Genomic DNA, 55,553 nt, shown 5'->3' on the forward strand with positions numbered 1-55,553 from the left:
CTGTCGCTAACCTTTTGCACGATAGCGCCGATGATAGTGTGTGGGGCGGACGGCGAGTCTTTCCCATGTGAAAGTAGGACATTCTACTGCGTAGCGCACCAAAAGCGCCAAATAAGAGAAACTGATGCCGCGCGCGAAAACTTAGCGTGAATTGTGCGAAAACTGCGAAAAATGGATTTTTTAAATAATGAAACGCCATTTCACTTTTTAAACCTCAATTTCCGTAAATGGTAGGTCAGGAGCTGGACCAATAATTCTGCCATTTTCTATATATGCACTTCCGCTTTGCACACTATCACCCAGCACAACACTTTCACTTCCATCATTAAACTTAACTAATGTTGTGCCATTTGCATTCACACTGACTACTTTAACGATGGTCTTATGTGATTTGGTCAGCACGCCAGTAAGACGCTGTAACGTATTAGACATTAGATATCACCTCAATAGACTGGCTAATTGTAATTGCACCTTGTCCGGTTATTGACGCGCTTATAGAGACGCTTTCACATGTCGCTTTATACAGTGAATCAGTGTATCTAATACCAACGAGCATTCCTGGTTTAAACGGTGGCAGGTTTGGCAGTAGTTTTGTTTTGATTTGGTTTACTTGCTTATTGCCAGTGCGTGCTAGTTCGCACGTTCCTCTTTGTCTTGCGGCTTGTACATCTGTGATCAGACTGTCTACAACATCCGGTGCGATATCGTCCCCAGCGCTGCCTGCGCGTTTTACTTTGCACGAAACGCCTGATTGTTCACCTCGAACAAATATGGCCGTGTACTCAGGGCTAATTGTTCTCCGTGTTGAGTGCTCCAGAATGAGTGAGTCATTGATGATCACATCACATGTTGCGTTAGATACATCCCAGGGATTAACTGGCCACTCTGGAAGTACATTCACTTTTTTAGCTTTATCATCAAAAACCAGAATAGCGCCAACACTTTTTGCTACTTGCAAGATTGCAGCGGCTGGCGTTAAACCTTGATAGCTAAACGTGTTTGCTGGTACCGGATAATCTATTAACTGACTTTGTACCGTCCAGCCCGAGTTTGCGAGTGCGTCTGTTATTAGCCCTTCAAGGGTTTTTGTCACTTTGTTTGTATAGTTGTTCTCTCTAACATAAGGCGCTGAAAGCTCAGCAAACCGACTACGCAAATTCGCACTATATGACTTATTGGCAAACTTGAGGCTTGTGCTTGGTTGTTCACACAGCATGACAAACTCATACCCGTTGATTGTAATTAACAGCGTTTGTCCGATTGCTCGCTCCATATCTATGCGTGATGAAAAACGCACGCTGCCACTCGCCGCAAATTGCCCTCTTGCAAAACTGTATGAGAATGATGTAATCGCAATGTCGAGATTGTCATTAATTCGACAACATTTAATAGTCGGGGTCATGATGTAGCTACTTTGAATTTGTGGTTCGACAGGAATTTTTCTGTCGAGTGTTGGTATATCATCATCTGAACGCACAACGCCGCCATGTAATGTCCAATAGCAAAATAGTCCTGGATTTGAAAAGCGTAGCGTTACAGAACCTGTTGAACGTTTATCTCTAAACGACATCTTTACGTATCCATTTCTGGGGTGGTCTGAAAATCTGCAAACATAAATTGGTTTTCTGGGGCCATACATTAAAATACAGTTGCTATTTGTATTGTGTGCCAATGACCATGTGCAACTCGATAATTTACTTATCAGTTGTTCAGTAGATGATGCTGCGAAAATATACTGACTCGTGCTGTTTGATACAGTGCAGCTGACGTCAATATGTTGTTCAGTGTATTTATGAATAGAGTATTTGACACTTTGATACTTTATTTTGTGTTTCGCATTTGTGTATGTGAATAAAAAACTTGGGCATTCAACCGAAGCAGTTCTCAAAAATTGAGTGCTGTCACGACGTATGACATCGATGCTATTAGTCATAACGACATTGAACGATTTTGAAACGTTGTGACTTTTATCTGAGTACAGTTCATTTGTTTGTTCTATACACTTCAATTCTTGCCAGCCACAATCGTAAAAGTTCGCGATCTGTTGCTGTTGTTGCTCATAAACAAAACGGATCTTAATCGGCGATAATGCAGCTTCTCTAGAATATCTATTTTCAAAACGTAGTTTTAAAGCTGTCATCGTTGAGTTAGATCTGATATTTCACACTGTACACCGTCCATGATAGCGCCTGAATACTCCAAATTATCATCGACAACAACGCATGTTAGTGATTGTGACTGAGAGTAGTTCAGCGGCAATATAACTGTAACTGAATGACTATCTTGCGATGATGCAACTGCATTGTTTTTCATCAAAAGATTATGTTTTAACTCTCCAGATAATCTGTCAAACAACATGACGCGTTCAGCATTGCTATCAACGTCAATTTCTAATTTTGACGAAAATGCTGGTTTATTGCCGCTTACAGTTATACTCGAAACAACGCCGTGAGCAGTAACAATGCGCGGCGGTGCTTCAATAAACATTAAACCTGTTGCTGTATCTGTTTCATGTCCATAGTAGATTTGGACATGTGTAACACCAGAGCCAGGAATATAATCCCTTTCAGTCCAAGCTCCATCGGGGTATTCACTATTTGCACGAATAGAACCATCGTTCATTGTCTCTAGTAATCTGAACCTGATTGATGTGCCTCCGACAGGTTTTGCCGTGTATAACTTGAATTCAGTGACAGCAATAGGCAATGATGTTTTAGCATCTGGGAATTCATAAAACTTATCCCCCGAAATGTAGCCGTCAGGCTCGACATTACCTATAAATAAGTTAGTCATTCCACACCTCTGTATTTAGTATCACTTGTGGCGCTCTGCGTGGCTCAGTCGTTCGTAGAATCATATATTTTGCATTTTCATATATAACGAAGGCAGGCCACAACGCATCCCCTCTATGTCCACATAACGTGCTGTAAAGCCCTGGCAACGTTCCGCGACACGCTGGCCGTGTTTGACTTGCGATTACAGATTCACCATTCCGATCTGTCTCTGTATCGGGGTCATTAACAATCAGTGAAATAGCAATTAAAGAGTTTGATATTTGACTGTAAAGGTTATTAGAGTTTGTTTTTGCGGGTAAAAATGGCGCATATGCATAGTAGAGTGCACTGCTGTTTTCGTTATCAGTATCATGTATTTTTACACCGTTCTGATTACTTTGCTGTGTGTCATTTATATGCTCTATGTTACGGCCGTAGCCATGCTGCGGATTTGTTGATGTTTCCATTGAAAAATCGTGATTTATGAATGAGCAAACAGCGATAAATTTGCCTTGGTCTGATTCCATAGCATTAGACAAATTTCCAATAAAAAATGTCGCTGCATATCGCGTTGTCGTTATGTCGTATTTTGAGACATAACCAAAAAATACGTATACAGCCGTATCAGTTCCGATCACAATCCAGTTTACATTACTATTTTGAAAAACTTTTACGCTCTGTTTCCATCCGGCACGTACAAGCGTTGTACTATTTATAGCACTCTGACACGCTTGAACATATGTACCTTTTTCATCATCTAGGCCCGTGTTCGAGCTAAATACGACACACCCTCCAGTGGCATTCTGATAACAACATGCAGCTGTTTCGGTGAAAAGTTTAGTCCAACCAAGGGGCTGCTTGTTACCATACCCCGTTAGTAGGCACGCATCCAAAACAGCTATTATTTCGCTGTATTTCCCCGTTGCAAATTGGGGCGCTCCCTCATCATCCCATCTATACATGGTTACTGGTTTTGGCATTAGATACTTCCTCGAAATGCGATTGTTGAACTGTCCGTCTCAATGTTTGTGTGTCCTGGCGATATCGAGCGGATCATTATTGTCGGCTGACTGGCCGCGTACGTCGTGAATAGAAAAGCTTCACCAGGGCCTAGACCACTACCAATGGCCTCTTTAGATAAATTAAAATACGGTGACTGTGTGAGCGGATTGATTGGAATACAGTCTATACCAGTATTGCCTGTCATTATTAATCCAACAAACTCTCCATAGACTTGATAGTCACTAGATGAGAATACTATTGCCCATTTCTGATTAATTGCACCTTGGCCGTTCATCACTATTGGGTATTGAGATGTGTTTATTGAGTTAGACGCTGATGCACCTGTATCTGCAAAGTTGTTTTGCCAAGCGCTTAACGTTCGTTCATCTGATGTGCGCGCTTGCAAATCTCCCATTCGCAATACGCTAGAAACGGTAGCACCTGCTGTGTATGTTCTATTAAGCGTCGTTAAGAGCTTAATACTATTACCATTAATACTGAGTATTTGCCTCAATTCCGATTGAATCGATGTCACAATAAATGGAGCCGTAAAACTCGAAACACCAGATTGAACGGTTAATTTCCCCGTTGTTTTGTCATAGCTGTAGTTCGCATTGGTTGGTGAGTAGAGCGATTTATTGTTTGCATCCGCAATGTCAATCCAGTCTGAGTCAGCTCTCTCATCAATCACTTGGCCCTCAGTGAGTGACGCGTGCTGTGTTCGTTGTCGATTTTGAATACAGACTAAATCGCCGACGTGAAAAATCGCCTGTTCACCGCTGGGTAATTTTGAATAATCAATCCCACCATGAGGTGTCGGCACATTCACAAGTTCAAGCTCATGTACATCATATGAAATAGTGCCTGGCAAAATATCAATGTTGAATGCCAAATTAACTTCGCCACTACCTGATATTGAGCCAGTCACATTGTTGCCAGTGATAGCGCCGCTCTCATTACTTGAAGCACTTATGTCAGTACCTGTTGGTGTTTTACATCGAACATAGAAACTTGCTGGGTCAAATGATGATAGTTCGATATTAAAAGATGCAACTCTGCTTACTTGCTCTTGTTTGGCAACTAAAACACGAAGCTCTTCTTCAGGCGTTCCTGTGTATGATATTGATTCATTTTCAGTTATCACTCCCGTTTCATAGTTAATAGTGGCGATGATGTAACCACCAGATATGAAACGACCTTCACTGTCATCAGTTAATATCTCTCCTGTACTAGCTCGTTTTATTCGACAATAGCCTGGTTGCACTTTTTCACCCACAGATAATGTCAAAGCGCCAGGATAGTTATGAAAGCGAAAGTCATCACTTGAGAGATAAAAAAATGTGAAACTCTGGCCTTTGAGTAGTTTTTTTTGACTATTTAACGTTGTTGAGACTGTGCCATTGTTAATATTAAACTGACTCGAAAACACTCTAACAGGGTGCCACGAATTCCATGCTTCTACCCAATACTGATAAACACCGTAATAATATGGCTGGCCTAATAAAAAATCCGGCACATTCAGAATGACTTCGGTCATGTCACCATAAGATGTCAGTACAGCAGTGCGATATACACTGTCATTTCCAATGCTCTTATTTAAGTGCTCTATGCGATTTATCACAGTCGGCGCGATTGAGCTGCTTATGTTCTCAACACTTAAAATGTTATTGTTTGCAGTATCAGTCGTTTTAGTTGTGCCATGGTACTTTGCAGTTTTCAGCATGTCTTGGATATCACTGAGCACGCTATCATCAGTGAGGGCGGGAACCTCAGCAATAAATGTGTTTACAAATGTATCTTCTGGCTGGTCACTGATAAACAACAGTGAGTCTAATAGTCTTGAATCATCTGGAGTTGCAACCGTTGGATATAGCTTGACGACATCAAGCGCGCTTGATGCATAGTCAACATTGCTTATTGCACTGAATACATCATTCAATTTACCGGATTCAATCGCATTATTTGTGCGATGGCCGCCAGCGTTCGGCTCGTTGCCTAATCGCTCGGGTTTAAAAATTTTCAGGTCACTTCTAAGCATACTCACACCGTTTTGAATTTTAGAGTTACATTTTCAAACGCATCAGGCGGAGCATCTGAATACTGTTTGATTTCTGTGCCGGTGACGGGTTGTTGTGTGTGATCCCAAACGACAGTGTGGATTGCCCCACGAATTGTGATTTGAAAAGCACTGAGCTGAGATTGGGCGAAATCAAAAAGCGCTTTAAATACGTCGTAACTTTCTTGCTGGCTCCACAGCGTGATTGCACGCCCAACAGGTATAGTGGTTTTCTCTATATGCTGGGCACCATTAAGCGCCCGCTCTGTTTGTTCAGCGACAGATTGATAATTGAATTCATCTGTCCAGACAAATTGGTCATATTGTTGGTTGTTTAGTTCTATCATTGCACTCTCGCAAGTTGTTCTAGTTCGTCTAAAAGTTGGTGTTTAATTTGCGCGTAAAATTCAGCTTGTTCTCCTCCTGGTATGCTCAGTTGCAGCTTCACTGTTGTAGCGTTGCTATATTGCTGTTGCAGTGCGTTTACAAGTTGTCGCACGGCAGTTTCTAAGCTGCCATTCGTTGGGCTAGGGGGGTAAGTGCTTGGTTGTTGTGTATTCGGGGTTGGCTGGCGTGTATATGCACCAGAAAGCCCTGAGCTTGACTGGTTTTTAATTGCACCGCGTTGTTGATTAATGAGTGTCAAAAGCTCTTTTTTGCTCGCAGCATCAATGCGTGTTAGCTGTTGCGTTAGTCGTTTGTATATGTCGGACAGAGACTTAGTTGATGACGCATTGTTTATTTGAGATTTAAACTTGTTGTATTCAGCTTCGGCTGCTTGTTCATACGCACGTCGCTCACGTTCGGCGCGAACTTCTCGGCTATCGAACTCATACGCACGTGATTTCAACCCTTCCTGATAATCCACAATGGTTTCAACTGTCGGGCGATTGCTTCGACTATTTGATGCACTGCGAGTTGAATACCAGGTTCTTTCTGTGCGCTCTAGTTCACTTCGCTGCTCTCTTAATGATTTCATTTGAGACTGCGCCGCTTGCGTTGCTGCTATTGTTGCTTGTGTACCGCGCTGTGTTGCGGCCGTTGCTGAGTCTTGTGCGTTTTTGAAATCACCAAGCAAACGGCTAACGACTTTCAGCATAGATTCTAGGCGGGCTTTTTGGTCCGTATATTGTTGCGCCGATACTTTGCCTGATTGATATTGGTTATTGAGGTTATCTAACTCGGTATGAATGCGCGATTGCTCTGCTCTGAGTTTTCCCATGGTGGCAAGTTCAAGCTGCTGCACGCGGTTTAAGTCGGTTGTTTGCTCTGCCAACCTTTGTTGTTGAACAATCAGCGCGTATTGTGCCTGGGCTTTTTGCGCTGCGGTCGCAGTGCTACTCGCTAACACTTGTTGATTTGCCGCAATCGCTTTTTTGGTTGCGTCGAGTTCACGCTGATAGCGCTTAACCGCTTCGCTGTTGGTGTCAACAACGGGGGCCAACTCATTGGCTTTGTTTATCAACTTATCAAGTTCAGTGGTTAACCCCAGCGCTGCGGCGGCAGCTTCAACGCTGGCGGGCACGGTTTTATTTGTCGCTGCAGCGGCTTCAATTGCAGCATCAGCCCATTTTAAGAATGCAAGCTGTTGTTGGCCGATTGGTTCATTGTATTGCTGGATAAGCTCAAACGCGCCTTGCAATTCTGTCGCGGTTTTTTGGAGTGCGGCACTGCTTTTCAAGCCCATTTTTTCATAGGCTTTTTCAACATCATTGGCTAAGTATGCTTGTCGTTCTAGGCTTTTATTGTGTGACTCAAACTTAGTTTTTAGCTCATCAAGTAATGTGATTTGCTGGCTGTATTCATCTCCCGCAGCGGTTAGAGCAGTACGCGCCGAGTCGAGCGATTGTAAAAAGCCGTCCACGCCATCGCGTACACCATTCAAGCTTTTTGATTGAGCGTCTAATGACTCAACAACCCTAAGTGCTTCAGGAATAGTGAGGCTTAAAAAGGCTTGGCGCTCACGCTCTGCTTGCTCCGCGTCTTTGGTCGCTTGTGCTAAGCGCTCTTGTTGTGTATTTGCTTTTTCGTATACGCCCGTTAGTTCATTAAGCACGATGATGCCGCTATCTATGGCCGCTTCAGCTTGCTCAAATGTTTCAAACATCATCCCTGTTGTTTCGTTAATGCGCTGGATTTCATACGCCAATGCAGCGTTGGTTTTTATCGCAGCATTTCTACTTTGTTCAACTTGCTGTTCAATCGTCAACAGGTTGTTGTATTCAACGCCGACATTGATCAATTCATTAATCAACAGTGTGTACAGTCCACCTCGGGCAATGAATCCAACTGCACTTTTCCAGCGATTGGTTGCAGCGGTCGCGGCATTTGTTGCAACAGTGGCGGATGTGATGGCGGTTCTATATGCTACGAACGCACGCGTCGCAGTGGCCGCACCGGATACCACATTGCTGAAATACGAGCCAACTTTTAACGCAAGCCAAGCTTTTGCGACAAAGCCGATTTCTTCGCGCAAATCATACAATGTGGTGATTGTGTTTTTGATGACCGTTCCGACGTTGACAATGGTATCACTGACTGCTTGCGCCCATTCTTGCAAACGGCCATCCGCAGCCATGGCTGAAAATTCATTGTTAAGTTCGGTCAGTTGGCCTTTGAGCCAATCCATGGCCCCTGATTGCGCAACCATATTGTAAAATTGCTCAAGGTTGTCGCGTGCATTGGATACCTGACCACTGAATAGCGACATTTGTGCGGCAGCACTACCAGCGCTTGCGCGGCCCATTTCATCAATTAAGCCTTTGATAACATCGCGGCCTAATTTGCCCTCAGAGCTGAGCTTTTGCAGCTCTTCGACGTTTTTGCCTGTGACATCCTGAAGCATATCCCAAACTGGTACACCCCGTTCAACAAGCTGTAGAATTTCTTCACCTTGGAGTTTTTGTTTTGCCCATGCTTGGCCGAGTGCCAGTGATATACCCTCGACCTCAACGTAACTACCACCGAGTTTGAGTGCACTGTCAGTGATTGCCTGAAGCGTGCCGTCCATCGGGTCGAGGCCAAATGCCTTCAACTTCACAAATGCTTGGCTCACTTCCCCCAATTGCAATGGGGTGTTTTTTGTAAAATCAGCAATCCAGCGGGTAGCATCTTCTCCCTGTGAAATACTGCCCATAAGACCATTCATTTGCACCTGGAGCTTTTCAAATTTATCGCCAGTAGCAAACACATTGGACACTGCTTGGCTTACTCTGTCCAAGCCAAAATAGGCGGCTGCAAGGGCTGCAATTTGGCCTGTGACATTGCTAAGGCCGACCGCATGGGCTTGTTGCGCGGCATTGCCTTCTTTTAAATCTTGGGTGAATTTATCAACGGATTTACCCGCTCTATCGAATTGTGCACCTAAGTCGCGCTTGGCGGCTTTTAGGTTGTTGCTGTCAACGTCTGAGCGCCTAAGCGCGCCTTGCAGCGCGGCGTGTTTAGTCGTTTGCTGCGTCAGTTCATCACGCATTTGAGCAAGCGAGCGCTCTGCCTGTTCAATGGTGTTTGTTAGCGCTTTTGTGGGGGGCTCTGTGCTTTGTGTGTCGCGTTTTAGTTCATCCAGCGCTTGTGACGCGGCGGCGGTCGCTGTCGCATGTTGTTCTAATTTTTGTTTAGACCGCTCAAAGTTATGTATTAAATCTTGTTGACTGCCCAGCTCTTCCAAAACGTCAGCCAGTGACTTTGCTTGTACACTGGTTTGTTGTGCGCTTTGCGTTGTGTTGTCAAGATTATCACCAAGGGATTGGGCCGCAGGGTTTGCCGCATCTGCACTTTGTTCAATGTTGCGTAGTTCAGTAACGAGTTGTTCAATGTGTTGCTTGCCTGTGGCCTCTGCAACAATACGTAATGCAAGCTCTAAAGTTTTGTCAGCCATAGGTCTACTCAGAAAGTTAAATGTAGGAAAGGGGCTTAAGCCCCTTGGGGTTAAGCGGCAATGTCATCCACAACGAACGGAGCGGGTTTACCTGGCACAACTTTCGCTGTGCCTTCAAGCTCTCCACCAACAAAATCAGTTGATGCCAAATCCATTTCACTACTTGGAGACATTGAGGTATCAAACACCTCAAATTGCACGTCCTTACCGTTGGCTAAATTGGTGCCCTCACCAAAGAGTCTCAAGCGCGTATTGCTATTAACGGCCCCTTTAATGCGCTTGCCAGAGCGTGCATTGTATTGCGCTGATACGGTGATGCTGCCGCCTGCATCCACTGCACCGCCAGGTAAAGCGCGTATCAGCCCAAGGGCATAATTCACTTCGAAGTCAGTGCCAAGCTCAATTGGGGTTGTCGATTGCTTAACGACTAGGCCCGCTTCAGCCAGATTTTTATGTCCAATCTCAGTCCATTTATGCTCAGCGGGTAGTGTTAAAGGTTTGTCGGTGATGGTGCCGCTGGCATCATTAATGGTGATCACTTCCCCCATCAAAACCATGGCAATCAGTTCTGCGGGTTGGTCGTCAAATGCCCAGTTGATTGTCGTGGGTTTGGGGATTTTTACATCATCCAACGCTTGACCGTAATCGGCCTTTTTGGTGGATGTGCGCGGCTTGGCTTCCGCTTCTGCTTTTATCGCTAATTTTGTAGTGTTGATAGGACCAAGAATACCGCCTGTTGGTTGCCCGTTGGGGTCAAGTCGCTGGACAAAGACATTGCCCGAAAATAATAAGCCGTCGCTCATGGGTGATTACCTCTCATTTTGAATTGACTGGTAAAGGCCAGCGGGTAAAACCCAAAGCCTTGTGTGTACCGTGGTTTTATGGATGTATTCACGCGTTGCCAGGGACCGATATCCTCTGTCTTTTTCCCTGCAAGTGCGCGAATAATGGATGTTAAAATGTGACCTGTGTGTGCTTCATTGCCGAGTCTGTCAGCAAGCACGACGAGCCATGTTTGCTTAAGCTGCATTGACGCTCCCGCGTTTGCTTTGTCTGAAATAGCATCTCCCATGTACAGGTAAAACACGGTCGGGGTTGCTTGTACACGCTCCAGCTCAGTGAGTTCATTCAAGTACTGCACATTTAATACGCCTTTGACATGTTGCAGAGCGCGTTTAAGCGGGTCACTGGCGGCTAGATGGTTGTCAGTTAACTCAAACATCACAAAAACCCTGTTGACTTACTACGTGCAAAAACACTGCCCGCAGACTCGATGATGGCAACGTCATTTTTCTCAGCTTTATTGCCCGTGGTGTCTGGCCCCAAGCTGATATCGCCCTTATTGACAGCGCGCAAAAAACTGACTGCATCTTTGTAACGGGTTTCAATGTGCTCCGGTGCATTGTTTCCCGATAAAAAATACCGCGCCAAATCGCAGCAAATGCGTGTCAGCGACTTTGGTTGGGTACTCAGGGGCAACTGATAGCGCCCTGACAAATAGGTGTTGATTTCAGACGTCGCATCGTCCAGAGCTTGTCCAAGCACCGTTAAATCTATCTGACCAATCGGGCTGCTTTGTCTACGGGTAAGCAGGATTAAATCCTGCTCACCAAAGCGACTGGTCATATCGTTTAGCGTCGCGTAGGTCATGTTTACTGCTCCGACTCAGCACGTGCTTTAGCCGCTTGGTACAACTTCCAAGCTGCATCACGTTGCGCTGCGGTGGGCTTGTGCTTGCCTGTGATTTTTTCACCGTTTACGTCATCACTGATATCAATGGTAAGTTGCTCAACCGTGGGCTTGTCTTCAAAGCGCTCAACAATCATCACAGCGACAAATGGGTGCAGTTCTTCTGGCACACCCGCCAAATCGACTTCAAAGCCACCATCTACAGGGTGTAAATTTCCTGCGCCCAATGCTGATTCCGAAATAGGGTTTTCTTGGGTCGGAAGTTTTTGCACCGCAAGTCGTGGATCAGTTTTAAGTATTTCAAGCTGTGCGCTTGTGACGGACAAGTTATTAATCCCTTGAGACAAGGTAATATTTGCGCGTCGGTAGCCTGTCGGTTGAGGGCTCGTAATACAGACTGCAATATGCGATTCCAAAGTGTTATTAGCCATTTCATTTTCCATCCTGTTAAGTTCACGGTTTACAAATAGTCAGCGACAAGCAGGTGTAGGCGGCCCTTCAACTCGTTCGAGCTGTTTGCGTCTAACTCGCGCTCTAGCATTTTGGTTGCCACGTCTTCAAGTTCTGGCGGGACTACCAATGTAGTTGGGCGTATTGCCAGTTTTTGGCCGCCATCGGCTTTGAAATCACGCATTTTTTTGATTGAGTCCCAGAGGTTATCCGGTGTCAGAGCGCGTTTGTTACCAAAGGCCAATTGCCAAAAACTGAAGCCAGCTGCATCTCGGCAATCGGTGCCATAGCGGAAGGTTTTGCTGGTGAAAACGGCTTCGTCATCGATTTTGGTCATGCTGGTAAATTGGGGCTTTTTACGCACTTGGAAAATGACGGGGAGTAGTGCTTTGGATGTGTCTAATACAAACCAAGGCACACCGCCGTAACCTACATCTTCAGCCATGTTTGCGACACTGACAGGTGTACCCGTACCGTCGACATTTGGGTAAACTGGGTGATCCGTATCAAAGTAGTTTTGCCCGTCATAGCACAAGGTCGTGAAGCCCGCCGCGAGCAATGGGAAAACCATTTCATCTGGATGGATAGCAGCACTTCGGCCCATCTCTTCAAAAATGGGTTTATAGATGCCCAGCTCGTCGTCTTCAATTTCGTTCCTATCAACACCCACTGTTGCTTCATAGTCTTCATTGACGATGCTATACGCGTGGGCTTTCATGCTTTTGATGGTTCTATCACCTACCCATTTTTGCAGTGAGGGGAATTTGCCCAGCCAGCCATACGTATTACTTTTTGTCGTAGAAGGTATGACCGAGGCAATTTGTGTGTACTGCGGTTTAGCCGATTCGAGACCGCTTTGAAAATTCTTTTTAAAACCAACTTGTAAGCTGGTTAATAGTGCGGGAGTTACGATAGCCATTACTTTTCCTCTTTAGCGTCTGCGAATTCTTGATGACTCATGCCCAGTTGGTCAGCGGCGTATTTGTCATCTGCCGTCAGGGCTGCCAGACCTTTCTTTTTGTCTTCAGGTGGCTTTTGAGTTTGTTGGGTTTGCTGAGTTGTTAGCGCGGCAATGGGTTTGCGCGTCTCTAACATGGTGGTTAAGGCAGCAACGCCTTGTTGCTCTCCCAGTTTTTTGAAGTAGCCCACTTCCGCTTCGATGATGCGGCCGTCTTGTCTGGCTTTATCAATTTCAGCATCTACGGTGGTGACCTGGTGCTGAGTACTGAGTGCAACGTATTGCGTATGCAGCGCGTTGTAAGACTCAATAGGCACATACTTTGATAAGTCCACGGTTTGTTGTTTATCTTGCTGTGCTGTGAGCGCTGCTTGTGCTGTTTGCGCTTCTTGCTTTATTTTCTCAATGGCCGCTTGGCCTTGGGTGATATGTGCTTCTGTGACATCACCGTCCACGGTGACACCTAAAGCCTTTAGTAGCTGTTGTGCTTCATTCATTGGGGGAACTCCAAATTGAGTGAATTGGCTGTTTAAAATCGCTACCTCATCCATGCCCAAAATTGCAGGGTCATTGGTCAAGGCAACATGAAGAAGTTTGAGAACACGGCCTGTGATTGTGTCGTAGAGAAAAACGGGGCTGACAAAACGGTATTCTTTTGCACGGATGGCACTTGCCGCTTTGTCGGTCCAATCGACGTTTTCGGCATATACACCTTCGCCTTGCACATATTGCAATGCACCAGGTTTAAACCATCCCGCAGCGGGGGCAGGTTGGCCGTTTTTTTCTTTGTTTAAGGTTTGGTGTTCATAATCGAACAAGTAATCATTCGGACGCTGCTGAGCGTGTGCTTGTAAAAATTGAAAAGCGGTATCGTCCATCAGCCAGTGGCCGGACTCGACATCGGTCGGGCGGCCATCGTGACCACTGAACAGGCCATCAGGAATAATAAGCACACGCGCGCTTGTGCCAGTGTCACTGATTTGGTCTGAGAGGTTACATACAGCAAGACCAACATTGGAATCGCTCGGTGCAGTTTGGTTACATACAGCAAGGCCAATCGAAGTTGGGGAGTAAGGTTTCATACATACTGGCACGTTTCATTTAACTTGGTGCCAGTATGTCGGGTTGGGCTAGAAGAGTATTTTAAACTGGGTTAGTAAAATTATTGTTCAGTTTCTTTCTTAGAAGAACTTACTTGCAATCGATCAGCAAACACCCTTATTAATTCCAATGCTTCTGGGGTGCCATTTTCTACAATACCCATACTTAACTCTAACTCCGCAAGAGTCGCCAGCATTTTATCTGCGGAATTATGAAATGAGAAATGTCCCAATTGCTCTCTTGCGTTAAGTAACTCTGAAATAACTTCAACACAGTAAAACGACACAGTGATTTGGTTTAACCCTCGCGATGCAAAGTCGTTGAGTAATTTAACCTGACGAATGTACATCTCATCTACTCTCATGACTGCTAACAATTTTAAGCTTGTATTAAAATCTACGTCCTCTTCAGTACCCTGAAATATAGTTCGAGTGATTTTGCGCCTTTCGTGTTCAGATAATGGCTCTAGACCAGTGCTTTTAAGCAAATTTGCCGTAGCTGTATTTTGATACCCAAGCATGCGAATCAATTGCAATTCCAATTCACGTTGCCTATTAGCTTTTTCTTCATCAAGAGCTATCCGAGATTGAATTTGCATCATATTACTTTGCTGTTGAAGGTTTGCGAGATGCGTTGTTTGAAAGCGACTAGTTTCACCAGCTTGTTTTGTAAATTCTTTTGTTTGTTCTTCGTGAGTTTTTCTTGATAGTGCTAGTTCTTCTCTCGTTGCTTTAAGTTCTTTAGTTTGCAGCAGTAAAGAGAAAACCAACATTACAATGGTAAGGAAAGAGAGGCTTGGGTTTAGTACACCTCCGAAAAAGTCACCAAATGTGCCATATTCCCCCCTGACAACATCAGAAGCTTGTTCGCCTAATTCTGGAAATATAGGGCTAAATGTTTCTGAATAGATATATATGAAATACAGAGTTATTGCGATGGCAATAAACGGAATGATTAAAATCACTCCGTTCACAATCTTAGAAAATGAAGGTCGATACCACTTTTTTTCTATGCTTGATTCGTTTTCGCTCATAAATAGAAATTCCTTGAATAAATCAGTTTTAGCAATTGCCTTTGATTAAATCATATTTTAGAAACGTTCCGAAACGGGGTTAACGGTGTTTTCTCTGAATAAAGATATCATTGCGGCGGGTAAACGTGCTTAGCGCCGCAGAGGACGTTTTAGCGCGTTTTTTAATTTTCTATGATAAAGCTCGCTAATACCTCAATGATTTGATGTTCTTCCTCTGCACTCACCCCCAAGTATTGACGCTGTGGAATAGCTGCCGGACCTGGAGCCATGTCCGGCTCACCTCCAAAGTTATGAATAGCGGCATAAGGCTTATTGCTGCCAATCTCAGCCCAAAAGTCGCCACTGTCCGCAGCTATGCTGGCCGCTAAACCGCCTGCACTGACTTGCAGCATTTGGCCGCCAACACGTTTGGGGTTTTGCTTGAGATAGTTCTCACTGAGCCCTTGCCAAGCTTCACCTGTCACTGGGCTGCGTTCTTCGGCAAAGGCGTCTTCACTGGCTCCCTCCATAATGGCGGCAATTTCATTCATCGGGTCGCTGAGGTCTGTGAACTTGTCAGCAATCTCTGCCAGGATGTTTGCTGCATTTCCGTGCGTGAGGATTTCAAGTGTGTTGCTCATATTGTAATCACCTTAGTCTTAGGTCATACTTGTTGTTGGCGGTGGTGTACCCCGATAGGTAAGGGGCTGTCTGACAGTGATGTGAGTTCGATTCTCACCCTACCGCCATACTTCATACAGTCCGCCTGTAATACCACTCTCAACGGTTTTCATTTTCACCTTTAACGCATTTATCAAAGTGTCTAACTCAACGCCTTTACCTTGATAGCGCACAACAACCTTGATGGCCTCTTCCCCTTGCGCGCGAACAAACAGCACTTCATTCCTAGACGTTTCCCATAAAACTTGCGTGTTGGGGTCATTAATGAACGTGCTGAGATTGACGTATTCAGCCAATGCAAGCGCAGTACCATTGTCCTGGTGCTTTTCACTGTGGGCATGAGCTAAGGCTCGCTCTGACAAAACCAATGTGCGCGCCGCATCAATGCCTTTATCTTTGAGCTTTTCATTGATGTCATCATTCAAAAATGACACCACGGTTTTATGCTGGGGTCTTGGGCCATTGGCTTTGAGTCCGTCAGTATCTTTTGCTTTCTTAGCTGCCTGAAAGCGCTCTATGCGATCAATACTGTCTTTTGTCCATAGCTCAAACGCTCTGGCTCTCTCTTCACTGTTATTGAGTGCTTGAATTGTTTGTGCACGCAATTCAACGTCTTCCACTTTCCCCAGTTTTTGCGCCACGCTGACATCCGTGCCAAACGCACTTTGTCCAGGCGAGTAGGCCCAACCCACATCCGGTGTCATTACGCTGCCATCTGGTAATTGAATACGGGCATGAGGTAACGTTTTAATGTCGCCCGTCTCTTTGCTCACAATCTCCGCATCAAAGGGTTTCACCCAATCATCACCTCGCTCTATGCTTAGACCGCGCGATTTGACTTGTGCTTCTGTGAGCGCACGAACACGGCAACGGCACCCCCAGCCATTCGGCGGGAAAATGATTGACCAAATAGGGTCGTCAAACCGAAACACTTTGCCATTCAACAGTGAATGCTCTGGTCGTGTTTGGTCATCGTCGATTGCAACATACTGCCAGTATGGGTGGGTTTTGCTGCGGGCCATCAAGCGGCGATAGCGCCCTGACATATAGGCGGTTTGTAGATTGGTTCGATAGATAGTATTGAGACGATATGGGCTGCCAAGTTGGATCTCATCTCCTTGGGCATTCTTTGTTTTTCCCCACCATCCCAAGCGCTGAAGTTCTGGAGTAAGCAGCTCTGCAAATTGCTTTTTCGTCAGTCCTTCAGTCAGTGCTTTGTCTGTGTACTTTCTAATTGCCTCCAGCACTTCCATGTTTTGCACTCGGGCAACCGTAAACGCTTTTGCTTGGGCATGGGTCAGCACATCATGCCACTCGTCACTGATTGCATACCCCTTTGATTTAAAGTAGGCCACCGCATCCGCTGGCGGTTTATCAAAGGCGACCGCCAGATTTACATCACTCATTGATGGTCCCCCAAATCTCACTGACAAAAATTAATCGTGTCAGCAGGTCAGTGAGCTGTCCTTGGTCCAAGGTAGGATAAAGCTCTGCCAGATTCACTGCGGCCAATTCTTCACTTTGCACTAGGGCATCCATCAAGGGTTTAAGCGTGGCTTTGTACTCGTCGCGCATATCGCCACTGGTGATCGCGTCTATGGCTTTGTCTAGTTCGCTTTGCTTCGTTTGGTCGTTTACATCAGCACTGAGTGCTGCAATGGACGTACTCAAAGCTGCGGTGGCGCTTGGTGCATCTTCTTTTGGCAGCTCCAATACGTCATCATCCTCTGTCGCTGTAGGAATACCCAGACGGTCATGCACCCACGATTTAGGAATAGCCATACCCATGCTAACCAATGAACGCAGTGGGAATGCTAAGTCGCGCATGGCTTCGGTGGTGGAGGTGTCAAACTCAAACCGTGGTAAGCGACGGTTCCCGCTGTAACTTCGCCCATTCAACGCATACATAGGGTAAAGCACATCACGGTTAATGGTTTGCTCTAGCTGGTGCAAGTCACTTTGTGTGATGTCTTGTTTGACTTCATTGTGTACGTTACCAAGTGCGTTAGTGCTTGATTTGCCGTCAGCTTGGGTTGTGAGCGTGCCACCTAGAATGGCTTTGGATTGGGTCAACTCACACCATTTAATCATGGCTTCGAATGGGTCGGACTGGCCTTGGGCCGCATTTTGAAAATCAATGTCCATCCCGCGTGGGATAATACCGCCTGCGTTATGCCCAATCGACATCACAGCGCGAAGAAGTGTTGCTTTTTCATCGTCACTGGCACCGCTTTGGTATTTACCTAGTCGAAGAGGTAGGCCGTAAATCTCTAAAAACTCTGCGAGGTCACGCACACTGTAATTTTTGAATAGAAACGGCCAAGACAAAACCGAAAGCAAGCCCGCACGATGTACATAACCAGATTTAGACTTGTGCACGTGCAGCGCCCACCCAAACGGATTAAGCGTTTCCCCTTCATTGGTGCCGTCATTCAATACCAGGTGATTATGATCGTCAGGGTGCGTCATAAACAGGTTTTGGTCTTGGAACTCATACCCTGTGATGATTTGTTGCTTTTCTACATATTCCCATTTCAATTCGTTGGCACTGAAACCTTTTAAAATCGCATCACTGAAATCAAACAGCAGGTCATAAAACCACGTAGCATCGTCTAAAATCTCAGCCAACATTTCAGCATCCCGCTGCTCTGCGGCGCTGGCGTTACGAGGTGGTTTAATGTTGAAGTCTAAGCCAATGATGGCGCGACGGCGCTTGCCAAGTTCACATGTTATATGCCCGTCTTTGTCTTCAATATCTTTGGCTAAATCGGCCATAGCTGCCAAATTGCCTTCTTGGGCTTCTCGCAGCAAAGAGGCCAGTTTTGCTGGTGTTAGTCCCTGAGTGGGATGCTCTGCAAACTCTTTGCGCATTGCTGCAATACGGCTGTTTTCGTCAGTTTGTGTCTCGGCCAGTTGTTTTGAGTTAATGGGATTACCATATAGATCTACTATGCTCATGCTTACCTACCAACACCCAGCGCCTTGAAAGCTGCCCAGGTCTTCATAATTAAAATCACTGTGTTTGTTTTTGTCGTGCTTGTTTGGAAGCGGAGTAAACTCGATGGTGCTGCCATCCATCCAAGATGCGCGATTTGCCATTGCTAAACCCACTGCAAAGTCACCGTGGCGCTGGCGTCCATCACTGCCTTTGTCTGAACCTTTATCAATCTTGGGTGTTCCATTGCTCACGCTGATCTTTTGCATATCAGCCAGAATGTCTTGATGTTTGGGTATGTCGATGTTTTGATCTTCAAACTCTGCTTTGAGCTTTGGCATCCATTCGCGATACCAATTGTCATTCAGCATGACTTGCTCAACCATGTCTATACCAAAGTGAAGTGCTGCGGCTTCTGCTAAATAACCACCATTACCTGTGGCATCAAAAGCTAGACCAGTAAGGCGTGGTAGGCGCATCGTGAGATACAACATGATGTGACGCTGCATGTCATAAGTGAGGTTAGTTAGCTCCACAACAAAGGGAACACGCTTGGCAAGACTTTTGGATATTTCAAGAGGAACAAACACCGTCAAATCGCCACGCCTTGCAAAGTCTTCTCCAAAGCTATGGCTCAATGCAGGGTTTAATTGCTCAATAAGTGGTTCAAGTTCTTCTGCAATCCAGGCATCAACCTCTGAGCGTTGTGCTTCTTCTGTCCAGCTCATGAAATCGTCAGGTGCTTCATAGCCAATTATTGGAATGTCCTTTTTCATCGCGGCTTCAATTAGCACACGAGGAATGTAGGTGCCTCCGCCTTTTTTGGGCTCACAGAAGTACTCTTCTCTGGCGTCTTCTTGACTCGCAGTATCATTGAGCAAGTCATCAATCCACTTGCTCTCAGCATCACGTGTCCATTGCGCTTTTTTAATCTGGCAAATGCGTTGATAGAGTCCTTCTTTACATGCATCAGCCAGTGTAATGGTATGTACTGAATATCGCTTTTTACCCGCGCGACTATCCTGTATTAGCTCATTGAAGAGGTTGTCTATACCATTGTGTGTGCTAATGAGTCGCACCTTAGCGCCCCACATCGTGAGTGCCAGTGCCGCTTTTAACACTTCGGCTAAGCGATCATGAAACGCCGCCTCATCTATTGTCACATTGCCTTGCATACCCCGTAAATTCGCGGGGTTGGAACTGAGCGCTTGAATTTTAAAACCACTGGCAAAGTAAATAACAAATGTCAGGATCTCTTTTCCGTCTTGTCCATCATCAATGAAGATCTCTTCTTGAATTCCGCCCGCCGCTTTATTGAATGCCTTAGCCCACATTGCAGCCGCTTCGATAAACTCCCGTGCCATCTCTTTGTTAGAGCCAACATAAAAATGGTTTGTGCCTTGGGCTTCTTTGCTTTTGCTGGCTTCTAAAACTGCGTCTGCGGCCTCTGCCCAGGTTATACCTGTTCGACGGCTTTTCTCTGCAATTTTGAGTGGAGAACGGTCAGCTATCCAACGCTTTTGATAGCCAAGCAATAACTCGTTTTGGTCAAACGGGATGAATACAGGAAGGCCGAATTTTTTTTCAAACTCATCGCACTTGTTCAGATCATGCTGAAGCTTAGACAAGCTAATCTCTGGTGCTACACTTTCCATTATGCGATCCCCAGTATTTGGTTCTTAATTTGCTGAGCACCTTCAGCAGTTAACCCTGCTTGAATCGCTGACTCTTCAGCTGCGGCAGCGGCTTCCTCTGCAAAGGCTTTACGGATATCTTTTTCGCGTTGGTGAGCTTTCATTGCGGTAGATTCTAGACGCTGTGCCGCAAGCATCGTCTCTTTAATCATGCCTACATCAATGTCCGCCTCTTCATCTGGGTTAAGCAATTCTCTTTGCATCGCTTTGAACAGTTGTGAACGGGCCATCTCCAGAATCAGTTTGGTTGTGTCACCTTGTGGCTTGTCTCCAAGCTCAGACGTCAGCGCGATAGTTGACTCTCTAAGTTCTCTAAGCTTTTGACCGACAGCTTCTGTCTTTTGAGCATGTCTAGACAGTCCAGAGCGAGAGATAGTGGCCTCTTCATCAAGTCCGGCATCTAAAACCAATTTGTTTATCTCTTGCAAAATTTCGGCTTGTGAATATTGCTTGTCACGTAGCATTTCAGAGAGGCGCTTTTTTATATCATCTGGCAATGCATCTATCTTGCTTGATTTACCTCTTCGAACTGAATCCATCATTGCTAACTCCGAGGTCCTGGGCGCTTAATGCCAGGCACAACGCTAACCCCTTCGGCAACATCCATCCCCGTTGGAGTAATACGCGCAACCCACGTGTTTTCACTCATTTTCTCTAACGAGATATAGCGGTTTTGCTCCAACCAGTTGAGTTCGGTTTTAAGCTGATCTCTGGTGCATCCCAAACCATAAGCTTTGAGCACATCAATTAACATTGACGTATTGGCACCGTAGTCTTGACTTTCTTTAAGCGTGATTAGAATGCTGATACGTTGGTGTTCAGCAATGACTTGATTAATTGGCATGAAATAGCCCTCTCAATTTTGAAAAAATCTCGCAAATGACACAACCAAAAGCTTTAAGAACAATCTCGAACAGCTCAGCAACAATTAATCCATTCCGAAGGCCAAAACCTAACGCTATGCCCGCGCCTGCAATCGCAAAAAACGCGTTGATGTAGTCAAAAATTGACATCATTGCTCTCCTCTGGCTCAGTAACTGAAACTGGAAAATCTTCAAAAAGTTTAAGTGCTATATGAATCCCAGCTTTTAACAATGCTTTGTCCCTTTTGGATTCCAGCTCGTAATCATCAATCTTAATTCGTGCATCATTAGGTGCGTTTACGATCTCGGTTAATTTATCAATTCGAGCTTGGTGCCAAGCTTGAAGTTGATAAATGACTTTGCATGCGTCCTCATCCAAATAGCCCGATGTTGCGGGTTCTAAATCAAGGTCAAGTTCATGACTCATTTCTGTTACCTCTTAGTTCGTTTTCCATTAGTAAATCTGTAACGCGCTTTAAATCGCCAAGTTGAGGTGAAAGCACGTCAATCTTGCCCCCAACTTCAATTAATCGTTTATCCAGTTCGTGTAAGTCTTCTGTACTGGGGAGGTCTTCAACTGTTTTTTCAACAGCGTCTACACGCTGCTTTAAATCGTCATGTGCTTTTTTGGTCACAAAAGTGGCTCGCAACCAAGCAATGGCACCTGCACTAACAATCACAACACCAACTGCGATCATCTGTTTCCACCACTCAATTAAGAATTCCATTACTCAACCTTTAATGTGATGCGGTCTGCGGAACGAGCCAGAAAACTTCATTTGAATTTCGGCTTCAGTGACCGACTGCCAGCCCTTAACAAACCTTGATTGCATCGTCCCATCGTGACTATGGCGCGGTATTTCATTGGAGTTGAAAGGAAGATCATTAAGACGGCTTTCTATCTCATAATTCAGTCTCTTGATCCGCCCCTGTTTGAAGCTCCAGTCCCAGTTTTTACCCATGAGATACCTCCTTTAAAGCTAAATCAGTTATGTGCTCCAAGCGGTTAAACCAACCTTCCAAGTTGGCGATTTGAGACGAATCTTGTGCACAAATACGCGCATACTTTCGAGCTCGCTTCATTCCTAGCCCAATCAACAGTGATGCTGGTTCCATTGATAATGTTGCTTTTAGTGTGAGGGGGCCAAAAATGCCATCAGGCTTTGAGTTTGCCTTTTTCTGAAGTAGCTGAGTCATTCCATTAACGCCATGCTGAACCGCTCCATCTAACAACATAAGGGCCAACCCCGTGTCCACGTGTTTACAGTGCATAGGTCGCCAATAATTTGTGTGATAAATCCGAACAGCTCTAGAGAGAGTTAGCGAAGATATGTCGAGTTTAGGAAACGCAGATTGACTAATTCCAAATTTGGTAAGCCCACCACGATCGTTTGCTCTATTGTTAAGCCCCCCATCTGATTTAAGTGCGCCTTCAGCATGGAGGATAGGCAGCATACATTCCATAAACTCAACTGAGTACGGTTTGAAAATAGCTGATAAGTTTTTAGCTAAATCAGGTGATGTTTTTAAAAATTCAAGGTAAGTAGGTTGCATGTGGCACTCTGTTTCGTTCTTGTTGATTACAGAGTGCCAATGCTGAACTTGGATGTATTTTAAACTGGGTTAATAAATCAATCGGTACAATTGGAAAATAAATGTTAAACCCAATTGGGTTAATTTATGAAAATAATAATACCCCTATTGGGAGATATGCCTATAAATGGTGCTATAAGCTCGAATTTTCTACAGCATTTTTAACGAAAGTCTTCACTTAAGCTTAGGTTTGTTGTTAGTATCTCGTTAATGGAATGGAGTTTCATATTTTGTGTTGGCAAGGAGTGATCAATAAAGATCCCTCCACGATTATTAACCCAGTTTAAAAGAAATTATTGCCGATAGTGTTATCCTGCTTACTCTATTTCAAAAGGAGTAAAAAATGCGCGACAAGAAATTGAATATTTTGACTAGAAAGGTTCATTCAAAAGTTTTTGGCGGATCTGTTGGAGGTGGAGGTGGTAACGAACCATTCAAGCCGAAAAAGCTTACAAAAGATAGCCTATTTAAGGTGTCTGGTGGTAATGGGAGTGGTAACAACCCAATTGTTTACCCTAAAGTAGCAGCTTTCCCAGATGATTTTGATGTAAAGGCTACGAAGCCTTAGTGGTAAAGATAGAGGCACTGGTTAGTGCCTCTCTTAGGGAGAAGAAATATGTTTGCTGGCTATTCTGAGCTTCTAAATGAGCTAAACAGTTGGCTGTGGCTTGCCACGATAATTTTGCCATTTTTAGTACTACTTACAAGAAGTGGGAATCGGTCATATTTTGTAGTAGCAGCGGTATGGTGCAGCGTTCAACTATTGAACTTAAAGATAGAAGGTTTCTTATGGGAAACTTCGAAGAACAATCTAATTTACTGGTTTGGCACATGGGCAACCATAGACGCACTGAGCATCATCCTAGTATTGGCCTCACATAAAACTCTTAAAATCAAACTAGGATTTGAAGCTTTTAGTATTTCAATTTGCATAGCTATTCTGGCTTTATTGCAAATTGGGACGTACATAGACGGAGCTGTGTTAAAAACGTATTTGATGAAAGAAGCCTATACAATTGGGGTGAATACAGGGAATTTAGCAAACGCACTTATTCTTTCAGTCCCTTTGCTATCTGTGTGTTTAAACACATTTAAGCAGAGAAGGAGAGCGATGTGATACTTGAGTTACTTTATTTGGCGGTGTTATTTATCTTTATTTTGTATTTGATTATTCAGGTTTTCAAGTGCAAGGTCACAACACTAGACAAAGCAAAAATAGAGATTGAAAAAAGAGTTCAAGACGAGTTTCAAGTTAGATCTCACCAGCTATTAATGAAAAGAGGCGAACTAGAATCCATAAAAGATCCTGATTCAAAATATGATGGGATGATAAGTTGGCGAGAAGAAATTGAGCAATATTACAAGGACTACAATGCTCAAATAGAGTATGAACTAGAACAGTTAAACGTAGTTAGAATTAAGTTTTAGAGGGCATTTAGCCCTCTTTTTTGTTAAGTGTATCAGCCTTAACATTTTCAAATTTTACATCTTCACCAGCGGCCTTTTTTACTGAATATAGTGCAAAACTAATGACTTCGTTAAATTTAATGTTTTTTGATTTTGTCATCCAGCCTAATTCCGCTGTATCAAACAGGAATGAACTCATTCCTTCCACAATAGTTTGATCAGAATAAGTTGAAGCTGTTTTTTTGCCAATGAGTACGTATTGAATGTCCACACCTACTTCAGCCAGTTGCGCTAATTGAACGGCTGTTGGAGATGTAACTCCTTTTTCCCAATCAACTAATGTGCGACGTTTTGCACTTGCTAAAGCTGCAAAATCATCTTGTTTAATACCTAGCCTTTCACGCTCTTCTTTAAGACGAGATCCAATCATGTGCAGATTTCCGCTCAAAAATATTGACATGCGCGGAAATCCGCACAATAATCAACTTAACCTTAACTAAACCTTTCGCTATTGTTCGCCAAAACTTTCCGAAAGGTTTCAACATTCAGGTAATTTACTATGAAAACAGATGAAATCCAACAAGCAATAAAATCAAAGGGCTATACCCAAAGGCTTATTGCCTCAGCTCTCAAAGTTAGAGAATCTAGCGTGTCGCAAGTTATTAACGGTCATTCGTATTCTTCAAGGATCGGAAATTTTATTGCTCAAATCATTGAAAAGCCGGTAGAAGATGTATTCCCCGCGAAGGCCAACGTTAGCCCGCGTCTGACAAAAGATCAGCAAAGCTCAGCGGTAGCACAGTTACAATCGATGTTGCAAATAGCGTCTTAAGGAACTGACAATGGATAATTCGTCACAAATCAGTGTATTAAGTGTTCCATCAAATAAGGCTCTAGCATGTTTCTCTTTACTGCTTTCAAACGCCTTTCAGGTAACAGCGCTTTTGCGGCTAAATGATTTCTCCACCCACAGAGTAGCATTTGAACCCCCAAGCTTGTCTCTTCTGGTGAACGGTCAAACTCATCTATCGACAGGTCGAGGGTAGGCACCATGGCAGCTGCAATATCTGGAGTAAGACATTCTGCGAGTGCGGTTATAAAGGAGTTAAACGCCGATGTAGAGTCATATAGCAAGTCAATAGAGCTATCAATGTCATTATTCATAATAAGGCCAGATTGTTTCGTAAATTTATGTTTAGCACAGCTAGTTAAAGGACTGCTTAATGTGCCACCTCAGTTTGTTAACAACAGCATAGATGCGAGTGCAGCCAACGTACAGGCAAATCTACTGGCAATTATTGCCAGCAAAATTGCCAGCCATAAATTGATTAGGAACTAATAAGAATTAGGTGGCAGTAATGTTTTTATATAGCAGTACATTAGTGGAGAACAATAGCATGTTGAAAAGTGAAGACGCGCCTAAGTGCGATTTAACTTTCATCTTTATGGCTGCACTTAAGCACGCTGAGAATGAAAGTTGTTTTAGCCGTCCATCAATTATTGAAAGGATGAATGAAGCTTTAGGCGGCGAAAAGTCGATAACTAAAGATATATACAGTAAGTGGTTTAGTCTCAGCTCGCCAACAAAATTACCAGCAGAGTTTTTGCCTGCCTTTTGCTGGGCTACACAATCTATAGCACCATTTGCAGCACTATTAGCACCTCTAGAGCATAGCCCTGTAGATGCTCGAAGTGCGGCTGTTGTCGATGCATCTAGAAAGATAATGCAAGGGCAGAAATTGATAGATGAAGGCAACCAAGTACTTACCAAAATTCACCCTCAATCTTTAACCCCACCACATGCCCATAACTCTGTTTGTGAGTTAAGCGACATACAAAAATAGGAACTGAAAATGAGACATATCAAAGACCAAACTATACCCAAAATTCAGGTGGCGGAGCAAAAAAACAGCGATTGGCGTGCGGTGAATTATGCAAATGCGTCAACGCGTTTAATGAGTATGGAGCAGTTAAAAGCCGTAGCAAACAGAATGCAAAGAGGTGCAGCATGACTTTAATCATTAGCAAAATGACACGAGATGATGCAGTAAGACTATCAGAAGGTAAACCACAAGTTCAGTGCAACTGTTGCAAACGAAGTGAAAAGCCTAAGAAGTCAGGTATTGGTGCTGATGAATGGCTAGTTGCTGCTCATGCCAATGGATGGAGAAGACTAAAAAGCGAGCACTTCGATTTTGATTGTGTATGTCCTGATTGCGTTGACGCATTTGCAAGACCAATAAAGGTGGCTGTATGAATATTTCAAAGCATAGAAGTGCATATGTTTACCTAGAAAACGACAAGATCACCGTATGGGTTTGCCCGGATAATGCGGGCTTTGATAAAGGCGGCAAATGGCTTGGTGATTTAATGGAAGACAACTCTCTGTACTTGCACATAGAAGCAAGTAAAGAGAATTGGTACAAGCTGCATAGACAGCTACGCCAATGGTTTAGCCCAGTGACAGTGGAGTGTAGCTAATGAGTAATGAACAATACTTATCACCGCAAGTGCAACGCACTTTAAAAGCCATTGAGCTAATGGCAGGTCATGAAGTGTATGGCATTGAACCTAAAAAATTAGCAAAACTCGTGGGCTGTAGCGGCTCAGACTTAACTCGTGTTCTAGCGAATTTAGAGCATCAAGGCTGGGCCGAAAAACTGACTACAAACACACAGCGTTGGCGGTTGAATAAAAAGCCTGTCCATATCTGCAACACAGTTTCGCACAACTTCACTAGCGCTATCCGTGATCTGCAATTGGAACAAACTAAATACAACGGGGTGACAGCATGAGCCAAGACAATTTAGTTGAGCAAATTGACCACCATGTAGAGCAGAGCCAAAAGTTATTGGAGCAGCAGTACATATTAAAACAAGTGGGCCAAATTCAGGCATTTAATATGGTTGAAAAATTGGCAACCGTTTCCCAATTAAAACTTGTTCAAGGCATTAAAGAGTCTAAGAGTTACAAAGGGTTACCAATTTCTATTGAAGGAAAATTGGAAACAGTTTCCACTTGGAAGCAGTTTTGTCAGTTTTTTTTGGACTTGTCTTATAAAACAGTTGATGAACGTCTTTCAAACCTGAATTCTTTAGGAGAACAGTTTTTTGAGCAAGCCCAAAAAATGGAGTTAGGGTATCGCCATTTAAAATCTTTAAGGGAGCTTCCTGATTCGGATCAAACGTTAGTCGTAGATTCAGAAGCATTTGAAGTTGGTGATAAAGATGCTGTTCGTGAGTTAATCGACGAACTCAAAGAAAAGCACGCAAAAGAAACTGACAAGTTAAAAACTGAACTGGATGCATCAGAACGAATGCTCAATGCGTCTCGAAAATCTGCGGCTGAAAAAGAAGATCAAATTGTTGAGTTAAGAGCGGAAAACGAACATAAGAAATTCAATTCAGAAAGGTGGAAAGGAGAAGCTAAAAGCTTTTTTGAAGCGTTGGCTAAAACTCAAAATCAAATTCGAGATGGTTTTAATCAGATGCTATTGCTTAGCGAGCAGTTAGAGACAATTCAAATCGACGACAAAACTTATGACACTGCTAAATCTGCCTTTTACGCTGACAGCAAAATTTTACTAACTCAGCTCGCTGGTATGTGGAACGAAATCCACCGTACTTACGGCGATTTAGACGACGCAAGACCATCAGCTGACTGGCTCATTGAGTTAGGGTTTGAAGGCACGGAGGTAATGGAATGAACGCATTATCTCTAGAATATTGGGCAGAACAACTGGACCAAGCAGGACACGGTCAAAAAGGCGTGATCCGTGAAAAAGCGTGTGAAACATTAGGGCTAAGTAAAGACGCGTTGTATCGCAGGTTGAGGAGTCTCGGCTGGCAAAGTGGCAAGGCCAAACGCAGTGATGCTGGCAGTACCTCAATGAGCCAAGAGTCTATTAATATGATGGTGTCATTGCTCAGTATTTCTAAACGCGCAAATGGTAAGCGAACCATGAATGTGCCTGTTGCATCAAGCATATTAGAGGCCAATGGTTACACAACATTAAGTACAAGTCAGATCAGCCGTGTACTAGCTCAATATAACGCTAATATTCGCAAGCTAGATTCTGTTGAACCTCATAAGCAACTTCGTAGCTTGGGACCGAATCATGTTCACCAAGTCGACCCGAGTTATTGCCTGCTTTACTACCCACCAAATAGCAGAAAAGGCAAGGTACAACATTACGCAGATCAAGATGAGTTTTATCAGAATAAACCAGAAAACCTAGACAAGATAAAGCACCTCAAACTATGGCGCTATGTGCTAACCGATCATTGGAGCGGCACTATTAGAGTTCGTTATTACCAGGCTTCGGGCGAGACAGTTGCCAACCTATTTGATTTTTTGATGTGGTGTTGGAGTGCTCACGACGGATCATCATTTATGGGGCCGTGTGACTTCTTATACTGGGACAAAGGTAGCGCAAACACGGCTGCGGCTATTAAAAATGTTTTAAAGTGCCTGCAAGTTAAGTTTGAAGAACATAAAGCTAAAAGCCCGCGCGCCAAAGGCTCAGTTGAAAAAGGCAATGACATTGTTGAAACACAATTTGAGTCTCGCTTGTTAATAGAGCCAGTAAATAGCGTTGATGAAATTAACGCTGCTGTGTGGTCTTGGCAAGAGGCGTTTAACGCCAACAAAATTAAAGGTCAAAACTGTAAGCATTCACGTCATAAAATGTCACGACAAGACGCGTGGCTTATGATTTACCAGCCTGAATACAGGCATCGTTTGCGCCAGCTACCAGATCTAAAAATTTGTAGGCTATTGCTGACAAAAACAGGTGATACGCGTGTTGTAACTGGTGAATTGACAGTTTCGTATTTGCACCCAGTTACTAAGTGTTCTTTGAATTATGACCTTAGTTCGCTGGAGCATATCAGTGTCGGTATGAAAGTGGACGTAAGCCCTATAATTATTGGGGAAACACCCGATTTAGTTGTAGGTGTTAAGAGCCCCATGGGTGATGTTATTTATCACCAAATTGCACCAATCAACTATGACGCAGCTGGGTTTCGTGTTGATGCTCCTGTCTTCGGTGAAAACTTTGAAAGCCATGCTGATACCAAAACTCAACAAGCAGTTAAAGCTGCTGACAAGTTAGCCTATCCAAGCATGACTGAAAAGCAAATTGACCAAGCCAAAAAGAAAAAGTCCGCGCCATTTGGTGGCGAGTTAGTAGCTCACTCTCACTTTAAAGATGTCGAGCACGAAACCAGAATCGCGCCAAAGGGCGAAACTATTCAACCAGATAGCCCTGTCACTAAACAACTGAAAGAAGCTCCAAAACGTAAAGGCAAAGTTTTAGATGGACTAGATCTACGCATTATGGTGGCTGAGCGTTTAGGCCGTAATTTGAGACCTACTGAAGTTGATTGGTTATTGCAGCAAGAAATTATTGAAACGGAAGTTAATGAAGTCGTTGAACAATTGCACTTAGGGATTGTGGAGACCCCAGTGCTGAAAATAGCGAGATAGTAGTGAGAATAACAAAGCTTAGCCATGTGTTTGATGTACTGGGAGTTAAGCAAGCCCAAGTAGTAAAAGCATTAGCCTCTGAGGGGCTTACCCTCAGTAAAGCCAGTTTAAGTCGCATCACTAATCATGCTGACTGGCCTATCAACTGTGATGAAATCAATATTAAAAACTCCATCACAAGTTACTTAAAAAGTGTTGGCGCAAATCACGAACAACTGAATGAACTGTTCAGTTGGTATGAGCCAAAAAGAACGAACCACGAGCAAATTGAATTTAATGATCCGGAGCCTGAAATGTTAAACGCAACTGCCAAGAAATTTTTCCAGCTACGCAGAGACCCTTTTGAAAATGAGATCAACTGTGAAGATGACCTGTTTTTAGTTGAATCTCATCAAATGATATTGGAAGACATGCTCATAGCTGCGACGGCTGGCAGCATGATTGCGCTATACGGCGAGTGTGGAAGTGGTAAAACAATCTTAAGAAGGATGTTTGTTCACCAAGTGCAATCGGATCATCCAGATTTAATACTGATACAACCCGCGCGATTAGACCGAAAGAAGATCACCGCTGAGTCCATTTCCACAGCAATTTGTAGAGCACTGCAAATTGGTTATAAGCCAAGCGCAGAAGAACGAGATGCAGCAATTGAAGAAGCTTTAATTGAAAGTGCCAGTAACGGTCATTTGCACCTCATGGTTATTGATGAAGCACATGATTTAAAGCCCGATGTAATCAAGCTTTTAAAACGTATCTGGGAACTAACACATGGATTCAAACGCGTCATGGGGATCGTGCTAATCGGACAAACAGAGCTACATAAAAAACTGAGTGGGCAAAACGTTCGCGAATTCTCTTGGCGTTGTAACCAAATAAAAATGAATCCTTTGGGAGTGCATGTTCCTAGTTACATTAGGCATAAATTGGGGCGTGCAGGGTTAGACACAGACAAGGTTTTCACTGAAGACGCTTTAAGTGCGATCAGAGGTAAGTGCTCTGCGAAAGTCCAGCATGGTCTTGGCCTTGATGAAAGCGATTTAGATCGTTCATTTCCACTCAGCGTTAACACATGGCTAGCTAAAACAATGAACTTAGCAGCTCAAATCGGTGAGAAAAAAATCACTGAATCACTAGTTCTGAAGGTGTAGATGAAATGGAACATGTAGATATCACATTGACTGGGGTAGCCAACGTCAAAATTACTAAGAATGTCACGTTGCCCAAATCTGAAGCCGAGAAGCTCCTTTCGGACGATGGAAAAATTCAAGCCTTGCTTACAAGGCATAACCCAATAGAAGTGAAAAGCTGGGGCCATGTATTTGGGGAAAAGCAACGCGAGTTCACGATCACAAAGCCTGAACCTGGATACTCATGCGCAAATCATTTTTGTGGGTGGGTAGGAATTGAGTCGGACAAAGCTGAAGTTGAAAAGCCTGGTGGATCTGTTTCCACATGCCCTGAATGCGGTGGTAGTAAGTTTTATACATTCCAAAGGGTGGTGCCACGTGGATAAACGTATTTTAGACAAGATCAAAAAGTGTTTAGCGCTGGCTAAGTCTGCCACGAATGAGAACGAAGCTGCTGCCGCTATGCGCTCAGCACAGGCACTTATGGAGAAGCATCGTATTAGTGCTGAAGATGTGGGCTTTTCAAATATTAAAGAAGCGAGTACTCCAGTAAAAATTAGCCGTGTTGTTTCCTACAAAGCTAACTTTATTGGGTTGATTGAGCGCGCTTTTGGTGTCGATGCTCTGCTCTATAGTAGTTTTTTGGGTAGCGAAATCCGCTTTATTGGCATACAGCCACAACCTGAACTAGCCGCATATTGCTGGGATGTATTGTGGCCGAAGATGATTGCAGAACGCTCAGCGTATGTTGCAGCTCAATCAAACCGTTGCAAGCGATCAACGAAAATGGCCAGAGGCGACAAGTTCGCTGAAGGTTGGGTAAACGGAATTTATGCGCAAATAACTGACTTTGCTCGCACCGATGCTGAACAACACCTAGTTGACGCGTATACCAATAAACACTACCCAAGTCGGGGTACAGCTAAAAGCATGACGCGTGGTAAAAAAGCTAATACTGGCAGTGCTGCGCGTGATGGTTATAACGCAGGAAAACAACATTCAATCAACCGCCCAATTAACGGCGAATCTCAACGTAAACTAGCAGTAAGGTGAAGTAATGGAACAGGAATTTTTATTTAATAGCCGTGGTATCAAAGTTCCACTAAGCAAAGTCAGTGAGACTGATAAGGCCCAAAATGATTTGGTGTTAGAGTCAGTGCAGCAAGCAAAGAACCTGAGTGCGGCACATGACGATTTTAAGCGCACTGTTTTCACAGACATCAATAATTTTATAGCTGAAGTGGGCCATAAATACGGTGTAGAAATAGGCGGGAAAAAAGGGAATATCACGCTCACGTCATACGATGGGAAAAGCCGTATAAAAGTAGGTATTGCTGACAACATCACTTTTGGCCCAGAGATATTAGTCGCTAAAGAATTGATTGACTCGGTTATTAATGAGCTTCTAGACCACGTAGGGGAAGAAGCACAATTAATAAAGGACATTGCCCAAGATGCATTCGAGACTAATAAGGAAGGACAATATAGCAAAGCGAAGATCATGAACTTGCGCAGCAAGTACCGTGAAGGTCATAAGTCAGACGAGTGGGCCGCAGCGATGAAAGCACTTGATGATGCTTTTATTCTCTCAAGCACAAAAACCTATGTTGTGTTTCATGAAAAAGATGAGTGGGGGAAATGGCACCAAATCCCGCTCGTTAGTAAATCGCTGTAGGTGGTAACCATGAAAATGAATAAATCACGCTATATACAGTTGATCCATGTTGGTAAAGGCCAATTGGGTTGGGATGACGAACTGTATAGAAGCAACCTAGTTGCATTGACCAAAAAGAATAGCTGTTTAGATATGTCAGTCATCGAGCTGAACAAAGTACTGGAGTTCATGAAATCAAAAGGTTTCAAACCAGTTTCAAATAAGGCCAAAGGCAAGTATTCGCCTAAAACCCGAGATAAAAGTTCTCATACACCATTGGATAAGCTGCGCCAGTTGTGGATTGCGATGAAGTCTCGGGGCTATGTTCGAGATGGATCAGACAATGCCTTATTGAATTGGACGAAAAGCCAAGCAAAGCGACTAAACCACAATGTTGCAATTGAGCGTTTGGAGTGGCTTAAACCAGGCATGACACACGCGCTAATTGAGCAACTAAAACTGTGGTACAAGCGAGAGCTAATTAGCGATTTAGCTGATGTGCTTCCGGCTTTGCATGAATTACCTCTTAATAATGAAGAGAGATTCAAAGCACGTAGCATGCCGTCTATAGGCCAGCTACATAGTTGCAATGTGGAATGGCTAGAGTCTTCGATCGCTTTTATTGGCTTGATGTTGGGAAAATACGGAGAGCAAGGCAATGGAAATTAGCAATCGCAGAGATGATGATCATAAGGCACTGGTTCAGTGGATGGCACACAATCAGGGAGCTGATCACAGCTCTGATATATTTTTACTTGCATTGCTGGAGTTTGTTGCGGCAAGTTCACAAACCAAGTTAAACGAGAGTGATTCATACAAACTTGCACTGTCCGTTGTGGACAATGTGCGCCATGCATTTGGCGGGCAGCAATTGTATATATCTAAAGGAAGAACCCTGGACAGCCTTATTTTAAAAAATAAGGTTTGGAACGAGTTTACAGGTCAAAACCAAGCTGAATTAGCCAGTAAATATAATGTCTCTCTTCCTTATATATACAGAATAGTTCAAAGCATGAGGTTGATTTCCCGTATAAGTAATACAACTGATCAGCCTGATATGTTCCCTGAGCTATATGAATGCATCAACTCTAAGGATCAGGAATGAATAGACGTAAATTTATTGCTTTGTCGTTGATTATGGTGGCGGTGTTAGTTGTAGGTATAGCATCACATAACCCTATTGAGGTTACGCCAGAACCAGAACCAGAACCAAAGGGACGAAATGGGGGACCATCTATACCGCCAGTAACACCTGATTCGACGTGGTTTGAAATATACGTTCATATCAGGGAGGGTGAGTTGCGTAAAAGAGAAGAGGTAAATAATGAAGGACAATAATTTTTTAAATGCGCAAGCAAACAACATGATCTCGCATTTTCTAAACCATAGTGCCTGTGCCACACATGAAGAGGTACTTTCCGCACTTCAACTATTGGGCGACAGGGTTGAAGAAAGGCAACAAGCATTTGCTAGTGATTGGAACGCTGAACAGGCTCCAGCAGCTAAGACGATAAATTAGTATTGGCAATAGCGGCGCGATTTTTTGACCGCCGCTTTTCTGAATGGTTGGTGATATGAAGATTAGTACTAAAGAAGATTACGATATCGCAATGAATCGAGTCAAAAAGCTCATTGATAAGTTCGGCGATAAAGAACCTAGTAAATCTGAGTCGAAAGAGTTGGATAAGCTAGTAGATGCTATAGTTGTTTACGAAAATGAGCATTACCCTTTTTGAAAACCCAAATGCGGTGCGATTTTTTGACCGCCGCACATTTCAAATAATGAAACGGTGTTTTAAATAATGTCTCACTCAATCCCGCACTCTCCCAGATATTCCCAGGGTTTTCGCACAATTACCTATTTAGTTTTCGTACATTAGATCAAGAAACCCGTTGCAGAAATGCAGCGGGTTTTTTGCGTTTAAGTCCCCCGGCAACAACTAAAATAGCTCACTTCACCTTGCACAAAAAGAGCGTACTCACTGCGTTCGCTGTCGCTAACCTTTTGCACGATAAGCGAAGGTGAAGGGGAGCAACCTTCACAGGTTTTGCCCTTTACTCTTTTTAAATACATACATTCCCTCATCAGCGGTCAAAACGGCTCATTTCACCTTGCGCAAATTGAACGTACTCGCTCCGCTCGCTGTCGCTAACCTTTTACACGATAAGCGCAAGCCAGAGCAATTTTAATTAATATGATGATGAGCTCAAAGTTTCTTACTTATAAAGACTGTTTGCTGCATCAAGTTGGACAAAAACTCACGTATCGAACCTACAAAATGCGACATATGAGCGATGTGGAGTGAGGAATAGGTTTATTTTGTGAAGGACTGGTTTGAGGGTGATTGATTGCTGTGAAGGGAAGCGAGGAAGTATATCTACTTCCTCGATAAAAATTAAAGCTCGAAAGGTGCAACGCCAACCGCTTTCATTGTATAGCCAGTTTGCGCTAAGTCACTTTTATGACTTTCTACCTTGATGGTGCCTGTCACGGTTATGGCATCATATAAACTGTCAATTGGAACACCATTTTTGATTTTCACGTGCACGATTTGATTTGGTGGCGGCGGTGGCACATGGATACAAGCTCCAAAGTAAGGCACGAGTAAAAACTCAGTAATGACTTCACTATTGCCTTCAAGAGGAACCACGAAGCCCGGTAAACTAACGCTTTTACCATCAAGTGCTTTTACTACAGGTGCATCTAAATCGGGTTGCACCCAGTTTTTATCATCGCCATCATGGCTAGCAGCTTCCTGATTACTGATCTGCTCGTGGCCTTCAGGAATTAAATCGTCCCAAAAGATCTCTTTAGGTGGTGCCGCTAATATGGATAAAGACATAAGCATCATAGTGAGTGAGACTAACCAAGATGCTAATCGAGTTGAATACATAAAAATCCTCTTAAACTTTGATACTCATGCCATCATTGAGCGAGTAAAAATACGCACGAATAGCAGGAATTGCGCCGATAAATGTACCTGAGACCATAATAACGCCTAGCAAGAGTAGTTCATAGCTGCTGAGCATGGATATTGTGATAGAAATACCAAATTGTGCTTGCAATACACCTTTGCCAATTATTATGAGCGAGTAAAATAGTGCAACGCCTAACATACATCCAAGTGCGGTGATGAGGACTGCTTCACTGGTCATTAAAGCAAATATATGTCTAGGTCTGGCTCCTACAGATCTGAGTATCGCAAGCTCTCTGCGGCGTTGGTTAAGTGATGATAATAAAGTTGTTAGCATACCTAGTAAGCTTATCAATACAACTACACCTGAAAAAAGAAGCAATATCTTTTCTATAATATCTAGCATGCCCCAAAGCTCTCTTAGAGTAACGCCAGGCATAATGGCTGAGAGTGCTTCAGGTTTATATATATTTATATTTCGTCGTATTTGCAATGTGTAGAAAGGAGACTCAAATCCCATTAAGAAAGCGGTAATTTGCTTAGGCTGACCGATCAAATCTCCAGGTTGACTGTTCAGGTTTTCCAAGTTTTGACTCTGGTGGTCGTGGTCGTGGTCGTGGTCGTGGTCGTGGTCGTGGTCGTGGTCGTGGTCGTGGTCCTCAGAGCTGTCTTTGCGCCCGGCGATGTGTTGAGTACTGTGCTTTGGACCATGCATTAACTCAATGGCTTTAAGTGGCACGTGCAATGTTTTATCTACCGGTGTCCCTGTCGGTTCTAAAATACCCACAATCACTAAAGGGTTGTCATCATGATGATGAAAGCTAGTATTACCCATGCCATGCGCAACTACAATCTCTTGCCCTAGGTAGTAGTGGAGCTGCTTTGCAACCTCACTGCCGATAACCACTTCTTGTGCGTTGTGATAAGGCCTACCATGCTCGAATTGCAGCGTTTGTTTACTGCCATAACGATAGTGTCTGAAGTAGTTATCGTCACTGCCAAGTACTGAGAAGCCTTTATGGCTGTCTCCCAAGCTGATTGGGATTGTCCATGCCACGCCTTTTTGTGCTTTGATATATTCATAGCTTTGCCAAGACAGGCCATTATTTGCATGACCAATTCGAAAAACACTGGATAGCAGGAGTTGAATATCTCCTGTGCGTGCACCCACAATCAAATCGGTACCTGAAATTGTATTGCTAAAGCTTTGCTTGGCTTCCTGTCTTACTCTTTCGATTGACAGCAGTAGCATGACACTAATTGCAATGGTAAAGAGGGTAAGAAGCACACTGGCTTTTCGATTTATGATGCTTTTAAATGCGAGGTTGATTAATGTCACAGGCTCGCTCCATTTATGTCTGCTAGGCTGACTTTTCGATCAAATAAAGGTGCAAGACTTGCGTCATGGCTGACGAACAATATTGTCGCCTGATACTGTTGTGCTTGTTCAAAAAGCTGTCTAATAAAAATATCTCTGTTATCTGCGTCTAATGCAGAAGTGGGCTCATCGGCGATAATGAACTCAGGTCGTCCTATGAAAGCACGCGCTGCAGCAACGCGCTGTTGTTGACCAATACTCAGTTCATTTACAGCCCGGTGCTGAGTATTCTTATCTAACCCTAATTCATCGAGTAATCGCGTTGCTTGCGATGTTGCAGTGGCGCCCTCAGTTTTTAAGTTTGCTTGCCTACGTTTAGAAAAATTACAGCCTAAGACAACGTTATCTATTGGGCTTAAATAAGGCAGCAAGTTAAAGTTTTGAAAAATAGTGCCAATGTGATCGGCTCTAAACTTGTCTCTTTTAGCGTCATTTAGTGCGCTAAGATCTTCATTCAATATTTTTATATTGCCTTGCTGGGCGCACTGAATGCCTGCAAGCAAGCTGAGTAATGTTGATTTGCCACTGCCACTGGGGCCATGCAAAAACAGTCGCTCGCCGGTTTTTATTTGTAGGTCTTTGATTTGTAGTGTCGGGTTGGATTGCCCCGGCCAGCTGAACGTGAGATCTGATATTTGGATCATGTAACCATCTCTTAGTACCGAGTTTTGTTCATGTTAGCGTAGAACAACGCAGGACTAAACTAAGTTTCGCTAGGTTGGTCTAGTATTGCGTTAAACAATTGTGATTTTGGTTGTGCTCGATTATCATACCCCCTCTAACCCCCTCTGTATTATGCGTCCTTTAGCAAGATGCAGCCGTTCTCTATGGAGATACAATGAGTAGCTACAAAGTTCTAGACGTCAATGACGATCTACCAATTCGCACTAAAGGTGCAGTTCACAGTGGTAAAGTTCGCTCGGTTTATTGGTTAACCGATCAAGACAGCGCCAGATTAATCGAAGAAAAAGGCTATGATGTTCCTAAAGGTACTGAGCTTGCGATCATGGTTATTTCAGATCGTATTTCTGCGTTCGATTGTATCTGGCAAGGTGAAAATGGCTTAAATGGTGTACCAGGTAAAGGTATTGCACTAAACAGCGTTGCAGCCCACTGGTTTAAATTATTTGATGAAGCAGGTCTTGCCGGTAATCATATTGTTGATATTCCTCACCCATACGTGTGGATTGTTCGCAAAGCGAGTACCGTTCGTGTTGAGGCAATTGCCAGACAATACATTACAGGCAGCATGTGGCGTGACTACAGCAAAGGCATTCGAGATTTCTGCGGTATTCAACTGCCAGAAGGCCTAGAAGCTCACCAGAAATTAGAAGAAGTACTTATTACACCTTCGACTAAAGGTATTATTTCGGGTGTTGAAGGTGTGCCAGAAGTTGATGATGTAAATATTACGCGTGCTAATATCACTGACAACCTAGATGCATTCAATTTTAAATCAGCTGATGATGTTACACGTTATGAGCAGTTACTCAGTGAAGGCTTTAATCTGATTTCTAAAGAGTTAAATGAACTTGATCAAATCTTCGTTGATACCAAGTTTGAGTTTGGCTATGTTGAAGACTCAGATGGTAAAACTCGCTTAATTTACATAGACGAAGTTGGTACGCCAGACTCTTCTCGAATTTGGGATGGCCCAGCTTATCGCGATGGCAAGATTGTGGAAAACTCGAAAGAAGGCTTCCGCCAGTTATTAATTAACAATGTGCCAGACAGTGACGTATTGCTAAATAAAGACCGTATGCCTGAAAGAGAATCTTTGGCTCAGTCTTATAAATTACCACAAGATGTGATGATGTCTGTATCAGACACATATGTTGGCATTGCGAGTAAAATTGTTGGCAAAGATCTTGCCATCCCTAAAGACCCTCGTGCAGAGGTCATCGCTATTCTTGATGAGCAATATGCTCTTATAGACTAGTGTTTAAAGATGCCTAGCAGTCAAGTATTTAACTGATTGCTAGGTATTCGTGCTCCCTTCTTCGATTTTCTTTCCCTAGTAACTGTACTGAGCAATACAACATCACCGAGTAGAGAGTTACTCATTGTTCCAAGACCGTTATTGATAAAGAGTATTTATTGTTAAGTGCGTTTTTAAGTATTAAATATTCGTTTTTTCTCAACTAGAGCACACGATTTGATGGCTTTCAGCTATATTTTTAATGGCAAGCATCGATTTATTTTTGGCAAGTAATAGTAGCAACGTGACGAGTGTTGAAATAAATGAAATATATTACTAAAAATAACGGTCTATAAGTTGGATTAGCCATAACTGTGTATCAATGAATGCTTAATATAAACCAAGTAATTGGGACTATATATTACCGTCAGCAATATCTACTCATTGATATCTGAAAGGAACATTATGGGCACAAGTTTTAAAAACCGAATTATTATCCTGTGCGTTGGCCTCGTTTTAATAACGGCGATAGCCAGCCTTGCGGGCTTTTGGTGGTCGACGAGCGAGTTTAAAGAGCGGCAAGTACAACAGGATATTCAAAAAGCGCAAAGCGTTTATCAGCAGTATTTAGTTGCCAGAGAAAGGTTACTGGTGACGGCTGCGTCCGTTTTGACTCAGGATTTTGGCTTCAAACAAGCTGTTGCCACCAGGGACGCTTCTACGATAAGTAGTGTGCTTTATAACCACAGTCAGCGAATCAATGCTGAGCTGATGTTGCTCTTGGATATGCGCGGTAAACTTATTTCCACCAATCAAAACCAGCTTGAGTTACCGCAAGATATGCGACCGTTAGTGAAGGAGTTACTGGCACATGAGGAGCGCTCTGCGTTTGTGGTATTAGATAAAAAGTTGTATCAGGCCATAATCTTGCCAGTTAAAGCGCCCAGAACCATTGCCTTTACGATTGTTGGCTTTGTTGTTGATGAACCCATAGCACAGCAGTTAAAAGGGCTTACGGGGATGGAGATGAGCTTTATTAGCCAAGGTGAGCGCATGAAAGCGAGTTCTATTCAATTACCCGAAGATAGGGATCTATTTACTTATTTGCATGAACAAAAAATTAGCCGCTGGTTTGGTGAATACCCTCTTTATGTGAATGCGGAAGTTGCTTTGCCTTCTTTAACGAAAGCTCCTGTTAGTTTGGTGCTTAGCGCTGATTTGCGCGCTGAATATGAAGAGTTTGATCAACTTGTTCTGACTATAGTATTTCTCTCTTGTATTACGATGTTGTTTGGTTTTATTGCCAGTGGTTTTTTAGCGCGTAATTTGGCGACGCCACTTCAGCAACTTACAGTTATGGCGAGACGTTTTGCTAAAGGTGATTATCACGCACAAATTCACGAGACACGTCCAACTAAGGAGATATGCCAATTAGTTGATGCATTCCATGAGATGGGGGATGACATTCAAGCCAGGGAGAAGAAGATTCGCTACCAAGCGAGCCATGATGTTTTGACGGGATTCTATAATCGAACATCGGCATTACCGATATTAGATGCTCTATTCTCTACTGAGCAGGTTTATTATCTGCTTGTACTTGATATTAAAGGGCTTCGGCACATTAACGATAAATTAGGTCCTCGTATAGGGGATAGCTGTATTCAAGCGGTTGCAGAGCGAATAGAGCAGGTAACAGCTGATTTTGAGGGGCTTAATGTAAGACTTGGTGGAGATGAGTTTTTAACGGTACTGTTGGCCAAACCTGACTCAACGATGGAGCAATGTGTCGACAGCTTTTTGAATAAGCTTAACCCCAGTTATACGGTCCACAATTTTGATATAAATTTACGCTTTAGTGTCGGTGTGGTGCATATTCCTGAGCAAGCTGATAACGCGGATGATAGTATCCGACGTGCTTTAATCGCAGCAGACAATGCATCTCATGGCGCAGACGATGTCTATTTTTATCAAACGGGAGAAGACGAGGCATATTTAGAGAGGTTAGAAATTGTCGATGAGCTTAAGCAAGCCTTGGAAGCAGACGATGGGCAGCTTTTTATGACATTTCAACCTAAGTTGAATATGCGCACAGGTGTTGTCGATAAAGTGGAGTCTTTGATACGTTGGAAGCGTACTAATGGAGATTGGGTTTCACCTGAATTATTTATAGACCTTGCAGAGCAGTCAGGTTTGATAGTTGATTTAACACAATGGGTATTACGTACAGTTGTGTCTCAGATATCAGTGTGGTCAGCGCAAGGTCTTACAATGAAAGCTGCTATTAATGTATCAGCGCAAGATATTGCTGATGTTGAGTTTATCCCTCATCTTTTGGCTATGTTAAAAACATATTCTGTGCCTGCCAATCTCATCACTATTGAGCTTACTGAGCGTGATATGATTGAAAATGAGGAGAAAGGGATAGCCGCTTTGATCGCGTTAAAAGAGATAGGTGTGCATATCTCTCTAGATGATTACGGTGTTGGACAAACATCTTTAGGGCGCCTCAAAATGTTGCCAATTGATGAGCTGAAACTCGATAAGGTGTTTATTTTAAAGCTAGCTGGTTCGCATCAGGATCAATGCATTGTTCGCTCTACAATCAGCTTAGGGCATCAGCTTGGTTTTTCTGTTGTTGCAGAAGGAGTTGAGGATGTAGAGTCATTAAAACTATTGGAAGAAATGAAGTGTGACTATGCGCAAGGTTACTACTTAAGTCGTCCATTAAAGGCGGATGACTTTACTCAGTGGTTGGGACAACATCATAAAGCCGTATAAATATGCTCAGAGTACGGTTTCAAGCGTTTCAGTAATTGCTTTAGGAGTAACGTCTCTTATCATGAGTGATTTAGATAACGACATTGAATTATGGTGTAGTGCTATTAAATTTTCTTGTTTTGGGGCGACAGTCGTCCAAGGAGAGGTGCCTTGACCAATAACGGCAATACACGGCGTCCCGCACGCAGAGGCAATATGCATAGGACCAGAGTCAATAGAAATCATAGCGTCCATAGCACCGATGGTATCAATTAATATATCCAGTGACATTAAGCCAGCTAGGTTGGTTATTTTTTCTCTGTTTTTGCCCGCCTTAAATTGGAGTGTTTCCATTTCCTCTCTCTCCGCTTTATCACCTAATAAATATAAATGTATATCATCACGCATGGCTAAATTGCTGATTAGTTCTAGCGACAAGTCGTGTGGGTAATGACGGTCCCCTTTAACTGAACCACCAAGATAGAGCGCGATATTGCGTTTTTTACTTAAAGCGCATGTTGTTTTTTTAGGTATTAACTTTGGAGTATTAAATTGCTCGAAGGGCTGACCATGAGGGATGTTGATAAGCTGGCAATAGCGGTAAATATAGTGCTCAGATTGATTGAGTTTTAATGCGTGGCTCAGTAGTGGGCTTCTTGCATTTTGTGCATAGCCTATAATGGTCTTAACACCAGCAATCTTGAGCAGTAGTGCTTCTCGAAGCGAACCGCGCAATAACACTGCGATGGAAATATCAAGCAGCTTTAGCTCTTTGGCCACTTTTAAAAAGCTATGCTTTTTTTCGTCATCATAGCGTTTATCACTAATAAACTCGGTGCCGTAATGCGCAGCGCGAGTGAATAAGTGTGACATAAATGGCCTGCCCAGCACGTAAACTCGTTGCGTTGGATATAGTTTTTTCAAAAGCTCTAAAGCTGGTAGGGTATTGATTGCATCGCCGATAAACTTTGGCAATACAACTAAGACAGCGCCATCTACTTGACTTGAATCAATGATTTGATTGCCCATAAACATTATTTGAGATATGCATTAAAGCCCCCTAGTATAGCGCTTGCGATGCTGGAATTTAACTGAAACTAATTAAATAAGTGTTCGAAATGGTAAAAAACTTAAAAAGTAGTCAGTGGTTGTACGAAAATAGAGAAGATGTGATTATTCTTGATGCAGGGATCGTGAAGCCCGGTGAGTCAGGTGACTATCAGCCTGCAGCGATTATTCCTGGTGCACTTCGATTTGATATAAGTTATACCTTCAGTGACCATGCATCTACACTTCCTAACATGATGTGCTCAAGCAGAGTTTTTCAAGCTGAGGCCAAGCAACTGGGGATAAATAACTCGGATACGCTCATTGTATATGACGATAAAGGTTTGTTTAGTGCTGCACGTGCGTGGTGGATGTTTAAATCAATGGGGTTTGAGCATGTATATGTGTTAGATGGAGGATTAAAGCATTGGCAAGCGTGTGGTTTTGATACTGTCTCTGACTATGCTAGTGCTCACAGTCTTGGTAATTTTATTGCAAAGCCAAAGCCGCATTTTTTCATAAACCATAAAGCAGTCCTGACCGGAATTAATTGCCAAGATACTTTACTGTTTGATGCCAGAGGCCCAACACGGTTTGAAGGTTCAGGAAGTGAACCTCGTCAAGGACGTCAAGGTCATATCCCCAATAGTGTTAATTTGCCCTATAGCAGTTTGTTGACTGAAGAAGGGTTGTTAAAACCCATCTCTAAAATAGCTGATCGCATAGTATCGCTAGGCGCAGAGCACAACAAAACAACGCTCCAATTTAGCTGTGGTTCAGGAGTCACTGCATGTATTTTGGCTTTAGTCGCGACAGAGTGCGGTTATACACGCTTACAGGTATATGATGGCTCGTGGAGTGAATGGAGCAAGCTAGAAGGAGTCCCGGTAGAGGTAGGCCCTTCATAGTCAAGTGTGTTGCACAAATTTCACTGTGAAAAAACCGTACTTTGCAATGCGCTGCCTGACCAAAAAGGAGGGATATGCAATGTTTGCATGTTTTTATTATTAAGCGCTGCATGTAGGGGCAGTGTTGCAATACCAGTCAGTGCGATACTATCGATATTTGGCACTTTGATGAGTCTAACTATGTCCCGTTTGCCAAGTTGAGCGATAGACGGAATAAAAGGCCTAAGTGAAGAAATAAGTGCATCAAGGCATGCTTCACTGATATCACTGCCAATGATGATAGTCTGAGTATTCAGCAATGACTCTAAGGTGTGAATCGCAATTCGAAGTGGCTCAGTCGCTTGCGTTATCCACTTTTTACACATTGGGTGACTTAAGGGATCTAATTGCTCAATGGGGAGCGTGTCCTCATTACAGCCGTCGAGAAAGGTTTTTAATGCGTTAATCGACGCGTATTTATTTAAAGTTCCTAGCTCTGCGGTGCTTTCATCTTGATCTGGAGTGACAAATATATCGCCGATAGCCCCAGTCAGCCCGTTTTGTCCGAGCATGATCTGCCTATCATATACGACCGCAGCTTCTACTTTGTTGCCCAAATGCAGATACACAAAATTATGTAATGTTTTGGCTTCGCCAAATAGCATTTGGTAAGCCGCGCATGCCGATGCGGTATTTTCTAATGCGATAGGTAGATTAAGTAATTCACTTAATTGTGATTGTAGATGTTGATTAACTTGATGCTGAGATATTGCATCAGTTTGGTCCGTTTGAATAGATAAGCCACCAGCGAATATCGCTTCAAAGCTAATATCATTTTTCGCTATGAACTTTTCTAACTCTTGCTTGATGTCTTGGGCGTTAGGTTGAGTTATTAGGCCTTTGGTCGTTTGGCTATGACATTCACCATTGAGGTAATACAAGCCTAACTCTAATAAATTGGGGCTCACTCTCATTGCGCAGGTAAATGCCGCATGTTTATTTAAACACAGCATTTTTGAGGGTTTACCTGCACTCTCCGTTCTCTTGACACCGATTTCCTCTACGAGATTAACCGCCAATAAGGCTTCAACCATATTGGTGATGGTTTGTTTAGTCAGTAAGGTATTTCGTGCAATATCAGCGCGAGAAATTGGACCTAATGTGACAATTTGCGTCAATACTAAACGTAAATTAACGGCTTTATTCTGTTTAGCATTTGACCCTTTCACTTTGTATCCTTTTTCGTCGACACGTATCTAAATCATATTCAAGACACTCTATCTTATTACACATGGCACTATTTTCGAATACTTTAAATGTTTTAGCTTCTCAGATAGTCCATTCAAGGTTAAGTAAAATTATTTGACAAACATAGGAATGCTGATCAAATGTACTGAATCAGGTTTTCATTAAAGGAACTATTAAGTGAAACGCCGTTATTTTACGTATAAATATTACCTTCAATTTTGTAGAAAACTGCGATTAAGTGCATGGAGTTGTTTGTTTTTTGTGATGTCAGCTCAGTTTGCACATAGCAATACCAGCTACGTTTTATCAACGAAGCAAGAAGACGATGTTAAAACTGCAACCCTTACTGCAGCGATGGCTTGGCATGGCTCTAGTCCATGGGTAAATGCGGTGACATTGGGTGCCCAGCAAGAGTTTGAACGTTTGGGCATTGAGGTGTTAGCGGTGACGGAGGCACACTATGATTCGGCAAAGCAAATAACAGATTTGGAGACATTGGCCGTTTTAGAGCCAGATATTTTGTTATCGTTGAGTATTGATAGTTTTAGCTCTAAGCCCAGCTATTTGCGATTAAGTAAAGGCGGTACACAATTGGTGCTGCTCAGTAATCCAATAGCCGGTTTTATACATGGAGAAGACTATGCTGGGTTGGTCGGTGATAATGTTGAAGGAATGGGTCAAGCTGCAGCCAAGCTAGTTGCAGAAGCTATTTCAAATAAAGGGCGAGTAGGGATGATTTACCACGAGGCCGATTATTATATTACCAACCAACGGGATGCCGCTTTTGTACGTGCACTTGCGCAATACGATGATATCGAATTGAGCGTACAAAAAGGATTTGTGAAAAAAAATCAAACAGCGCAGCTCACGTCAGCAATGCTCATCCAAAATCCAAATATTTCTGCCATATATGTATCGTGGGATGCTGCTGCTGAGGGGGTTATTGAGGCACTTAGGATTGCAAATCGTAAAGACATTAAAGTGATCACCCATGATTTGGGTACGAACAATCTTATTGATATGGCCTTGCATGGCAATATGTATGGCACAGTCTCTGATCGTCCGTTCGAGATCGGAACCTTGATGGCGAGAATAGGGGCTGGCGCTGCTACTGGCGTTACGACACCCTTATATACACAAGTGAGTTATCATGCTGTGACTGCCAATAATATCGAAGCTTCTTGGCAACTTGCTTTTCAGACTCCACTACCAAAGATATTACAAACAGTATTGAAGCAATCTACAGCGGATAGTCTGATGCGAGATAGGGGGAGTGATGCCCAGTAAGCTCAATAGACATACATTAATATATTATGCATTTACGAGCGCGATGCTGGTTTTCATATTATCTCTGTCCGGTTCTGCTTTTTTTACCACGGCAAATCTATTGAACATTTTACTCCAAACTGCGCCTATTGCTGTTATGGCAATTGGTTTAAGCTTTGCTTTATCTGTTGGTTATATTGATTTATCAATAGGTGCAATTGTTGCCCTTTGTGGTATGGCTGCTGCTTTGGTGTTACCGCTTTATGGTCTGCCGGTGGCCGTTGTATTCGCATTGTCTTTGGGAGTATGTATTGGGGCAATAAACGGCTATTTGTGTGAGCGTTTCGCTTTGCCACCGTTAATAGTCACTTTAGGCATGTTGGGGTTTTTGACTGGGTTTGCAAGGCAGCTTTCAGATCTTCAGTCTATTCCAATTATTCATACCCATTTTATTACCCTGTTTGGCCATGGCACAGTATTGGGGGTGCCCAGTTTTTTATTATGGCTTGCAGGGCTGGTGATAATAGCTGCGTTAATTATGACTCAAACTCGTTTTGGGCGTCATTTATTTGCCGTGGGAGTAGACTCATCGATAGCACACCGAATGGGGTTAAATGTATCTCGCTCCCGTATGATTGCCATGTCACTGTGTGGCGGGTTTTGTGCGTTTGCAGGTTTGTTATATGCGGCAAGAATGCAAAGTGCCAAATACACAATCGGCGAGTCTGATTTGATGGTTGCTATCGCCGCTGTGATCATTGGCGGCTGTAGTTTGCTTGGTGGCAGGGTTAATATCTTCGCTGTTGTACTCGGGGTATGGCTGCTTGGGTGTATTAATAATGCCCTTATATTCAGTGGCTTTTCCAGTAATGAGCAGATGATGGTAAAAGGTAGTATTTTAATTGTGGCTGTGGCCATCACATCGAGGGCACAAAAGTTATGAAGCGTACTGCGTTAGACCAAACGGCTTTAAAAGTCAGTGGATTATATAAGAGCTTTGAAGGTATCAATGTGCTTAGGGGGGTTCACTTTACGGTTAATAGAGGTGAAGTGGTTGCCTTACTTGGGGACAATGGGGCGGGTAAATCGACCCTAGTGCAGTGTTTGGCTGGTTTAACTCAACCTGATCAGGGCAAGATCCAAGTTGGTCAAATTGAGCGCACTATATGCACCCCAAGCGCGTCTTATCAAGCCGGAATAGCCGTTGTCCATCAAGATTTGGCATTGGTACAAGGACTCAGTGTTGTCGAAAATCTATTTTTAAACCGAGAAATATTGCATCAACATAGAGTACTAAAACTTCTAGGCTGGTTAGATAAAAAAGCCATGGCAAGAAAAGCCAAAAAATTATTGCAGCGACTTGGCATGCCGCTGATCAATATCAACGCTCCAGTAAATACACTCTCTGGCGGTCAAAAACAGGCAGTCGCGATTATAAGAGCTGTGTATGCTGGTGCTGAAATTATTGTTATGGACGAGCCAACGGCGGCTTTGGGTGCAGAGCAATGTGCGCGCTTGGTGACATTGATCCGCTTGCTTAGCTCACAGGGGATAGCCATAATTCTGATCAGTCATAATTTACAACAAGTTGATACCTTGTGTGACCGTGCTGTTATTTTATTTCAAGGACAAAGCGTTGCTGATGTTGCGATAGATGAGGTCAGTCAGGCACAATTACTGGGTTATATGAATGGTATTGAACTAGGCATAGCTCAAGCGAGTTAATCAATGAGGACAGAGTGAATTATTCAGAGGCGGTTAGCTGTTTTGCAGAGTTTGGCGAGCATCGTGATGATGCAATCTCTATTATGTTAGGTGCCAAGCAGCAGCTCGGTATGTATAGTTTGTCGGTAGCCACTCTCAAACAGGTGCTGCAGCGCACTATTGATGGAGAGATCTGTATTGCAGATTTAGAGCTATGGGCGAATGTTTTATTGCAGCGTGAGGAGTATGTAGTTGGTGAACTGGAAGGGAGTCTTTATGCTCTGTCAGATCCAGATATCATGGGCGGAATAGACGAGGCCAAGCTAACACGCTTATTAACACTGTTAGAATGACCTCATGCGACGAAGTTACTTATGATAGTTTAAGCAAGTTTCAACTTCATTTTTTGAACCTAGGATAACCGCTACTCGCTGGTGGATTGCAGTTGGTTCAATGTCTAGAATGCGTTGCTCACCTGTGTGTGCTAGGCCGCCAGCTTGCTCTACAAGCATTGCCATTGGGTTTGCTTCGTATAGTAATCTTAGCTTGTAAGGTTTTTCAGGGTTTTTAGTATCCGCAGGGTAAGTAAATAGGCCACCGCGACACAATACACGATGCACATCGCCAACCATGGCAGCTATCCAACGCATGTTAAAGTTCTTGCCTCTAGGGCCTTCTGTGCCTGCTAATAAATCGGCCATGTAATTTTTCATCGCAGGTTGCCAATGGCGCTGATTAGAAGCGTTAATTGCAAACTCTTGCGTATCTTCAGGAATTTTTGCAAAGTCTTCGGTTAATAAGAAACTGCCGTGTGTTTTGTCTAGCGTGAAGATACGTGTGCCTTTACCTGTGGTCAAAGCGAGTGTTGTTGAAGGACCATAAAGTACATAACCTGCTGCAACTTGGTTTTTACCTGGTTGCATAAAAATAGCCGGATCAGCTGCATCCGAACCTTCAGGTGCTTCCATAATCGAGAAAATGGTACCAACTAATGAGTTGATATCTGTGTTTGAAGAGCCATCTAGTGGGTCAAAAGACACTATGTATTTGGCGTTTGGATCGCCTGCAATAGTGTAGTCTTCTTCCTCAGACGCTATTGCTTTTACGTAGCCAGATTCTAACAAGATGTCTTTAATTAGCTGATTTGATAAAACATCTAATTTTTTCTGGGTCTCACCTTGGATGTTTTCATCTAGGGTAGAACCTAACACACCTGATAGTGCACCTTGTCCTACGCGGAAGGAGATCTCTTTACAAGCGGCCAAAAGAGTACGGATAAGAGAAACTAACTCTCTAGAACATCCATCTTCAAATAACACCGGCGGTAATCTACGCATATTTTAAATCCTGATAACGTTTGTCGGGTCGCAGTGGTTTTAATGTGAGAGAGGCACTGCGAACTGCGCTGAATTTCGTCTTGAATCACTGTTTTTTGTATACAATTTTATATACTAGCCAAAAAACAATCACAAAACATGAAAATAACAAAGACAAAATTATGATTAAGAGACATTTTACCCCTTATCTCGTTTCGGCTTTGTTGCTGCCTATGATAACGCATGCGCAGGCAGCAATTAAGTCTATTGACGAATTTACTGATAAGTTTAACCATTTCCCTGGGTTTTACTCATTTTATGCAGATCAAAGCAGCGGTAAAATTTACCTAGATGTAGATAAATTTGCACAGCCTTTTTTACTACAGCACAGTTTGCCTTATGGCGTTGGTTCTAATGACATCGGATTAGACAGAGGTCAGCTTGGTGGCACACACTTGGTACAGTTTGAGCGCTTTGGCAATAAAGTCATGTTGCGCGCAAACAATACGTATTATCGAGCCAGTGCAGACAATCATGCCGAGCGGCAAAGTGTCAAAGAGGCGTTTGCATCAAGTATTTTGCATGGTTTTAAAGTAGTTGCTGAGGACAGTGACAGTGTTCTAATTGATTACACGCCTTATCTTTTATCGGATGTACATGGTGTATCGCGTCGCTTAAAAGCAACTGAACAAGGAAGCTATAGCCTAGATGCAAGTCGCAGTGCAGTGTATTCTGAGCGTTCAAAGGCTTTTGTAAAAAACACCGAGTTAGAGGCCGTACTGACGTTTAAAGGCGGCAACCCCGGTAAGTATGTACGCCAAGCTGTGGCAGATCCTTATGCCATCACGGTACACCAGCGTCATTCACTTATAGAGTTACCTGATGAAAATTATCAGCCACGTCAGTTTCATCCTCAATCAGGATTTTGGAGTATCGAGCACAAAGATTACTCGGCACCTTTAGGAAGCTCGATGTATGTCCGCTATATTCCGCGTCATCGCTTAGAGAAAAAAGATCCTACGGCCAAAGTGTCTGAGCCAGTAAAACCGATTGTTTACTATTTAGATCCCGGTGTACCCGAGCCGGTAAAAACCGCATTGCTTGATGGTGCTCGTTGGTGGGATGATGCATTTAAAGCAGCTGGTTATAAAGGCGCATTTGAAGTGAAAATGCTACCCGAGCAAGCAGACCCGATGGATGTGCGCTATAACGTGATCCAATGGGTTCATAGAGCAACGCGTGGCTGGTCTTATGGCGCATCTATTGTCAACCCGTTAACAGGTGAAATCATCAAAGGGCATGTGACACTGGGGTCATTGAGAGTACGTCAAGATATTCTCATTGCAGAAGCGCTTGCTGCGCCTTATATCAAAGGCGATGAAGTTACTCAAAAACTACATGATATGGCGCTGGATCGCATTCGCCAACTCAGTGCACATGAAATTGGTCATACTTTAGGTATTGCTCATAACTTTGCTGCATCAGCAGATGGCCGCGCATCCGTTATGGATTATCCACACCCACTGGTGCAATTTACCAATGGTGGACAGCTTGATGTGAGCAAAGGTTATGCCTCTGGCATGGGGGCTTGGGATATTCAAGCGGTCAAATACGGCTATGGTGACTATCGTGCCACAGATGAAGCGCAAGCGCTGGCGCAAGTGATTAAGCAGACCAACGACATGGGGTTGGCGTATATCTCTGATGCGGACGCAAGACCACAAGGTGGTGCTCATCCTACGGCACATTTGTGGGATAATGGTGAAGACCCAACAGCTGAGCTGCGTCGCGTTATGGGCATTCGTCAACAAGCACTGGCTCAATTTGGTCCTAATAACATCAAAAAAGGCGTTGCTTTATCACAGTTAGAAGAAAAGTTGGTGCCACTGTATTTATTCCACAGGTATCAAGTTGAGTCTGCTGTGAAATTGATAGGCGGCGTTGATTATGACTATGAAGTACGTGGTGAAGACAAAGTAAAAGGTGCACATGTTGTGGAAAAATCGCAGCAAGTGGATGCATTGCAAGCACTATTGGAGACATTATCACCTGAGTCGCTGATTATTCCTGAGTCTGTACTGGCGGTGATCCCTCCTAAGGCTTACGGTGAGTCGAGAAATCGCGAAAGTGTTCATGGCAGAACAGGCTTGACGTTAGATGCTATGGCATTACCAGAAATGGCAACCCAGCACACACTGAAGTTATTACTGAATGCCGAGCGTTTAAATCGCGTTGCTCAGCAGTATGCGCGTAATGATAGCTATTTAGGCAGTGATGAAGTATTGGCAAAGATCCATGCACATGTATTTGAAGCTAATGCAAAATCTACCATGGCGAAAAAGTTGAACCAACGCGTTCAGTATTTAACGGCTTATCGCATGGCGGATCTGAGCCTGAGCGATAAGGTTGCACCAGAGGTGCAAGCACAGCTACGTTATTACTTACGACAAATTGCGCAAGACACGACAGAACAGTCGCTGTTTTCGAGTCCAGGTAAAGCTGATGCGTTTGCACTTTATTTAGGTGAGCATATTCAGCATTTCTTAAAAGAAGGCAAATGGCCAGCAAATTATGCACCTTTGGCTATGCCTCCAGGGTCTCCGATTTAAGCTCTGAGTCACTATGAAAAAAGCCCCATATAGGGGCTTTTTGCTAGATGAATGATGTGCTGAAATAATTAAGCTATTTGCTTTTCAGCTAACTTTAATTCCATGGTTGCTTTGAGTAGGCGATACAAATTGATAGAGGCGTCAATTTCTTCTTTACGGTTAGTTAAACTCTCTATGTTTAGTCCAAGCGGAATATCTAAGTGCGCGCAACTTCGTAAAATCAAATCTAAATTCTCACGGCAAATTTTTATTGATTCATTGAGTGTATTGTCAGCATCCAGCATGCGCCATTTAGTTGCTTCTGGCACTGAGATACCTAACCACTGCATAAACTCTAACGTTTTTTGTCCACCACAGGGCGTGAAGGTCAAAATAATGCGTTTGGGTTCATTACCTTGCTGACGACAAGTACGTGCATAACTGGTTAATAAATCAATCGTTGCTTGTGCATCATAAACGGCCTGAGATATGAAGTACTCGCAGCCTTTAGTGGTTTTATCGATGAGCCTCTCATGTTCATTTCGCTTGTTTGCATGACGCTCTGCGATAGTTACACCACCCAAGAAAAAATCTTGTGTGTGTTCACGTAAAGTCTGATAAGCCTCAGGTAAACCTAATTTTATGTCACCTGTTGAAGAGGGACTGCCCACTAATACAAGGTTGTTTAAGCCAAAATCTTGTTTCGTTTTATGCAACCATTGAGTGAACTCTTCTCGGTCTCGCTGTGCGACGCTTTTATAAGTGATGACGTCTAGATTAGATAAATCACGTACTAATTTACTGTACTCACAAGGATCGACAGTTTGTTTAAATGGAAAGGGTCTTGGTACTTGTGTGCGGCTACTTTCGTCTTGAATATCGTAAATAACAACCCCATCGTACTCAATCTCATGCAATCGATTCAAAAGCTTAGTGGCAATTGTTTGGAGCTGTTCACTGTCCGTGCCTAGCTTAGGTGGGGTTGTACCAATCAAATATACCCCTTGGTTAGGGTCTAGTATTTTCTCTTGTAGCGTTAAAGCCATGTCCTCATTCCCGCTCATTCATCATAGTAGGTTAAATATAGCAGCCATTTAGACGTCTAGATAGATTTTTTTATTGAATTTACTTCATTAAATATGATTTTTTTTCATAAGGACTGAATTTAAAGAAAATTATGATGCAAATTTTTAATGTTATCCGAGGTAAGTTTTTTTCATCATTTATCGAGATATATGAGATTTTTCCTTTCTTTGAGGCATAATCAGGGAATAAACCTGTGCTTTGCACAGGCATACAGAGACAAAATGAAAATTTAGGGACACATATGAAATTTAAGCTTTTGGCGACCAGCCTTGCTGTTACCTTGGCACTGAGTGGTTGTGCTGCAAATAACGCAAATAACACCAATAGTCTACAAAACAATGCTGCGGCTGTGGTCAATGCAGCTGAAAATAAAGTATTTTCTCAAGACTATGTATTGGAAGAGCTCGATAATGGGCTTCGTGTGATGGTGGTTAAGACTGATTATCCAGATGTCGTATCTTTACAGATCCCAGTGTCAGTTGGTTCGCGCAATGAAATCGAAGATGGCAAAACAGGTTTCGCACACTTCTTTGAACATATGATGTTTAAAGGATCTAAAAAATATCCTGAAGCAATCTACAAAGACATCATCAAAAATTCAGGGGTTGATAACCGCGCTTATACAACCAACGACTACACCAATTATTATTTGAGTTTTTCTAAAGAACATTTAGAAAAAGTATTAGAGATCCAGTCTGATATTTTCCAAAATTTACATTTCAGCGAAGAGCAATTCCGTACTGAGGCGCTGACCGTAAAAGGTGAATATCTTAAAAATAATGCCAATCCACTTCGTAAATTATTAGGTGCTGTACGTGAAAAGGCATTTGATGAGCACACCTATAAACATACTACGATGGGCTTTTTTGAAGATATAGAGGCAATGCCAGATCAAATGGCCTATGCGGATTTATTCTTCGAGCGCTTTTATAAGCCTGAATATGCGACCATCATCATCGTGGGTGATGTGGAGCCACAAGCCACGATTAATATGGTGAAAAAGCACTGGGGTGAGTGGCAGCGTGGTGAATATCAAGCAGAGATCCCAGTCGAGCCAAAACAGCAAGCAGCAAAATACCAGCATGTCGTCAATGAGGGCCAACCGGGTCACTGGTTACTAGTTTCTTACAAAGGTCCTGCTTGGCAGCCAACGGAAAAAGATCGCGCTGCGGTAGACTTAATTTCCGAGCTGTATTTCTCAGAAAACTCCAAGTTATATCAAGAGTTGGTCGTGGATAAGCAAATAGCGACACAATTGATTACCTATAATGCAGAAACAAAAGACCCTGGCCTTTTACATGTGTTCGTTAAAGTTGAAGACGAAAAAGACCTTGTGACCGTGCGTGACGCAATTAATCGCACTTATGCAACAGCACGTACGGAATTGGTAGATGAAGGCAAGCTTGCAGCGCTTAAATCAAACAAGCGTTATAGCTTTGCTAATGATTTAGACTCATCAAAAGCAATTGCATCTATGCTCGCAAGCTACGTACATTTTGAACGTGACCCTGAAGTTATCAACCAAATGTATGCAACGGCAGACACTGTCACCCCAGAAGATATTCGCCTTATCGCAAACAAATACTTTGTTGATTCTGGACGCAATACCGTCACCATGTCAGCAAAAGCTGAGATCGCTGGTTTTGATAAAGAAGTGGAACTTGACGCACTGGCGGCTGATCTAAACCAGCCTACAGAACAATACTTTACAGTACTGGATAAAACCTCTAATTCACCGTTAGTTGATGTGAACTGGTTATTTTACACAGGCGCGGCTGCTGATCCGGTAGGGAAAAAAGGGGTTGCTGCTTTGACCGCAGCAATGCTTGCTAAAGGTGGTAGTGCAACCAAGTCATATAAAGAAATCCAAAAAGCCATGTACCCGCTAGCAGGTAGCTTTGCCCATCAAGTAGATAAAGAGATGATCGCACTGCGCGGCCGTGTGCATAAAGATAATGCACAGCAGTGGTATGCATTAGTAGGTGAGCAACTACTCAATCCAGGTTTTAGAGAAGATGACTTTAGCCGCTTGAAAAAAGAGCTGATTGATAATATTAATTCAGACTTAAAGTCGTCCAATGATGAAGAGCTGGGTAAAGAGGTGCTTTATCATAAGTTATATCAAGGTCATACGTATGAAAGTCTCAATTTAGGTGACTTGTCAGATTTAGAAGCGCTCACATTGCAAGATGTGAAGGATTTCTATCACAGTCAGTTCACTCAGGCGAAGCTAAATCTAGGTTTAACAGGCGCGTTAAATGACGATTTGAAAGCGCAATTGATACAAGACTTAACACGTTTACCAAAAGGTGAAGAAAAGCGTTTAAATGTTGCTGATGCGCCTGTACTAGAGGGTATTCATGCGACTGTAGTTGAGAAAAGTGCTAAATCAACTGCTGTGTCATTTGGTTTCCCAATTGATACGGTGCGCAGCAGTAAAGACTGGACAGCGCTATGGTTAGTACGTTCATATTTTGGTGAACACCGTAATTCAGGCGCTTTCCTATTTGACCGAATTCGTCAAACTCGAGGTATGAACTATGGTGATTATGCTTACATAGAATACTTCCCACGCGGTATGTACCAAACTATGCCTGATGCGAACTTAGGTCGCTCTGAGCAGATCTTCCAAGTGTGGTTACGTCCACTGCGCTCAAATAATGACGCGCATTTTGCCACTCGTGTCGCGGTTTATGAGCTTGATAAGATGATTAAGCAAGGGATGAGTGAAAAAGACTTTGAAGCAACGCGTAATTTCTTAAACAACTATGTACCGCAGCTGGTGGCGAGTCAGGATAGACAACTTGGTTATGCATTGGATAGCCAATTCTATAACACCGATGAATTTGTCAGCCTAGTGCGTTCACAGCTAGCGAGTTTGAGCTTAGAGGATGTCAACCGTGTGATCCGTGAGAATCTTCAAACTGAGAATATGCACTATGTGTTTGTGACAGGTGACGGTGAAGACATGAAGCAGCGTCTTGCTAGCGAGCAGGTGTCACCACTGAAGTACAATGTCAGCAAGCCACAGGCTTTACTTGATGAAGACAAGATAGTAGAGAGTTATAAACTGTCTGTACCAG

63 protein-coding genes and 1 tRNA gene (1 of these 64 running past the window's edge) are annotated in these 55,553 nt (G+C 43.3%); 30 read left to right on the forward strand and 34 right to left on the reverse strand.

Annotated elements, in window-relative coordinates:
• Window positions 1-207 precede the first annotated feature (207 nt).
• The 15 genes from QNM16_RS14830 to QNM16_RS14900 all read right to left on the reverse strand — a co-directional run bounded on the left by QNM16_RS14830 (window position 208) and on the right by QNM16_RS14900 (window position 15,560).
• A complete protein-coding gene (locus tag QNM16_RS14830) occupies window positions 208-432 on the reverse strand; it encodes a hypothetical protein (protein ID WP_284021236.1) in 225 nt (74 codons plus the stop codon).
• The gene (locus QNM16_RS14835) at window positions 425-2,140 is read right to left on the reverse strand and encodes a hypothetical protein (RefSeq protein WP_284021237.1); all 1,716 of its coding nucleotides are present in this window, start codon (window positions 2,138-2,140) and stop codon (window positions 425-427) included. The genes QNM16_RS14830 and QNM16_RS14835 overlap by 8 nt, the downstream gene beginning before the upstream one ends.
• Entirely contained in the window at window positions 2,137-2,793 is a 657-nt protein-coding gene (locus QNM16_RS14840) for a hypothetical protein (RefSeq protein WP_284021238.1), read from the reverse strand. The genes QNM16_RS14835 and QNM16_RS14840 overlap by 4 nt, the downstream gene beginning before the upstream one ends.
• Window positions 2,786-3,754, reverse strand: coding sequence for a hypothetical protein (locus tag QNM16_RS14845; protein WP_284021239.1), 969 nt, complete (start codon window positions 3,752-3,754; stop codon window positions 2,786-2,788). Before QNM16_RS14845 ends, QNM16_RS14840 begins: the two co-directional genes overlap by 8 nt.
• Window positions 3,754-5,814, reverse strand: coding sequence for a hypothetical protein (locus tag QNM16_RS14850; RefSeq protein ID WP_284021240.1), 2,061 nt, complete (start codon window positions 5,812-5,814; stop codon window positions 3,754-3,756). The genes QNM16_RS14845 and QNM16_RS14850 overlap by 1 nt, the downstream gene beginning before the upstream one ends.
• 2 nt (window positions 5,815-5,816) lie before the next feature.
• Window positions 5,817-6,179 carry a hypothetical protein gene (locus QNM16_RS14855; RefSeq protein ID WP_284021241.1) on the reverse strand — a complete coding sequence of 121 codons (363 nt, stop codon included), beginning with the start codon at window positions 6,177-6,179 and terminating at the stop codon, window positions 5,817-5,819.
• Window positions 6,176-9,709, reverse strand: coding sequence for a tape measure protein (locus QNM16_RS14860; RefSeq protein ID WP_284021242.1), 3,534 nt, complete (start codon window positions 9,707-9,709; stop codon window positions 6,176-6,178). The genes QNM16_RS14855 and QNM16_RS14860 overlap by 4 nt, the downstream gene beginning before the upstream one ends.
• 50 nt (window positions 9,710-9,759) lie before the next feature.
• Entirely contained in the window at window positions 9,760-10,512 is a 753-nt protein-coding gene (locus QNM16_RS14865) for a phage tail tube protein (RefSeq protein WP_284021243.1), read from the reverse strand.
• Complete coding sequence (locus QNM16_RS14870) at window positions 10,509-10,931, reverse strand: phage tail terminator protein (protein ID WP_284021244.1); 423 nt, start codon at window positions 10,929-10,931, stop codon at window positions 10,509-10,511. The genes QNM16_RS14865 and QNM16_RS14870 overlap by 4 nt, the downstream gene beginning before the upstream one ends.
• The gene (locus QNM16_RS14875) at window positions 10,931-11,359 is read right to left on the reverse strand and encodes a gp436 family protein (protein WP_284021245.1); all 429 of its coding nucleotides are present in this window, start codon (window positions 11,357-11,359) and stop codon (window positions 10,931-10,933) included. The genes QNM16_RS14870 and QNM16_RS14875 overlap by 1 nt, the downstream gene beginning before the upstream one ends.
• A 2-nt stretch (window positions 11,360-11,361) precedes the next feature.
• Window positions 11,362-11,829 carry an HI1506-related protein gene (locus tag QNM16_RS14880; RefSeq protein ID WP_284021246.1) on the reverse strand — a complete coding sequence of 156 codons (468 nt, stop codon included), beginning with the start codon at window positions 11,827-11,829 and terminating at the stop codon, window positions 11,362-11,364.
• Window positions 11,830-11,858: 29 nt separating this feature from the next.
• Window positions 11,859-12,767, reverse strand: coding sequence for a Mu-like prophage major head subunit gpT family protein (locus tag QNM16_RS14885; protein ID WP_284021247.1), 909 nt, complete (start codon window positions 12,765-12,767; stop codon window positions 11,859-11,861).
• Complete coding sequence (locus QNM16_RS14890; RefSeq protein ID WP_284021248.1) at window positions 12,767-13,888, reverse strand: phage protease; 1,122 nt, start codon at window positions 13,886-13,888, stop codon at window positions 12,767-12,769. The genes QNM16_RS14885 and QNM16_RS14890 overlap by 1 nt, the downstream gene beginning before the upstream one ends.
• Window positions 13,889-13,968: 80 nt before the next feature.
• Window positions 13,969-14,940: a hypothetical protein gene (locus tag QNM16_RS14895; protein ID WP_284021249.1), complete on the reverse strand. Its 972-nt coding sequence runs from the start codon at window positions 14,938-14,940 to the stop codon at window positions 13,969-13,971.
• Window positions 14,941-15,101: 161 nt separating this feature from the next.
• Window positions 15,102-15,560, reverse strand: a complete 459-nt coding sequence (locus tag QNM16_RS14900; protein ID WP_284021250.1) for a phage virion morphogenesis protein — start codon at window positions 15,558-15,560, stop codon at window positions 15,102-15,104.
• 37 nt (window positions 15,561-15,597) lie between these two features.
• Here QNM16_RS14900 and QNM16_RS14905 point away from each other — a divergent pair.
• Window positions 15,598-15,668 (forward strand) — tRNA-Gln (locus QNM16_RS14905).
• Here the strand turns inward: QNM16_RS14905 and QNM16_RS14910 are convergent.
• The 10 genes from QNM16_RS14910 to QNM16_RS14955 are packed head-to-tail and all read right to left on the reverse strand — an operon-like array spanning window position 15,660 to window position 22,646.
• The gene (locus QNM16_RS14910; protein WP_284021251.1) at window positions 15,660-17,006 is read right to left on the reverse strand and encodes a phage head morphogenesis protein; all 1,347 of its coding nucleotides are present in this window, start codon (window positions 17,004-17,006) and stop codon (window positions 15,660-15,662) included. The genes QNM16_RS14905 and QNM16_RS14910 overlap by 9 nt on opposite strands.
• Window positions 16,999-18,558 (reverse strand): DUF935 domain-containing protein, encoded by a 1,560-nt coding sequence (locus tag QNM16_RS14915; RefSeq protein WP_284021252.1) that lies wholly within the window; start codon window positions 18,556-18,558, stop codon window positions 16,999-17,001. Before QNM16_RS14915 ends, QNM16_RS14910 begins: the two co-directional genes overlap by 8 nt.
• A 6-nt stretch (window positions 18,559-18,564) precedes the next feature.
• Window positions 18,565-20,190, reverse strand: coding sequence for a terminase large subunit domain-containing protein (locus tag QNM16_RS14920; RefSeq protein ID WP_284021253.1), 1,626 nt, complete (start codon window positions 20,188-20,190; stop codon window positions 18,565-18,567).
• Complete coding sequence (locus QNM16_RS14925; protein ID WP_284021254.1) at window positions 20,190-20,771, reverse strand: DUF3486 family protein; 582 nt, start codon at window positions 20,769-20,771, stop codon at window positions 20,190-20,192. The genes QNM16_RS14920 and QNM16_RS14925 overlap by 1 nt, the downstream gene beginning before the upstream one ends.
• 2 nt (window positions 20,772-20,773) lie before the next feature.
• On the reverse strand, window positions 20,774-21,073 hold the full coding sequence (locus QNM16_RS14930; RefSeq protein ID WP_284021255.1) for a VpaChn25_0724 family phage protein: 300 nt from the start codon (window positions 21,071-21,073) through the stop codon (window positions 20,774-20,776).
• A complete protein-coding gene (locus QNM16_RS14935; protein ID WP_284021256.1) occupies window positions 21,063-21,245 on the reverse strand; it encodes a hypothetical protein in 183 nt (60 codons plus the stop codon). Before QNM16_RS14935 ends, QNM16_RS14930 begins: the two co-directional genes overlap by 11 nt.
• Window positions 21,229-21,519, reverse strand: a complete 291-nt coding sequence (locus QNM16_RS14940) for a hypothetical protein (RefSeq protein WP_284021257.1) — start codon at window positions 21,517-21,519, stop codon at window positions 21,229-21,231. The genes QNM16_RS14935 and QNM16_RS14940 overlap by 17 nt, the downstream gene beginning before the upstream one ends.
• Entirely contained in the window at window positions 21,509-21,820 is a 312-nt protein-coding gene (locus tag QNM16_RS14945) for a DUF2730 family protein (RefSeq protein ID WP_284021258.1), read from the reverse strand. The genes QNM16_RS14940 and QNM16_RS14945 overlap by 11 nt, the downstream gene beginning before the upstream one ends.
• Window positions 21,821-21,823: 3 nt before the next feature.
• Complete coding sequence (locus tag QNM16_RS14950; RefSeq protein ID WP_284021259.1) at window positions 21,824-22,054, reverse strand: hypothetical protein; 231 nt, start codon at window positions 22,052-22,054, stop codon at window positions 21,824-21,826.
• Window positions 22,047-22,646: a glycosyl hydrolase 108 family protein gene (locus QNM16_RS14955; RefSeq protein WP_284021260.1), complete on the reverse strand. Its 600-nt coding sequence runs from the start codon at window positions 22,644-22,646 to the stop codon at window positions 22,047-22,049. The genes QNM16_RS14950 and QNM16_RS14955 overlap by 8 nt, the downstream gene beginning before the upstream one ends.
• 382 nt (window positions 22,647-23,028) lie before the next feature.
• Between QNM16_RS14955 and QNM16_RS14960 the strand changes: the two genes are divergently transcribed.
• The 3 genes from QNM16_RS14960 to QNM16_RS14970 are packed head-to-tail and all read left to right on the forward strand — an operon-like array spanning window position 23,029 to window position 24,113.
• Window positions 23,029-23,253, forward strand: coding sequence for a hypothetical protein (locus tag QNM16_RS14960; protein ID WP_284021261.1), 225 nt, complete (start codon window positions 23,029-23,031; stop codon window positions 23,251-23,253).
• A 48-nt stretch (window positions 23,254-23,301) separates the two neighbouring features.
• The gene (locus QNM16_RS14965) at window positions 23,302-23,802 is read left to right on the forward strand and encodes a hypothetical protein (RefSeq protein ID WP_284021262.1); all 501 of its coding nucleotides are present in this window, start codon (window positions 23,302-23,304) and stop codon (window positions 23,800-23,802) included.
• A complete protein-coding gene (locus QNM16_RS14970; protein ID WP_284021263.1) occupies window positions 23,799-24,113 on the forward strand; it encodes a hypothetical protein in 315 nt (104 codons plus the stop codon). Before QNM16_RS14965 ends, QNM16_RS14970 begins: the two co-directional genes overlap by 4 nt.
• 7 nt (window positions 24,114-24,120) lie before the next feature.
• Here the strand turns inward: QNM16_RS14970 and QNM16_RS14975 are convergent, their stop codons facing one another.
• On the reverse strand, window positions 24,121-24,522 hold the full coding sequence (locus QNM16_RS14975; RefSeq protein WP_284021264.1) for a helix-turn-helix domain-containing protein: 402 nt from the start codon (window positions 24,520-24,522) through the stop codon (window positions 24,121-24,123).
• A 129-nt stretch (window positions 24,523-24,651) separates the two neighbouring features.
• On the opposite strand from QNM16_RS14975, the gene QNM16_RS14980 reads away from it, so the two are divergent.
• A complete protein-coding gene (locus tag QNM16_RS14980) occupies window positions 24,652-24,924 on the forward strand; it encodes a DNA-binding protein (protein WP_284021265.1) in 273 nt (90 codons plus the stop codon).
• A gap of 29 nt (window positions 24,925-24,953) precedes the next feature.
• On the opposite strand, the gene QNM16_RS14985 is transcribed toward QNM16_RS14980, so the two are convergent.
• A complete protein-coding gene (locus QNM16_RS14985) occupies window positions 24,954-25,256 on the reverse strand; it encodes a hypothetical protein (RefSeq protein WP_284021266.1) in 303 nt (100 codons plus the stop codon).
• Window positions 25,257-25,450: 194 nt separating this feature from the next.
• On the opposite strand from QNM16_RS14985, the gene QNM16_RS14990 reads away from it, so the two are divergent.
• From QNM16_RS14990 to QNM16_RS15065, 16 genes are read left to right on the forward strand one after another with little or no spacing between them, the layout of a single operon-like run.
• Window positions 25,451-25,936: a hypothetical protein gene (locus QNM16_RS14990; RefSeq protein ID WP_284021267.1), complete on the forward strand. Its 486-nt coding sequence runs from the start codon at window positions 25,451-25,453 to the stop codon at window positions 25,934-25,936.
• Window positions 25,937-25,945: 9 nt separating this feature from the next.
• A complete protein-coding gene (locus tag QNM16_RS14995; RefSeq protein WP_284021268.1) occupies window positions 25,946-26,104 on the forward strand; it encodes a hypothetical protein in 159 nt (52 codons plus the stop codon).
• Window positions 26,101-26,349 carry a hypothetical protein gene (locus tag QNM16_RS15000; protein WP_284021269.1) on the forward strand — a complete coding sequence of 83 codons (249 nt, stop codon included), beginning with the start codon at window positions 26,101-26,103 and terminating at the stop codon, window positions 26,347-26,349. The genes QNM16_RS14995 and QNM16_RS15000 overlap by 4 nt, the downstream gene beginning before the upstream one ends.
• Complete coding sequence (locus QNM16_RS15005; RefSeq protein WP_284021270.1) at window positions 26,346-26,573, forward strand: hypothetical protein; 228 nt, start codon at window positions 26,346-26,348, stop codon at window positions 26,571-26,573. The genes QNM16_RS15000 and QNM16_RS15005 overlap by 4 nt, the downstream gene beginning before the upstream one ends.
• Window positions 26,573-26,887 carry a hypothetical protein gene (locus tag QNM16_RS15010; RefSeq protein ID WP_284021271.1) on the forward strand — a complete coding sequence of 105 codons (315 nt, stop codon included), beginning with the start codon at window positions 26,573-26,575 and terminating at the stop codon, window positions 26,885-26,887. Before QNM16_RS15005 ends, QNM16_RS15010 begins: the two co-directional genes overlap by 1 nt.
• Window positions 26,884-27,798 carry a hypothetical protein gene (locus tag QNM16_RS15015; RefSeq protein ID WP_284021272.1) on the forward strand — a complete coding sequence of 305 codons (915 nt, stop codon included), beginning with the start codon at window positions 26,884-26,886 and terminating at the stop codon, window positions 27,796-27,798. The genes QNM16_RS15010 and QNM16_RS15015 overlap by 4 nt, the downstream gene beginning before the upstream one ends.
• Window positions 27,795-29,579 carry a hypothetical protein gene (locus QNM16_RS15020; protein WP_284021273.1) on the forward strand — a complete coding sequence of 595 codons (1,785 nt, stop codon included), beginning with the start codon at window positions 27,795-27,797 and terminating at the stop codon, window positions 29,577-29,579. The genes QNM16_RS15015 and QNM16_RS15020 overlap by 4 nt, the downstream gene beginning before the upstream one ends.
• Before the next feature lie 2 nt (window positions 29,580-29,581).
• Entirely contained in the window at window positions 29,582-30,727 is a 1,146-nt protein-coding gene (locus tag QNM16_RS15025) for an ExeA family protein (RefSeq protein WP_284021274.1), read from the forward strand.
• Between the two features lie 5 nt (window positions 30,728-30,732).
• Window positions 30,733-31,092: a hypothetical protein gene (locus QNM16_RS15030; protein ID WP_284021275.1), complete on the forward strand. Its 360-nt coding sequence runs from the start codon at window positions 30,733-30,735 to the stop codon at window positions 31,090-31,092.
• Entirely contained in the window at window positions 31,085-31,759 is a 675-nt protein-coding gene (locus tag QNM16_RS15035; RefSeq protein WP_284021276.1) for a DUF7168 domain-containing protein, read from the forward strand. Before QNM16_RS15030 ends, QNM16_RS15035 begins: the two co-directional genes overlap by 8 nt.
• A 4-nt stretch (window positions 31,760-31,763) precedes the next feature.
• On the forward strand, window positions 31,764-32,381 hold the full coding sequence (locus QNM16_RS15040) for a DUF3164 family protein (RefSeq protein WP_284021277.1): 618 nt from the start codon (window positions 31,764-31,766) through the stop codon (window positions 32,379-32,381).
• Window positions 32,382-32,390: 9 nt separating this feature from the next.
• Window positions 32,391-33,029 (forward strand): gp16 family protein, encoded by a 639-nt coding sequence (locus QNM16_RS15045; protein WP_284021278.1) that lies wholly within the window; start codon window positions 32,391-32,393, stop codon window positions 33,027-33,029.
• Entirely contained in the window at window positions 33,019-33,465 is a 447-nt protein-coding gene (locus QNM16_RS15050) for a Mor transcription activator family protein (RefSeq protein WP_284021279.1), read from the forward strand. The genes QNM16_RS15045 and QNM16_RS15050 overlap by 11 nt, the downstream gene beginning before the upstream one ends.
• The gene (locus QNM16_RS15055) at window positions 33,462-33,698 is read left to right on the forward strand and encodes a hypothetical protein (RefSeq protein WP_284021280.1); all 237 of its coding nucleotides are present in this window, start codon (window positions 33,462-33,464) and stop codon (window positions 33,696-33,698) included. Before QNM16_RS15050 ends, QNM16_RS15055 begins: the two co-directional genes overlap by 4 nt.
• Complete coding sequence (locus QNM16_RS15060; protein WP_284021281.1) at window positions 33,685-33,879, forward strand: hypothetical protein; 195 nt, start codon at window positions 33,685-33,687, stop codon at window positions 33,877-33,879. The genes QNM16_RS15055 and QNM16_RS15060 overlap by 14 nt, the downstream gene beginning before the upstream one ends.
• 55 nt (window positions 33,880-33,934) lie before the next feature.
• Window positions 33,935-34,096, forward strand: a complete 162-nt coding sequence (locus tag QNM16_RS15065; protein ID WP_284021282.1) for a hypothetical protein — start codon at window positions 33,935-33,937, stop codon at window positions 34,094-34,096.
• Between the two features lie 660 nt (window positions 34,097-34,756).
• Here QNM16_RS15065 and QNM16_RS15070 read toward each other — a convergent pair.
• Genes QNM16_RS15070 through QNM16_RS15080 form a run of 3 tightly spaced genes read right to left on the reverse strand, consistent with a single transcriptional unit; the run spans window position 34,757 to window position 37,297 of the window.
• Window positions 34,757-35,212, reverse strand: a complete 456-nt coding sequence (locus QNM16_RS15070; protein WP_284021625.1) for a DUF3299 domain-containing protein — start codon at window positions 35,210-35,212, stop codon at window positions 34,757-34,759.
• 52 nt (window positions 35,213-35,264) lie between these two features.
• Window positions 35,265-36,614, reverse strand: coding sequence for an ABC transporter permease (locus QNM16_RS15075; protein WP_284021283.1), 1,350 nt, complete (start codon window positions 36,612-36,614; stop codon window positions 35,265-35,267).
• Entirely contained in the window at window positions 36,611-37,297 is a 687-nt protein-coding gene (locus tag QNM16_RS15080) for an ABC transporter ATP-binding protein (RefSeq protein WP_284021284.1), read from the reverse strand. Before QNM16_RS15080 ends, QNM16_RS15075 begins: the two co-directional genes overlap by 4 nt.
• A gap of 194 nt (window positions 37,298-37,491) precedes the next feature.
• Between QNM16_RS15080 and QNM16_RS15085 the strand changes: the two genes are divergently transcribed.
• Window positions 37,492-38,592, forward strand: coding sequence for a phosphoribosylaminoimidazolesuccinocarboxamide synthase (locus QNM16_RS15085; protein WP_284021285.1), 1,101 nt, complete (start codon window positions 37,492-37,494; stop codon window positions 38,590-38,592).
• A gap of 444 nt (window positions 38,593-39,036) precedes the next feature.
• On the forward strand, window positions 39,037-41,349 hold the full coding sequence (locus QNM16_RS15090) for a bifunctional diguanylate cyclase/phosphodiesterase (protein ID WP_284021286.1): 2,313 nt from the start codon (window positions 39,037-39,039) through the stop codon (window positions 41,347-41,349).
• A 6-nt stretch (window positions 41,350-41,355) separates the two neighbouring features.
• On the opposite strand, the gene QNM16_RS15095 is transcribed toward QNM16_RS15090, so the two are convergent.
• The gene (locus tag QNM16_RS15095; RefSeq protein ID WP_284021287.1) at window positions 41,356-42,357 is read right to left on the reverse strand and encodes a glycosyltransferase family 9 protein; all 1,002 of its coding nucleotides are present in this window, start codon (window positions 42,355-42,357) and stop codon (window positions 41,356-41,358) included.
• Between the two features lie 89 nt (window positions 42,358-42,446).
• Between QNM16_RS15095 and QNM16_RS15100 the strand changes: the two genes are divergently transcribed.
• Window positions 42,447-43,283, forward strand: a complete 837-nt coding sequence (locus QNM16_RS15100; RefSeq protein ID WP_284021288.1) for a sulfurtransferase — start codon at window positions 42,447-42,449, stop codon at window positions 43,281-43,283.
• 20 nt (window positions 43,284-43,303) lie between these two features.
• Here the strand turns inward: QNM16_RS15100 and QNM16_RS15105 are convergent, their stop codons facing one another.
• Complete coding sequence (locus QNM16_RS15105) at window positions 43,304-44,491, reverse strand: ROK family transcriptional regulator (RefSeq protein WP_284021289.1); 1,188 nt, start codon at window positions 44,489-44,491, stop codon at window positions 43,304-43,306.
• Window positions 44,492-44,771: 280 nt separating this feature from the next.
• Between QNM16_RS15105 and QNM16_RS15110 the strand changes: the two genes are divergently transcribed.
• From QNM16_RS15110 to QNM16_RS15125, 4 genes are all read left to right on the forward strand, one after another.
• Window positions 44,772-45,797, forward strand: coding sequence for a substrate-binding domain-containing protein (locus QNM16_RS15110; RefSeq protein ID WP_284021626.1), 1,026 nt, complete (start codon window positions 44,772-44,774; stop codon window positions 45,795-45,797).
• Between the two features lie 100 nt (window positions 45,798-45,897).
• Window positions 45,898-46,719 (forward strand): ABC transporter permease, encoded by an 822-nt coding sequence (locus QNM16_RS15115; protein ID WP_284021290.1) that lies wholly within the window; start codon window positions 45,898-45,900, stop codon window positions 46,717-46,719.
• Window positions 46,716-47,501 (forward strand): ATP-binding cassette domain-containing protein, encoded by a 786-nt coding sequence (locus tag QNM16_RS15120; protein WP_284021291.1) that lies wholly within the window; start codon window positions 46,716-46,718, stop codon window positions 47,499-47,501. Before QNM16_RS15115 ends, QNM16_RS15120 begins: the two co-directional genes overlap by 4 nt.
• A gap of 14 nt (window positions 47,502-47,515) precedes the next feature.
• The gene (locus QNM16_RS15125; RefSeq protein ID WP_284021292.1) at window positions 47,516-47,833 is read left to right on the forward strand and encodes a hypothetical protein; all 318 of its coding nucleotides are present in this window, start codon (window positions 47,516-47,518) and stop codon (window positions 47,831-47,833) included.
• Between the two features lie 15 nt (window positions 47,834-47,848).
• Here QNM16_RS15125 and QNM16_RS15130 read toward each other — a convergent pair whose 3' ends face one another.
• Complete coding sequence (locus tag QNM16_RS15130) at window positions 47,849-48,817, reverse strand: class 1 fructose-bisphosphatase (RefSeq protein WP_284021293.1); 969 nt, start codon at window positions 48,815-48,817, stop codon at window positions 47,849-47,851.
• 161 nt (window positions 48,818-48,978) lie between these two features.
• On the opposite strand from QNM16_RS15130, the gene QNM16_RS15135 reads away from it, so the two are divergent.
• Window positions 48,979-51,405, forward strand: coding sequence for a zinc-dependent metalloprotease (locus tag QNM16_RS15135; protein ID WP_284021294.1), 2,427 nt, complete (start codon window positions 48,979-48,981; stop codon window positions 51,403-51,405).
• Between the two features lie 68 nt (window positions 51,406-51,473).
• On the opposite strand, the gene QNM16_RS15140 is transcribed toward QNM16_RS15135, so the two are convergent.
• A complete protein-coding gene (locus tag QNM16_RS15140; RefSeq protein WP_284021295.1) occupies window positions 51,474-52,430 on the reverse strand; it encodes a methylenetetrahydrofolate reductase in 957 nt (318 codons plus the stop codon).
• A 281-nt stretch (window positions 52,431-52,711) separates the two neighbouring features.
• Here QNM16_RS15140 and QNM16_RS15145 point away from each other — a divergent pair, with 281 nt between their 5' ends.
• Window positions 52,712-55,553 carry the 5' portion of a M16 family metallopeptidase gene (locus QNM16_RS15145; protein WP_284021296.1) on the forward strand. It continues 44 nt past the right edge of the window, so the window shows 2,842 of its 2,886 coding nt (coding positions 1-2,842); it begins with the start codon at window positions 52,712-52,714; its stop codon lies beyond the right edge, outside the window.

This window comes from Pseudoalteromonas umbrosa (genome assembly GCF_030125375.1).
In the GTDB taxonomy this organism is placed as follows: Bacteria; Pseudomonadota; Gammaproteobacteria; order Enterobacterales; family Alteromonadaceae; genus Pseudoalteromonas; species Pseudoalteromonas umbrosa.

What these genes read in the sequence shown, in the direction of transcription:
- QNM16_RS15135 (WP_284021294.1), top strand. Translation starts at nt 48,979, where the DNA reads ATGATTAAGAGACATTTTACCCCTTATCTCGTTTCGGCTTTGTTGCTG.
- QNM16_RS14925 (WP_284021254.1), bottom strand. Translation starts at nt 20,771, where the DNA reads ATGATGGATTCAGTTCGAAGAGGTAAATCAAGCAAGATAGATGCATTG.
- QNM16_RS14995 (WP_284021268.1), top strand. Translation starts at nt 25,946, where the DNA reads ATGAGACATATCAAAGACCAAACTATACCCAAAATTCAGGTGGCGGAG.
- QNM16_RS14855 (WP_284021241.1), bottom strand. Translation starts at nt 6,179, where the DNA reads ATGATAGAACTAAACAACCAACAATATGACCAATTTGTCTGGACAGAT.
- QNM16_RS15020 (WP_284021273.1), top strand. Translation starts at nt 27,795, where the DNA reads ATGAACGCATTATCTCTAGAATATTGGGCAGAACAACTGGACCAAGCA.
- QNM16_RS15095 (WP_284021287.1), bottom strand. Translation starts at nt 42,357, where the DNA reads ATGGGCAATCAAATCATTGATTCAAGTCAAGTAGATGGCGCTGTCTTA.
- QNM16_RS14845 (WP_284021239.1), bottom strand. Translation starts at nt 3,754, where the DNA reads ATGCCAAAACCAGTAACCATGTATAGATGGGATGATGAGGGAGCGCCC.
- QNM16_RS14870 (WP_284021244.1), bottom strand. Translation starts at nt 10,931, where the DNA reads ATGTTTGAGTTAACTGACAACCATCTAGCCGCCAGTGACCCGCTTAAA.
- QNM16_RS15080 (WP_284021284.1), bottom strand. Translation starts at nt 37,297, where the DNA reads ATGATCCAAATATCAGATCTCACGTTCAGCTGGCCGGGGCAATCCAAC.
- QNM16_RS14965 (WP_284021262.1), top strand. Translation starts at nt 23,302, where the DNA reads ATGTTTGCTGGCTATTCTGAGCTTCTAAATGAGCTAAACAGTTGGCTG.
- QNM16_RS14950 (WP_284021259.1), bottom strand. Translation starts at nt 22,054, where the DNA reads ATGGGTAAAAACTGGGACTGGAGCTTCAAACAGGGGCGGATCAAGAGA.
- QNM16_RS15000 (WP_284021269.1), top strand. Translation starts at nt 26,101, where the DNA reads ATGACTTTAATCATTAGCAAAATGACACGAGATGATGCAGTAAGACTA.
- QNM16_RS14835 (WP_284021237.1), bottom strand. Translation starts at nt 2,140, where the DNA reads ATGACAGCTTTAAAACTACGTTTTGAAAATAGATATTCTAGAGAAGCT.
- QNM16_RS14955 (WP_284021260.1), bottom strand. Translation starts at nt 22,646, where the DNA reads ATGCAACCTACTTACCTTGAATTTTTAAAAACATCACCTGATTTAGCT.
- QNM16_RS14865 (WP_284021243.1), bottom strand. Translation starts at nt 10,512, where the DNA reads ATGAGCGACGGCTTATTATTTTCGGGCAATGTCTTTGTCCAGCGACTT.
- QNM16_RS15045 (WP_284021278.1), top strand. Translation starts at nt 32,391, where the DNA reads ATGAAAATGAATAAATCACGCTATATACAGTTGATCCATGTTGGTAAA.
- QNM16_RS14880 (WP_284021246.1), bottom strand. Translation starts at nt 11,829, where the DNA reads ATGGCTAATAACACTTTGGAATCGCATATTGCAGTCTGTATTACGAGC.
- QNM16_RS15140 (WP_284021295.1), bottom strand. Translation starts at nt 52,430, where the DNA reads ATGGCTTTAACGCTACAAGAGAAAATACTAGACCCTAACCAAGGGGTA.
- QNM16_RS14875 (WP_284021245.1), bottom strand. Translation starts at nt 11,359, where the DNA reads ATGACCTACGCGACGCTAAACGATATGACCAGTCGCTTTGGTGAGCAG.
- QNM16_RS14940 (WP_284021257.1), bottom strand. Translation starts at nt 21,519, where the DNA reads ATGAGTCATGAACTTGACCTTGATTTAGAACCCGCAACATCGGGCTAT.
- QNM16_RS15015 (WP_284021272.1), top strand. Translation starts at nt 26,884, where the DNA reads ATGAGCCAAGACAATTTAGTTGAGCAAATTGACCACCATGTAGAGCAG.
- QNM16_RS15040 (WP_284021277.1), top strand. Translation starts at nt 31,764, where the DNA reads ATGGAACAGGAATTTTTATTTAATAGCCGTGGTATCAAAGTTCCACTA.
- QNM16_RS14980 (WP_284021265.1), top strand. Translation starts at nt 24,652, where the DNA reads ATGAAAACAGATGAAATCCAACAAGCAATAAAATCAAAGGGCTATACC.
- QNM16_RS15090 (WP_284021286.1), top strand. Translation starts at nt 39,037, where the DNA reads ATGGGCACAAGTTTTAAAAACCGAATTATTATCCTGTGCGTTGGCCTC.
- QNM16_RS14930 (WP_284021255.1), bottom strand. Translation starts at nt 21,073, where the DNA reads ATGCCAATTAATCAAGTCATTGCTGAACACCAACGTATCAGCATTCTA.
- QNM16_RS15085 (WP_284021285.1), top strand. Translation starts at nt 37,492, where the DNA reads ATGAGTAGCTACAAAGTTCTAGACGTCAATGACGATCTACCAATTCGC.
- QNM16_RS15010 (WP_284021271.1), top strand. Translation starts at nt 26,573, where the DNA reads ATGAGTAATGAACAATACTTATCACCGCAAGTGCAACGCACTTTAAAA.
- QNM16_RS14985 (WP_284021266.1), bottom strand. Translation starts at nt 25,256, where the DNA reads ATGAATAATGACATTGATAGCTCTATTGACTTGCTATATGACTCTACA.
- QNM16_RS14885 (WP_284021247.1), bottom strand. Translation starts at nt 12,767, where the DNA reads ATGGCTATCGTAACTCCCGCACTATTAACCAGCTTACAAGTTGGTTTT.
- QNM16_RS15030 (WP_284021275.1), top strand. Translation starts at nt 30,733, where the DNA reads ATGGAACATGTAGATATCACATTGACTGGGGTAGCCAACGTCAAAATT.
- QNM16_RS14915 (WP_284021252.1), bottom strand. Translation starts at nt 18,558, where the DNA reads ATGAGCATAGTAGATCTATATGGTAATCCCATTAACTCAAAACAACTG.
- QNM16_RS15065 (WP_284021282.1), top strand. Translation starts at nt 33,935, where the DNA reads ATGAAGATTAGTACTAAAGAAGATTACGATATCGCAATGAATCGAGTC.
- QNM16_RS14935 (WP_284021256.1), bottom strand. Translation starts at nt 21,245, where the DNA reads ATGATGTCAATTTTTGACTACATCAACGCGTTTTTTGCGATTGCAGGC.
- QNM16_RS15070 (WP_284021625.1), bottom strand. Translation starts at nt 35,212, where the DNA reads ATGATGCTTATGTCTTTATCCATATTAGCGGCACCACCTAAAGAGATC.
- QNM16_RS14960 (WP_284021261.1), top strand. Translation starts at nt 23,029, where the DNA reads ATGCGCGACAAGAAATTGAATATTTTGACTAGAAAGGTTCATTCAAAA.
- QNM16_RS14895 (WP_284021249.1), bottom strand. Translation starts at nt 14,940, where the DNA reads ATGAGCGAAAACGAATCAAGCATAGAAAAAAAGTGGTATCGACCTTCA.
- QNM16_RS15005 (WP_284021270.1), top strand. Translation starts at nt 26,346, where the DNA reads ATGAATATTTCAAAGCATAGAAGTGCATATGTTTACCTAGAAAACGAC.
- QNM16_RS14990 (WP_284021267.1), top strand. Translation starts at nt 25,451, where the DNA reads ATGTTTTTATATAGCAGTACATTAGTGGAGAACAATAGCATGTTGAAA.
- QNM16_RS15060 (WP_284021281.1), top strand. Translation starts at nt 33,685, where the DNA reads ATGAAGGACAATAATTTTTTAAATGCGCAAGCAAACAACATGATCTCG.
- QNM16_RS14850 (WP_284021240.1), bottom strand. Translation starts at nt 5,814, where the DNA reads ATGCTTAGAAGTGACCTGAAAATTTTTAAACCCGAGCGATTAGGCAAC.
- QNM16_RS14900 (WP_284021250.1), bottom strand. Translation starts at nt 15,560, where the DNA reads ATGAGCAACACACTTGAAATCCTCACGCACGGAAATGCAGCAAACATC.
- QNM16_RS14840 (WP_284021238.1), bottom strand. Translation starts at nt 2,793, where the DNA reads ATGACTAACTTATTTATAGGTAATGTCGAGCCTGACGGCTACATTTCG.
- QNM16_RS14830 (WP_284021236.1), bottom strand. Translation starts at nt 432, where the DNA reads ATGTCTAATACGTTACAGCGTCTTACTGGCGTGCTGACCAAATCACAT.
- QNM16_RS14920 (WP_284021253.1), bottom strand. Translation starts at nt 20,190, where the DNA reads ATGGAAAGTGTAGCACCAGAGATTAGCTTGTCTAAGCTTCAGCATGAT.
- QNM16_RS14910 (WP_284021251.1), bottom strand. Translation starts at nt 17,006, where the DNA reads ATGAGTGATGTAAATCTGGCGGTCGCCTTTGATAAACCGCCAGCGGAT.
- QNM16_RS15120 (WP_284021291.1), top strand. Translation starts at nt 46,716, where the DNA reads ATGAAGCGTACTGCGTTAGACCAAACGGCTTTAAAAGTCAGTGGATTA.
- QNM16_RS15130 (WP_284021293.1), bottom strand. Translation starts at nt 48,817, where the DNA reads ATGCGTAGATTACCGCCGGTGTTATTTGAAGATGGATGTTCTAGAGAG.
- QNM16_RS14860 (WP_284021242.1), bottom strand. Translation starts at nt 9,709, where the DNA reads ATGGCTGACAAAACTTTAGAGCTTGCATTACGTATTGTTGCAGAGGCC.
- QNM16_RS15050 (WP_284021279.1), top strand. Translation starts at nt 33,019, where the DNA reads ATGGAAATTAGCAATCGCAGAGATGATGATCATAAGGCACTGGTTCAG.
- QNM16_RS14945 (WP_284021258.1), bottom strand. Translation starts at nt 21,820, where the DNA reads ATGGAATTCTTAATTGAGTGGTGGAAACAGATGATCGCAGTTGGTGTT.
- QNM16_RS14975 (WP_284021264.1), bottom strand. Translation starts at nt 24,522, where the DNA reads ATGATTGGATCTCGTCTTAAAGAAGAGCGTGAAAGGCTAGGTATTAAA.
- QNM16_RS15100 (WP_284021288.1), top strand. Translation starts at nt 42,447, where the DNA reads ATGGTAAAAAACTTAAAAAGTAGTCAGTGGTTGTACGAAAATAGAGAA.
- QNM16_RS14890 (WP_284021248.1), bottom strand. Translation starts at nt 13,888, where the DNA reads ATGAAACCTTACTCCCCAACTTCGATTGGCCTTGCTGTATGTAACCAA.
- QNM16_RS15055 (WP_284021280.1), top strand. Translation starts at nt 33,462, where the DNA reads ATGAATAGACGTAAATTTATTGCTTTGTCGTTGATTATGGTGGCGGTG.